The organism is Streptomyces actuosus, from assembly GCF_016921115.1.
Classification (GTDB): domain Bacteria; phylum Actinomycetota; class Actinomycetes; order Streptomycetales; family Streptomycetaceae; genus Streptomyces; species Streptomyces actuosus_A.
On the sequence record NZ_JAFFZS010000025.1, the window covers coordinates 1 to 57,671 of the forward strand.

Annotated in this window: 49 protein-coding genes and 2 pseudogenes (1 of these 51 running past the window's edge); 22 read left to right on the plus strand and 29 right to left on the minus strand. The window is 72.7% G+C overall.

From position 1 onward, the window contains the following. The first annotated feature begins 227 nt into the window (after positions 1–227). On the plus strand, positions 228–578 hold the full coding sequence (locus JS756_RS25355; RefSeq protein WP_240204346.1) for a hypothetical protein: 351 nt from the start codon (positions 228–230) through the stop codon (positions 576–578). Between the two features lie 33 nt (positions 579–611). On the opposite strand, the gene JS756_RS25360 is transcribed toward JS756_RS25355, so the two are convergent. Continuing rightward, the gene (locus tag JS756_RS25360) at positions 612–2,318 is read right to left on the minus strand and encodes an IS1182 family transposase (protein ID WP_240204347.1); all 1,707 of its coding nucleotides are present in this window, start codon (positions 2,316–2,318) and stop codon (positions 612–614) included. A 43-nt stretch (positions 2,319–2,361) separates the two neighbouring features. Between JS756_RS25360 and JS756_RS25365 the strand changes: the two genes are divergently transcribed. Then, positions 2,362–3,261, plus strand: a complete 900-nt coding sequence (locus JS756_RS25365) for a tyrosine-type recombinase/integrase (protein WP_240204348.1) — start codon at positions 2,362–2,364, stop codon at positions 3,259–3,261. Positions 3,262–3,268: 7 nt separating this feature from the next. On the opposite strand, the gene sodN is transcribed toward JS756_RS25365, so the two are convergent. Then, positions 3,269–3,664, minus strand: coding sequence for a superoxide dismutase, Ni (sodN, locus tag JS756_RS25370; RefSeq protein WP_189942806.1), 396 nt, complete (start codon positions 3,662–3,664; stop codon positions 3,269–3,271). 145 nt (positions 3,665–3,809) lie between these two features. Between sodN and sodX the strand changes: the two genes are divergently transcribed. Continuing rightward, positions 3,810–4,244, plus strand: a complete 435-nt coding sequence (gene sodX / locus JS756_RS25375) for a nickel-type superoxide dismutase maturation protease (protein ID WP_205385586.1) — start codon at positions 3,810–3,812, stop codon at positions 4,242–4,244. On the opposite strand, the gene JS756_RS25380 is transcribed toward sodX, so the two are convergent. Then, positions 4,127–4,777 (minus strand): CGNR zinc finger domain-containing protein, encoded by a 651-nt coding sequence (locus tag JS756_RS25380; protein ID WP_205385515.1) that lies wholly within the window; start codon positions 4,775–4,777, stop codon positions 4,127–4,129. The two genes, sodX and JS756_RS25380, sit on opposite strands and share 118 nt — an antisense overlap. Positions 4,778–4,876: 99 nt before the next feature. On the opposite strand from JS756_RS25380, the gene JS756_RS25385 reads away from it, so the two are divergent. Next, positions 4,877–5,662: a class I SAM-dependent methyltransferase gene (locus JS756_RS25385; protein ID WP_205385516.1), complete on the plus strand. Its 786-nt coding sequence runs from the start codon at positions 4,877–4,879 to the stop codon at positions 5,660–5,662. 167 nt (positions 5,663–5,829) lie between these two features. Here JS756_RS25385 and JS756_RS25390 read toward each other — a convergent pair whose 3' ends face one another. From JS756_RS25390 to JS756_RS25400, 3 genes are read right to left on the minus strand one after another with little or no spacing between them, the layout of a single operon-like run. Further along, on the minus strand, positions 5,830–6,630 hold the full coding sequence (locus JS756_RS25390; protein ID WP_275892730.1) for an amino acid ABC transporter ATP-binding protein: 801 nt from the start codon (positions 6,628–6,630) through the stop codon (positions 5,830–5,832). Further along, positions 6,627–7,556 (minus strand): amino acid ABC transporter permease, encoded by a 930-nt coding sequence (locus JS756_RS25395; protein ID WP_205385517.1) that lies wholly within the window; start codon positions 7,554–7,556, stop codon positions 6,627–6,629. Before JS756_RS25395 ends, JS756_RS25390 begins: the two co-directional genes overlap by 4 nt. Before the next feature lie 33 nt (positions 7,557–7,589). After that, complete coding sequence (locus JS756_RS25400) at positions 7,590–8,555, minus strand: ABC transporter substrate-binding protein (protein WP_205385518.1); 966 nt, start codon at positions 8,553–8,555, stop codon at positions 7,590–7,592. 580 nt (positions 8,556–9,135) lie between these two features. On the opposite strand from JS756_RS25400, the gene JS756_RS25405 reads away from it, so the two are divergent. The 4 genes from JS756_RS25405 (at position 9,136) to JS756_RS25420 (ending at position 12,627) form a co-directional block, all read left to right on the plus strand. Beyond that, a complete protein-coding gene (locus JS756_RS25405; RefSeq protein ID WP_205385519.1) occupies positions 9,136–10,359 on the plus strand; it encodes an NAD(P)-dependent malic enzyme in 1,224 nt (407 codons plus the stop codon). 411 nt (positions 10,360–10,770) lie between these two features. Next, positions 10,771–11,736 carry a zinc-binding dehydrogenase gene (locus tag JS756_RS25410; protein WP_205385520.1) on the plus strand — a complete coding sequence of 322 codons (966 nt, stop codon included), beginning with the start codon at positions 10,771–10,773 and terminating at the stop codon, positions 11,734–11,736. A gap of 115 nt (positions 11,737–11,851) precedes the next feature. Beyond that, a complete protein-coding gene (locus JS756_RS25415; RefSeq protein ID WP_129802197.1) occupies positions 11,852–12,061 on the plus strand; it encodes a helix-turn-helix domain-containing protein in 210 nt (69 codons plus the stop codon). Beyond that, complete coding sequence (locus tag JS756_RS25420) at positions 12,061–12,627, plus strand: Clp protease N-terminal domain-containing protein (protein WP_205385521.1); 567 nt, start codon at positions 12,061–12,063, stop codon at positions 12,625–12,627. Before JS756_RS25415 ends, JS756_RS25420 begins: the two co-directional genes overlap by 1 nt. Positions 12,628–12,670: 43 nt before the next feature. Here JS756_RS25420 and JS756_RS25425 read toward each other — a convergent pair whose 3' ends face one another. Beyond that, entirely contained in the window at positions 12,671–13,711 is a 1,041-nt protein-coding gene (locus JS756_RS25425) for a PadR family transcriptional regulator (protein WP_205385522.1), read from the minus strand. A gap of 1 nt (position 13,712) precedes the next feature. Beyond that, positions 13,713–14,669: a DUF4097 family beta strand repeat-containing protein gene (locus JS756_RS25430; RefSeq protein ID WP_205385523.1), complete on the minus strand. Its 957-nt coding sequence runs from the start codon at positions 14,667–14,669 to the stop codon at positions 13,713–13,715. Positions 14,670–14,850: 181 nt separating this feature from the next. Between JS756_RS25430 and JS756_RS25435 the strand changes: the two genes are divergently transcribed. Continuing rightward, positions 14,851–15,738 carry a hypothetical protein gene (locus JS756_RS25435; RefSeq protein ID WP_205385524.1) on the plus strand — a complete coding sequence of 296 codons (888 nt, stop codon included), beginning with the start codon at positions 14,851–14,853 and terminating at the stop codon, positions 15,736–15,738. Between the two features lie 424 nt (positions 15,739–16,162). On the opposite strand, the gene JS756_RS25440 is transcribed toward JS756_RS25435, so the two are convergent. The 6 genes from JS756_RS25440 to JS756_RS25465 form a co-directional block, all read right to left on the minus strand. Beyond that, on the minus strand, positions 16,163–16,342 hold the full coding sequence (locus tag JS756_RS25440) for a DUF6104 family protein (RefSeq protein ID WP_028420339.1): 180 nt from the start codon (positions 16,340–16,342) through the stop codon (positions 16,163–16,165). Positions 16,343–16,381: 39 nt separating this feature from the next. Beyond that, complete coding sequence (locus tag JS756_RS25445; protein ID WP_205385525.1) at positions 16,382–19,975, minus strand: NACHT domain-containing protein; 3,594 nt, start codon at positions 19,973–19,975, stop codon at positions 16,382–16,384. A gap of 539 nt (positions 19,976–20,514) precedes the next feature. Beyond that, complete coding sequence (locus JS756_RS25450; protein WP_205385526.1) at positions 20,515–24,297, minus strand: multifunctional oxoglutarate decarboxylase/oxoglutarate dehydrogenase thiamine pyrophosphate-binding subunit/dihydrolipoyllysine-residue succinyltransferase subunit; 3,783 nt, start codon at positions 24,295–24,297, stop codon at positions 20,515–20,517. Between the two features lie 291 nt (positions 24,298–24,588). Then, the gene (locus JS756_RS25455; protein WP_205385527.1) at positions 24,589–25,698 is read right to left on the minus strand and encodes a sensor histidine kinase; all 1,110 of its coding nucleotides are present in this window, start codon (positions 25,696–25,698) and stop codon (positions 24,589–24,591) included. Beyond that, complete coding sequence (locus JS756_RS25460; protein WP_205385528.1) at positions 25,695–26,435, minus strand: response regulator transcription factor; 741 nt, start codon at positions 26,433–26,435, stop codon at positions 25,695–25,697. The genes JS756_RS25455 and JS756_RS25460 overlap by 4 nt, the downstream gene beginning before the upstream one ends. Positions 26,436–26,548: 113 nt before the next feature. Next, positions 26,549–27,226 carry a spermine/spermidine synthase domain-containing protein gene (locus JS756_RS25465; protein ID WP_205385529.1) on the minus strand — a complete coding sequence of 226 codons (678 nt, stop codon included), beginning with the start codon at positions 27,224–27,226 and terminating at the stop codon, positions 26,549–26,551. Between the two features lie 232 nt (positions 27,227–27,458). Here JS756_RS25465 and JS756_RS25470 point away from each other — a divergent pair, with 232 nt between their 5' ends. From JS756_RS25470 to JS756_RS25480, 3 genes and pseudogenes are all read left to right on the plus strand, one after another. Further along, on the plus strand, positions 27,459–28,451 hold the full coding sequence (locus JS756_RS25470; RefSeq protein ID WP_307791050.1) for a rhomboid-like protein: 993 nt from the start codon (positions 27,459–27,461) through the stop codon (positions 28,449–28,451). A gap of 192 nt (positions 28,452–28,643) precedes the next feature. Continuing rightward, complete coding sequence (lon, locus tag JS756_RS25475) at positions 28,644–31,058, plus strand: endopeptidase La (protein WP_205385530.1); 2,415 nt, start codon at positions 28,644–28,646, stop codon at positions 31,056–31,058. A gap of 58 nt (positions 31,059–31,116) precedes the next feature. Beyond that, positions 31,117–31,431: pseudogene (locus JS756_RS25480) on the plus strand (protein kinase domain-containing protein); the annotation flags it as partial. Positions 31,432–31,681: 250 nt separating this feature from the next. Here the strand turns inward: JS756_RS25480 and JS756_RS25485 are convergent. Then, a complete protein-coding gene (locus JS756_RS25485) occupies positions 31,682–34,066 on the minus strand; it encodes a SpoIIE family protein phosphatase (RefSeq protein WP_307791052.1) in 2,385 nt (794 codons plus the stop codon). A 102-nt stretch (positions 34,067–34,168) separates the two neighbouring features. Here JS756_RS25485 and JS756_RS25490 point away from each other — a divergent pair, with 102 nt between their 5' ends. Then, positions 34,169–34,462, plus strand: a complete 294-nt coding sequence (locus tag JS756_RS25490) for a response regulator transcription factor (protein ID WP_205385532.1) — start codon at positions 34,169–34,171, stop codon at positions 34,460–34,462. A gap of 29 nt (positions 34,463–34,491) precedes the next feature. On the opposite strand, the pseudogene JS756_RS25495 reads toward JS756_RS25490, so the two are convergent. Next, positions 34,492–35,082 (minus strand): annotated as a pseudogene (locus tag JS756_RS25495) (GH25 family lysozyme); the annotation flags it as partial. A gap of 189 nt (positions 35,083–35,271) precedes the next feature. Here JS756_RS25495 and JS756_RS25500 point away from each other — a divergent pair. Next, a complete protein-coding gene (locus JS756_RS25500; protein WP_205385534.1) occupies positions 35,272–35,766 on the plus strand; it encodes a MarR family winged helix-turn-helix transcriptional regulator in 495 nt (164 codons plus the stop codon). Between the two features lie 284 nt (positions 35,767–36,050). On the opposite strand, the gene JS756_RS25505 is transcribed toward JS756_RS25500, so the two are convergent. Next, positions 36,051–36,842, minus strand: coding sequence for a protein phosphatase 2C domain-containing protein (locus JS756_RS25505; protein WP_205385535.1), 792 nt, complete (start codon positions 36,840–36,842; stop codon positions 36,051–36,053). Positions 36,843–37,210: 368 nt separating this feature from the next. Here JS756_RS25505 and JS756_RS25510 point away from each other — a divergent pair, with 368 nt between their 5' ends. The 5 genes from JS756_RS25510 to JS756_RS25530 are packed head-to-tail and all read left to right on the plus strand — an operon-like array spanning position 37,211 to position 43,115. Beyond that, the gene (locus JS756_RS25510; protein WP_205385536.1) at positions 37,211–40,264 is read left to right on the plus strand and encodes a sensor histidine kinase; all 3,054 of its coding nucleotides are present in this window, start codon (positions 37,211–37,213) and stop codon (positions 40,262–40,264) included. After that, the gene (locus JS756_RS25515; RefSeq protein WP_205385537.1) at positions 40,261–40,773 is read left to right on the plus strand and encodes a roadblock/LC7 domain-containing protein; all 513 of its coding nucleotides are present in this window, start codon (positions 40,261–40,263) and stop codon (positions 40,771–40,773) included. The genes JS756_RS25510 and JS756_RS25515 overlap by 4 nt, the downstream gene beginning before the upstream one ends. After that, entirely contained in the window at positions 40,770–41,219 is a 450-nt protein-coding gene (locus JS756_RS25520) for a DUF742 domain-containing protein (RefSeq protein WP_205385538.1), read from the plus strand. The genes JS756_RS25515 and JS756_RS25520 overlap by 4 nt, the downstream gene beginning before the upstream one ends. Beyond that, complete coding sequence (locus JS756_RS25525; RefSeq protein ID WP_205385539.1) at positions 41,200–41,835, plus strand: GTP-binding protein; 636 nt, start codon at positions 41,200–41,202, stop codon at positions 41,833–41,835. Before JS756_RS25520 ends, JS756_RS25525 begins: the two co-directional genes overlap by 20 nt. A gap of 23 nt (positions 41,836–41,858) precedes the next feature. After that, a complete protein-coding gene (locus JS756_RS25530) occupies positions 41,859–43,115 on the plus strand; it encodes a styrene monooxygenase/indole monooxygenase family protein (RefSeq protein ID WP_205385540.1) in 1,257 nt (418 codons plus the stop codon). A 123-nt stretch (positions 43,116–43,238) separates the two neighbouring features. Here the strand turns inward: JS756_RS25530 and JS756_RS25535 are convergent, their stop codons facing one another. From JS756_RS25535 to JS756_RS25550, 4 genes are all read right to left on the minus strand, one after another. Further along, a complete protein-coding gene (locus tag JS756_RS25535; protein WP_307791054.1) occupies positions 43,239–44,393 on the minus strand; it encodes a C40 family peptidase in 1,155 nt (384 codons plus the stop codon). A 102-nt stretch (positions 44,394–44,495) separates the two neighbouring features. Beyond that, a complete protein-coding gene (locus JS756_RS25540; protein WP_307791057.1) occupies positions 44,496–44,810 on the minus strand; it encodes a DUF8847 domain-containing protein in 315 nt (104 codons plus the stop codon). Positions 44,811–45,161: 351 nt separating this feature from the next. Next, complete coding sequence (locus tag JS756_RS25545) at positions 45,162–45,818, minus strand: TetR/AcrR family transcriptional regulator (protein ID WP_205385543.1); 657 nt, start codon at positions 45,816–45,818, stop codon at positions 45,162–45,164. Positions 45,819–46,288: 470 nt separating this feature from the next. Beyond that, the gene (locus tag JS756_RS25550; protein WP_205385544.1) at positions 46,289–47,227 is read right to left on the minus strand and encodes an AurF N-oxygenase family protein; all 939 of its coding nucleotides are present in this window, start codon (positions 47,225–47,227) and stop codon (positions 46,289–46,291) included. Between the two features lie 164 nt (positions 47,228–47,391). Between JS756_RS25550 and JS756_RS25555 the strand changes: the two genes are divergently transcribed. Continuing rightward, positions 47,392–48,501 carry a ferritin-like domain-containing protein gene (locus tag JS756_RS25555; protein ID WP_205385545.1) on the plus strand — a complete coding sequence of 370 codons (1,110 nt, stop codon included), beginning with the start codon at positions 47,392–47,394 and terminating at the stop codon, positions 48,499–48,501. A gap of 36 nt (positions 48,502–48,537) precedes the next feature. Beyond that, positions 48,538–49,401 carry a hypothetical protein gene (locus JS756_RS25560; protein ID WP_240204359.1) on the plus strand — a complete coding sequence of 288 codons (864 nt, stop codon included), beginning with the start codon at positions 48,538–48,540 and terminating at the stop codon, positions 49,399–49,401. 99 nt (positions 49,402–49,500) lie between these two features. On the opposite strand, the gene JS756_RS25565 is transcribed toward JS756_RS25560, so the two are convergent. The 7 genes from JS756_RS25565 to JS756_RS25595 form a co-directional block, all read right to left on the minus strand. Next, positions 49,501–50,109 carry a DUF3291 domain-containing protein gene (locus tag JS756_RS25565; protein ID WP_205385547.1) on the minus strand — a complete coding sequence of 203 codons (609 nt, stop codon included), beginning with the start codon at positions 50,107–50,109 and terminating at the stop codon, positions 49,501–49,503. A 45-nt stretch (positions 50,110–50,154) separates the two neighbouring features. Continuing rightward, on the minus strand, positions 50,155–51,612 hold the full coding sequence (locus JS756_RS25570) for a penicillin-binding transpeptidase domain-containing protein (RefSeq protein WP_205385548.1): 1,458 nt from the start codon (positions 51,610–51,612) through the stop codon (positions 50,155–50,157). Then, positions 51,609–52,976: an FtsW/RodA/SpoVE family cell cycle protein gene (locus JS756_RS25575; protein WP_205385549.1), complete on the minus strand. Its 1,368-nt coding sequence runs from the start codon at positions 52,974–52,976 to the stop codon at positions 51,609–51,611. Before JS756_RS25575 ends, JS756_RS25570 begins: the two co-directional genes overlap by 4 nt. 88 nt (positions 52,977–53,064) lie before the next feature. Beyond that, positions 53,065–53,616 carry an SH3 domain-containing protein gene (locus JS756_RS25580; RefSeq protein ID WP_205385550.1) on the minus strand — a complete coding sequence of 184 codons (552 nt, stop codon included), beginning with the start codon at positions 53,614–53,616 and terminating at the stop codon, positions 53,065–53,067. 316 nt (positions 53,617–53,932) lie between these two features. After that, positions 53,933–55,222, minus strand: a complete 1,290-nt coding sequence (locus JS756_RS25585; RefSeq protein ID WP_205385551.1) for an ATP-binding protein — start codon at positions 55,220–55,222, stop codon at positions 53,933–53,935. Further along, positions 55,219–55,953, minus strand: coding sequence for a hypothetical protein (locus tag JS756_RS25590; protein WP_205385552.1), 735 nt, complete (start codon positions 55,951–55,953; stop codon positions 55,219–55,221). Before JS756_RS25590 ends, JS756_RS25585 begins: the two co-directional genes overlap by 4 nt. Positions 55,954–56,032: 79 nt before the next feature. Next, complete coding sequence (locus tag JS756_RS25595; protein ID WP_205385553.1) at positions 56,033–56,539, minus strand: protein-tyrosine phosphatase family protein; 507 nt, start codon at positions 56,537–56,539, stop codon at positions 56,033–56,035. Positions 56,540–56,718: 179 nt separating this feature from the next. On the opposite strand from JS756_RS25595, the gene JS756_RS25600 reads away from it, so the two are divergent. Beyond that, the gene (locus tag JS756_RS25600; protein WP_205385554.1) at positions 56,719–57,522 is read left to right on the plus strand and encodes a nuclease-related domain-containing protein; all 804 of its coding nucleotides are present in this window, start codon (positions 56,719–56,721) and stop codon (positions 57,520–57,522) included. A 42-nt stretch (positions 57,523–57,564) separates the two neighbouring features. Here JS756_RS25600 and ligD read toward each other — a convergent pair whose 3' ends face one another. Further along, a protein-coding gene (gene ligD / locus JS756_RS25605; RefSeq protein ID WP_205385555.1) for a non-homologous end-joining DNA ligase crosses the window boundary here: on the minus strand, positions 57,565–57,671 show its end. It continues 775 nt past the right edge of the window; 107 of the gene's 882 nt are visible here — the last part of the coding sequence; the start codon falls outside the window, past its right edge; its stop codon occupies positions 57,565–57,567.

Genomic DNA, 57,671 nt, shown 5'->3' on the forward strand with positions numbered 1-57,671 from the left:
TTTCGGCCGGGGCGCCGGGTCGGATCCGGCGGGAGTGGTGCTGGTCATGAGGGGGTGGTTCTCCTGTCGTGCCCTCTCAGGCTAACCCGACGAAGCGGGACGTCTCACCCAAGGCTGACAGAGAGGGCGGAGGCCCCAAGTACCTCGATCCGGACTCGCCCGAAGCAGACTCCGCGGGGTGGTGGTTCGAAGCTGGAATGCAGCGGACCGCAGTCCCCTACTCATTCATGATCAGTCCGTCTGGTGAGTTCGGTATCCAGGGAGATGAATGGGCACCCCTCCACGCGACCATCGAGGGCTGGGTGGAGTCGCTCGCTTTGGCTCACCACGCATCCATGTGGGCAAGGCAGGTCACCAAGCTCGTTGGTGATGACGTCGATGGCATCGACCTGAACGGCTATGCGCCGGTGCGCGAGGTGATGGGCCTGGCGGACACCTGGTGGAGAGGGCCCGATTCGCTGGTGGCTCTCTATAGCGGGGAGGCCACGTCGTTCGACTTTCCCAGGGGGCGCATCGCAGTGGTCTACTCAGGCCTCGATGAGTGGGGGCTGCGAGGAGGCGTGGACGACGATGGCTGACCTTGACTCTGTCGGGGATCTTGGAGATGCCGGTCAGGTTCCCAGGGTTCGCCAGGACTTCAGCCGGGGTATCTCGCGCTGGTCGAGGTAGTGCTGGAAGGCAGTCGGTCGGCGGGACGTGGGTGCTTCTTCGGCCGGTGGCAGTCCGCTGAGGCGCTCGATGTTGACGGCAATGGCCGTCAGAACGTGCTGGATGTGGGCCTTTCCTTGTCCTCGGTAGCGGCAGCGCCGCATGCCGTGTCCGTGGGCGAACTCGTTGACCGTGCCCTCCACTCCCGAGCGGACCGCATAGCGGGTCTTCCACTCGGGCGTCTGTTGCTCCGCGCGGACGCGAAGTTGCAGGTCACGGAGTTCTCGCGGGGGAAAGCCCACGGTTCGGGCGCTGTCGGCGGTGGAGGTGCACTGGGTGCGGGCCGGGCAGGGACGGCACTGACTCTTGGTGAACCTGGCCACGATCAGCGGGGCCGCGGTGGGTGACGAGGTTGGGTAAGGGCCGTGCCAGCCCGCACTGACCTGCCCCTGGGGGCACGTGACCTGCTGACGGTCGTAGTCGATGTGGAAGTCGTCCCGGGCGAAGCCCTCGTTCTGCCGGTGTTGGCGGGTGGGGTTGCTCCGCAGCGGCCCGGAGACGGTGACCTGGTGTTCACGGGTGGCTTGTTCGAGGTGGGGCAGGGACGTGTAGCCGGCGTCGACCAGATGCTCGGCGGGCAGCAGCCCGCGCCGCGCCAGACGGGTGTGGATGCCGGGCAGGACCTGACTGTCGTGGGTGGTGGCCGCGGTGGTGGCCACGTCCGTGATCACGTTGGGGCCGTCGGGAGCACAGGTCTCCGTCAGATGAGCGGCGAACCCCTTCCAGCTGATGATGTGCCCGTGCCTCGCATAGCGGGCCGAGGTGTCGTAGGGCGAGACGACTGCCCGGGACGAGGGCGGCAGCCCGGGTCCGCCTTCCTTCTCGGCGGTGCGCCAGCGCAGCCGGCCTGCCTGGTCACGGTGGTAGTTCTGCACCATGATCTGGCGCAGGGCCTGGACGCGAGGGCCGGACGTGCGGCCTGCTCCGTGCTGGTAGAGGTGTTCCAGGAGCCGGACGGCATCGTTCCCGGCGGCCAGGATCCTGGTCGTGGGCTTGGTGTGGTTCTCGCCCAGGCGGACCGGCCGACCGTAGCGGCGGCCCCACTCCTCATCGACCAGCTCGTCCAACAGGTGAGGGGACATACCGGCGACTTCTTCGAGTGCGGCGCGGACGGCCTCTGTGACCAGCTCCAGGCGGGTCAGGTCGCGCGCCGCGGCCAGGACGTGGGTGGAGTCGGTGCGCTGCGTGGTGCGCTCGCGCACCAGTCCGGCCTCCGTGAGGCGGGCCAGCGCGAGGTCGAGGAGGCGGTCAGCGCGGTCGCCTTCGGCGAGACGGTCGCGGAAGTCGGCCAGCACGCTGTGGTGGAACCCGGGATCGTCCAGTTCCATCGCCATGGCGTACTTGAAGTCGATGCGACAACGGACCGCCTCGGCGGCCTGCCGGTCCGACAGGCCGAGCAGGAACTGCAGCACACAGACGATGGCCAGTTGAGCAGGCGAGAGCCCCGGGCGCCCATCCCGCGGGTACCAGTCGGCGAAGTCCTCGTCGCACCACAGCCCATCGAGGCGATCGCGTACCCATATCGCCGTCGTACCGCCCGGATTGCTCGCCCGCGCGATCTGCGCGGTCAGAGAGGGGACTTGCTCACCGGAACGGGGGCGAAGGGGCAACGGGCACCTCGACAACTGCATCGGTCGACGGAACCACCCGAGCATGCCCGTTGATCATGCTGCCGCACCGAGGAACTCCAAGATCCCCGACAGAGTCAACGACATCCAGGTGCTCTTCAAGCACCTGTCCGACCAGCTCGGCCCCGGCAGCGTCCGGAACGTCTACGACGTCCTCGTACGCGTCATGACGGCGGCCGTGGACGACAAGGTCATCGCCTCCAGCCCGTGCCGCCGGATCACCCTCCCGGCCATGCCGGACGAGGAGGTCACCCCGCCCACGGTCGAGCAGGTCGAGGCGATGGCGCGGGTGATGCCGCCGTACATCCGAGCGGCGATCGTCACCCTCGCCGGATCAGGGCTGCGCATCGGCGAACTACTCGGTCTGAAGGTGTCGGACGTCGACTTCAAGGCCGGTGCCATCCGCGTCGAGCGGCAGCGGCTCCAGTCGGGGAAGGTCGGCCCGCCGAAGACGGCCAAGTCCCGGCGTACAGTCCCGGTCGGCGAGGTCGTCACCGACGCGCTCCTCGCGCATCTCGCCGCACGTCCGTCCAGGGAGTGGCTGTTCACGATGGAGGAGGGCGAGCCGCTCAACTACCGGCGGTGGAAGACCGAGTGGAACGGGGCTCGCAAGGTGCTCCAGGCGGCCGAGAACGGGGCCGCCGAGCGGGAAGGCCGTAAGGCCGTCGAGCTGCCGCACATGGTCACCCACGATCTGCGGCACTTCTACGCCTCCGCGCTCATCGCCGGCGGCGCGAGCGTCAAGCAGGTGCAGCTGGTCCTCGGCCACGCGTCCGCCGTCATCACGCTGCGGATCTACGCGCACCTGTGGCCGGGCGAAGAAGACCGCACCCGGGCCGTCATGGACGCCGTGCTCGGCGGCCTGCGGACCGGGTGCGGACAGGTAGACGGCATGACCCGCGAAACCGCAGGTCAGAACGCCTGACCAGAGATCAGGCCTTCTTGGTCTCCCAGAAGATCTTGTCGATCTCGGCGATCAGCTCCAGCGCCTTCTCACCCGTCTTCGGGTCCGTGGAGCCCTTGGCGGCCGACAGAGCCTTCAGGGTGTCGTTGACCAACTGGTGCAGCTGCGGGTACTTCTCGAAGTGCGGGGCCTTGAAGTAGTCGCTCCAGAGCACGGAGACGTGGTGCTTGGCCAGCTCGGCGCGCTGCTCCTTGATGACCGTCGCACGAGCCTGGAAGTGCGGGTCGTCGTTGGCGGCCATCTTCTCCTGGACGGCCTTCACCGACTCCGCCTCGATGCGGGCCTGGGCCGGGTCGTACACACCGCAGGGCAGGTCGCAGTGCGCGCTGACCTTGACCTTGGGGGCAAACAGGCGGGAAAGCATGGAGCATTCCTTCCTCGTGATCGTCTTCTCAGGTGGGACATTACTCCCTGGGGGACGGGTTTTCGCGAGTGCCCCCTTGGGCTTAGGACAAAAGTCCAGGGTCAGACTGAGACTGGTGGAGGAACGGACCGGGGAGGTGCCGGGGATGCCGGAGCTGTCGCAGGAGATCGACCGGGGCAGGGCCGTACTGCCCTTCGGGCTGGCCGAGGTGACCGGCCCGTCGATGGTGCCCACACTGCATCACGGGGACCGGCTGGTCGTGCAGTACGGGGCCCGGACCAGGCCCGGCGACGTGATCGTCCTGCGGCACCCCTTCCAGCAGGACCTGCTGGTCGTCAAGCGGGCCGTCGAGCTGCGCGAGAGCGGCTGGTGGGTGCTCGGGGACAACGGCTACGCCGGGGGCGACAGCACCGACTACGGCGCCGTGCCCGAGGAACTGGTGCTCGGCCGGGTGCGCTTCCGCTACCGGCCGCTCGGGCCCGACCGACGCTCCCCGCTGGCGGTGCTGCGCTGGGCGCTGTCGGCGGCCAGGCTCGTCTTCCCCGACCGGTCGGCCTCCAGGCGCTTGCGGGCGCGGTAGGCCGCCACGTTGGCGCGCGTGGCGCACCGGTCGGAGCAGTAGCGGCGGGAGCGGTTGGTGGAGGTGTCCAGGTAGGCGTTGCGGCACGGGGCGGCCTCGCACAGCCCGAGGCGGTCCACGCCGTACTCGGTGAGGTGGAAGGCCAGGCCCATCGCGGCAATGGCCGCGTAGCCGGCTGTCGCGTTGGACGGGTGGTCGGCCAGGTGCATGTGCCACAGGGGCCGGCCGTCGTCGTCCCGGTGGTCGTGCCCGGAGATCTGCGGGCTCACCGGGAACTCCAGCAGCAGGGCGTTGAGCAGGTCCACGGCACGGGTCTCGTCGCCCTCGTCGGCCGACTGGAACACCGCGCGCAGCCGGGCCCGCACCGAGCGGAACCGGGTGACGTCGGCGTCGGTGGCGCGCCGGGCCGCCGACTGGTTGACGCCGAACAGGTCGCGAACGGCCTCGACGGAGGTCAGGGAGTCCTTGCCGCGGACCGGTTCCTCGCTGTTCACGAGCCGGACGGCATAGTCCGAGTAATAGGCCAGTTCCACTTGTAGTCCTTACGGGCGCGTTCTATCGTCGTGCAGGCGGTCGGGTAATAGCCGGTCGTGCTTACAGGGTATTACGTGTCACCGTGACGGAGGACATCGATGACGGACACCGACACCACCCCCGGACCCCGCACCGCCGCAGCCGCCGACTGGCCCGGCTGGCAGCGCAGCTGGGACCGCCAGCAGGAGTGGTACATGCCCGACCGCGAGGACCGCTTCCGCATCATGCTCGACATGGTGGAGGCCTTCGTCGGTTCCGCACCGCGCGTCCTCGACCTCGCCTGCGGCACCGGCAGCATCACCGCCCGGCTGCTCGACCGCTTCCCGGACGCCGTCAGCACCGGCGTCGACCTCGACCCGGCGCTGCTCGCCATCGCCCGCGGCACCTTCGCCGGCGATGACCGCGTCACCCTCGTCGAGGCCGACCTGACGGCCCCGGACTGGCCGGCCCGGCTGCCGTACGACACGTACGACGCCGTCCTCACCGCCACGGCACTCCACTGGCTGCGCAAGGGTCCGCTGGAGACCCTGTACGGGCGGATCGCGCAGCTGGTCCGCCACGGCGGCGTCTTCCTCGACGCCGACCACATGATCGACGACACCACCCCGCGGATCAACGCGACCGAGGAGAGGCACCGCCGCACCCGAATGGACCGGGCGATGAGGGACGGTGCCCTGGACTGGGCCGCGTGGTGGGCGCTGGCCGCCTCCGACCCGGCCCTCGCCGAGCCCACCGCCCGTCGCTTCGCGATCTACGGCGCGCACGCCGACGGCGAGATGCCGTCCGCGGCCTGGCACGCGCGCGTCCTGCGCGAGCGGGGTTTCGCCGAGGTCAGGCCCGTGTGGGCCTCACCGTCGGACACGCTGCTGCTCGCCCTGAGGTAGCGGCCGGAGCCGGGCCGGCCCCTCCCGGCCCGGGCCGGCCCGGGCCTGGGGCAGAACGCGGACGGCGGATCCGCCCCACCGGGGGAGGTGGGGCGGATCCGCCGTGGCAGACCGTTCGGAATCGGAGGACCTTCGACAGGAGCGTCAGCGGACCCTCGACAGGAGCGTCAGAGGACCTTCGACAGGAACGACTGGGTCCGCTGGTGCTGCGGGTTGGTCAGGACGTCGCGCGGGTTCCCCGCCTCGACCACCACGCCGTCGTCCATGAAGACCAGGCTGTCGCCGACCTCGCGGGCGAAGCCCATCTCGTGGGTGACGACGATCATCGTCATGCCGGACTCGGCGAGATCGCGCATGACGTCGAGGACCTCGCCGACCAGCTCCGGGTCGAGAGCCGAGGTCGGCTCGTCGAAGAGCATCAGCTTCGGCTCCATCGCCAGTGCCCGGGCGATGGCGACGCGCTGCTGCTGGCCGCCGGAGAGCTGTGCCGGGTAGTGGCCCTTGCGGTCCCCGAGCCCCACCCGGTCCAGCAACTGCTCGGCGCGCTCGCGGGCGACCGCCTTCGACTCGTGCTTGACCTGGACCGGCGCCTCCATGACGTTCTCCAGAGCCGTCATGTGAGGGAAGAGGTTGAAGCGCTGGAACACCATGCCGATGTCCCGTCGCTGCGCCGCCACCTCCTTCTCCTTCAGCTCGTAGAGCTTGTCGCCCTTCTGCCGGTAGCCGACCAGGTCGCCGTCGACGTACAGCCGGCCGGCGCTGATCTTCTCCAGGTGGTTGATGCAGCGCAGGAAGGTGGACTTGCCCGAGCCCGACGGGCCGATCAGGCAGAACACCTCGCGCGGGTTCACCTCGAGGTCGATGCCCTTGAGGATGTGCGCCAGACCGAAGGACTTGTGCACGCCCTCGGCCTTGACCATGGGGTGACCGGCGGCCGATTTGGCCATGTCCTTGACGAGGTCGGTCATCGGGTCGCCTCCGGACGTCGGAACGAAACGAAGAGGGCCAGATGCTTCCTCAGTCGCTGCAGGGGCGTCGGGGGCAGACTGCGCGTCGAACCGCGGGCGTAACGGCGTTCCAGGTAGTACTGGCCGACACTGAAGACGCTGGTGAGCATCAGGTACCAGATCGACGCCACGAAGTACATCTCGACGACGGCGAGCGACGTACTGGAGATGTCCTGGGCCCGCTTGATGATCTCGTTGAACTGCACCGCGTAGGCGAGCGACGAGGTCTTGAGCATGTTGATGAACTCGTTGCCCGTCGGCGGCACGATCACACGCATCGCCTGCGGAAGGATCACCCGGCGCAGCGTCTGGCCCTGCGTCATCCCCAGCGCGTGCGACGCCTCGGTCTGCCCGAGGTCCACCGACTGGATGCCGGCCCGCACGATCTCGGCCATGTACGCCGCCTCGTTCAGGCCGAGGCCGAGCAGCGCCGCCAGGAACGGCGTCATCACCTGGTTCATCTCGTCCTTGTAGAACCCCAGGTTGAGGACGGGGAACACGAGCGAGATGTTGTACCAGAGCAGGAGCTGGACCAGGACCGGAGTGCCGCGGAAGAACCAGATGTACAGCCAGGACACCGTGCTGGTGACCGGGTTGGACGACATCCGCATGACCGCCAGGATCACGCCCAGGGCCAGACCGAGCACCATGGCCAGCACGGAGATGTACAGCGTGTGCCAGGCACCGGACACGATCGTGCCGTCGGTGATGTAGTCCGGGATGATGCTGTAGTTGATATTCGCGTTGGCGAAGGCGATACCGATCAGCACCAGGATCGCCACGACCGCCGCGCCGGCCACCCAGCGGCCGTAGTGGCGAACGGGGATCGCCTTGATCTGCTCCGGCGGCACCGCCGGCGCCGGAGCCTTGTCGACAGTGTCAGTCACAGTGACTGCCCTTCAGTGTTGCGTCAGGCAGGGTCAGGAACCGCCGTTGATCTTGGCCTCGGTGACGGCACCGTCGGTGACGTTCCACTTCTCCAGGATCTTCTGGTACTCGCCGTTCTTGATGATGGCGTTCACGGCTGCCTGGAGCGCGTCACGGAGCTGGGTGTTCTCCTTGCTGACGCCGATGCCGTAGGGGCCCGCCTCGATCTGGTCGCCGACGACCTCGAAGTCGTTGCCGCCGCCCGAGGTCTTCGCGTTGTACGCGGCCACCGGGAAGTCGTTGAGGTCGGCGACGGACGCGCCCTGCTTGAGGCGGAGCAGCGCCTCGGGGTCGGTGTCGAAGGTCTGCAGCTTGATGGCCGCCTTGCCGTCCTTCGTGCACTTCTTGCTCTGCTCCTGGGCGATGCCCTCGGAGGTGGTGCCCTTCTGCAGGGCCACGACCTGGCCGCACAGGTCGTCGAGCGACTTGATGCCCTTCGGGTTGCCCTTCTGGACGAGGATCGAGGTACCGGCGGTGAAGTAGTCGACGAAGTCGAGGCCGTCGCCGACCTTCTTGCCGGTGTCGGAGTCGACGCCGTTCTCACGGTCCTTCGTGTCGCTCATCGCGGACATGATGACGTTGAACCGCTTGGACTGCAGACCGACGATGAGCTGGTCGAACTTGCCGTTCTGGAAGTCGAACTTCACACCCAGCTGCTTGCCGAGGGCCTCGGCGATGTCGGGGTCGATGCCGACGGCCTTGCCGTTGTCCATGTACTCGACCGGCGGGTACGCGATGTCGGAGCCCACCTTGATGACGCCGGCGGAGCGGATGTCGGCAGGGAGCTTGTCGGCCAGCGGCGCGGACGAAGAGGCGGTGTCGGAGCTGCCGCTGTCACTGCCCTTGTCGGTCTGGTCACCGCAACCGGTGAGAATCAGTGCGCCTGCGACCGCGATCGAGCCGACCGCTGCCAGCCGGGAGCGGGTGGCGGTCGTACGACGGGTGGTGCTTGCGGTCATGGTGAGTTCCTCCGGCGGATGGGTGGAGTGCCGATGCTGTCGGCAGTGCCGATGGGTCGACGAGATCACACACCTTCGGGTGTCGCGACCTCATGTGATGACGAATATTGCCATTCAGACTCCGACATTCAGGTGACCCGCTATGTCAAAATCGGATAACGGGAGACCCCCGAACCGCATCACTCCAGGACAACCCGGCCGCATCTTCTGCGGCGAGTGGCCGATCTGGCCGAAAGATCTTCGGTCCATCTCGGTATCTGGGCGCTTCGACTGCGGAGCGTGTGTCCGCTTGACGGCGTGTCGCGGCTTTGCCCAGACCTTGTCAGGATATTCAGCCATGAGTGATGTCACGTCATGGCACTGACGTGTGACCTTCACGTTATGGACTCGTCGACGGCCCCTTCCGTCGGGTAAGAAGGTTCTTTACACCCCTCATCCGGGGCTCAGGGCGCGTGTGCGGCGCGCCCGTCGTGTACGTGCCCGTACTCATCACGAAATCGGGGCGTATGCGGTGCCCGCCCGCCTCTCACCAGGGGCGGTCCAACCCTCAAACCGTGAATACTTAAGGGGTAAAAACAAAGTGGCAGCGGAGATCGTCAATCCTCGCAGCGGCAGCAGTACGGAGCACGAGGGCGGTGCGGAGCCCCTCGACTCCTTCGATCCTGCGTTCGCGCTGCATCGCGGCGGCAAGATGGCCGTGCAGGCCACCGTGCCGGTCCGTGACAAGGACGACCTGTCCCTCGCGTACACCCCCGGCGTCGCGCGCGTGTGCACCGCGATCGCGGAGCAGCCGGAGCTGGTGCACGACTACACCTGGAAGTCCTCGGTCGTCGCCGTCGTGACGGACGGAACGGCCGTGCTCGGGCTCGGCGACATCGGGCCCGAGGCCTCCCTTCCCGTGATGGAGGGGAAGGCCATCCTGTTCAAGCAGTTCGGCGGCGTCGACGCCGTGCCGATCGCCCTCGACTGCACCGACGTGGACGACATCGTCGAGACCGTCGTGCGGATGGCGCCCTCCTTCGGCGGCGTGAACCTGGAGGACATCTCGGCGCCGCGGTGCTTCGAGATCGAGCGGCGGCTCCAGGAGCGGCTCGACATCCCGATCTTCCACGACGACCAGCACGGCACGGCCGTCGTGACGCTGGCGGCACTGCGGAACGCCGCCCGGCTGAGCGGGCGCGAGATCGGGCAGCTGCGGGCGGTCATCTCAGGGGCGGGCGCCGCCGGTGTGGCCATCGCGAAGATGCTGGTCGAGGCCGGCATCGGAGATGTGGCCGTCGCCGACCGCAAGGGCGTCGTCTCGGCCGACCGGGAGGACCTGACGACGGTCAAGCGGGAACTCGCCGGGTTCACCAACAAGGCCGGGCTGAGCGGTTCCCTGGAGGACGCGCTGGCCGGCGCCGACGTCTTCATCGGCGTCTCCGGCGGTACGGTCGCGGAGGAGGCGGTGGCCTCCATGGCCGAGGGCGCGTTCGTCTTCGCCATGGCCAACCCGAACCCCGAGGTGCACCCCGACGTCGCGCACAAGTACGCGTCGGTCGTGGCCACGGGCCGGTCGGACTTCCCGAACCAGATCAACAACGTGCTGGCCTTCCCCGGCATCTTCGCGGGCGCGCTGCAGGTCCGCGCCTCCCGCATCACCGAGGGCATGAAGATCGCGGCGGCGGAGGCGCTGGCGTCGGTGGTCGGTGACGACCTCGCCGCCGACTACGTCATCCCCTCGCCGTTCGACGAGCGCGTTGCCCCCGCCGTCACGGCGGCGGTGGCGGCTGCGGCCCGGGCGGAGGGTGTCGCCCGGCGCTGACGCGTCACCCCGGAACGGACGAACGGCCTCGCCCGGAACGGACGAACGGCCTCGCCCGGACGGGCGAGGCCGTTTTTCTGACCGCCCGCTCAGCCGTTCGGGTGGCGGTCGCCGAGTCGTCGTGGGGGCTCGCCGGGCTGCTGCACCGACCCTCCGCCCCCCGGTCACCACATGCTCCGGCTCCGGCTGAGAGGCCGCCGCCCAGGTGTGCGGCCGGGCCGCGCCCGGGCCGTCGCGGTCGTGGGGCGCCCTGTCTCCGGGCGCCCCGGTCGTGTGCGATCGCCGGGCCGTCGGGGGCGGTCGTGCCCACCGCCCCGGCCCGCGAGGCCGCCGGGTGCCGGTGCGCAAGAGGGCATGTGTCACAACAGCCCCCGGTTCCTTCCCCGGCGGCGCCACCCTATGGTCGGCTGTATGTTCGCCGTCTACGCCGCCCGAATCGACCGTGACCAGCCGCTGAACGGCCTGGAGTTGGGGGACCGCCCGGCTCCCGTGGCCCGGCCCGGTTGGAGCACCGTCGACGTCAGGGCCGCTTCGCTCAATCACCACGACCTCTGGTCCCTGCGGGGCGTGGGTCTCCCGGAGGACCGCCTGCCGATGATCCTCGGTTGCGACGCCGCCGGCGTCGACGAGGACGGCAACGAGGTCGTCCTGCACTCCGTGATCGGGCAGAGCGGTCATGGTGTCGGCCCGAGGGAGCCGCGGTCCATTCTCACCGAGCGCTACCAGGGGACCTTCGCCGAGCAGGTCGCCGTGCCGACCTGGAACATTTTGCCCAAGCCGAAGGAGTTGTCCTTCGCCGAGGCCGCCTGCCTGCCGACGGCCTGGCTGACGGCGTATCGGATGCTGTTCACCAACGCCGGGGTGCGGCCCGGCGACTCCGTTCTCGTCCAGGGCGCGGGCGGCGGTGTCGCCACCGCCGCGATCGTGCTCGGCAAGGCGGCCGGACTGCGGGTGTTCGCCACGAGCCGGGACGAGGCCAAGCGCAAGCGGGCGCTGGAGCTGGGTGCTCTGGAGGCCGTGGAGCCGGGTGCGCGGCTGCCGCAGCGTGTCGACGCCGTGATCGAGACCGTGGGTGCGGCCACCTGGTCGCACTCGGTGAAGTCGCTGCGGCCCGGCGGAACGCTCGTCATCTCCGGCGCCACCAGCGGTGATCGGCCCTCGCACGCGGAGCTGACCCGGATCTTCTTCCTGGAGCTGAAGGTCGTCGGCTCGACCATGGGGACCAAGGACGAACTGGAGGACCTCCTCTCGTTCTGCGCCGCCACCGGTGTGCGTCCCGTCATCGACGAGCTGCTGCCGATGGACCGGGCCCGCGAGGGCTTCGAGCGGATGGCGTCGGGGGAATTGTTCGGGAAGATCGTGCTCACCCGGGACTGAGCACAGCGCGCAGGGGCGCGCCCACCAGGCGGGTCCGGCATCCGGGCCCGCCTTTCGCGCACCGCATGTGTCAACTCAGGTTGACGCGGGCGGCATGTCAACCTACATTGACGTCATGACCGAGGCAACGGAACTCGCCGAGCGCGCAGGCGACCGCGATCCGCGGGTCGGACTGCGTGCCGTGGCCGCCCTGCGCAGGCTGCTGGAGCAGCTGGAGGCGGTACAGGTGCGCAGTGCGCGCAATCAGGGTTGGTCGTGGCAGGAGATCGCCGCCGAGCTCGGGGTGAGCAGGCAGGCCGTGCACAAGAAGTACGGGAGGCGCTGATGTTCGAACGGTTCACGAAGGATGCCCGCGCTGTGGTCGGCGGGGCCGTGGAGTACGCGGAAGGAAGTGGTGAGCGGTCCCTGGGCGCCGAGTGCCTGCTCCTCGCCCTGCTGGACCGCGAGGGGAGCCGCGCCTCCTTCGCGCTGGCCGCGCTCGGGGTCCCACCGCGCCGGGACTCGGTGCGGCGGGCGCTGGAGGAGGCTCGGCGGCGGGCCGGGCTGTCCCGGGCGGAGAGCGAGGCGCTCGCCGGGCTGGGGATCGACGTGTCGGAGATCGTGGCGCGGGTGGAGCGGGAGCACGGGGCCGGTGCGCTGTCCGGTACCCCGGCGCGGCCCGGGCGGCGGAACGGGCGCCGGCCCGCCTTCCGCCCCGAGGCCAAGGCGGTCCTGGAGCGGTCCCTGCGGATCGCCCTCACCCGGCGCGACCGGCACATCGGCGACGAGCACCTGCTGCTGGCCCTCACCGTCGTGCCCGGTGTCGCCGCCGAGGTCCTCGCGGATCACGGCGTCACCTGGGACTCGGTGAACCGGGTGCTGTACGGCGGGGGCGAGGCGAAGGCCGGCTGAGCCCGTAGGGCGCAGCCGGCCTTCGCCTCCGCCGGGCGTGCGGTCAGCGCTGCGGGGCGCGCAGTATCGCGCCGATGTGCGCCGCGGCCGTCGACAGGTGGCCGCGGGCGTCACGGAGCTGGTCCCCGGTGACGCCGTGGTCCCGGGCCGCGTCGCGAATGTCGTCGCGGAAGCGGTCGAGGAGCCGGTCGAGGTCGCGGGCCGGATCGCCGCTCGGGGCCTCGTGGGCCCAGGACGGCACGTACTCGGCCGGGAAGTCCTCCGGGGTCTGCGAGTACTCCGGCGTCGCGGGGTGCGACCGCTCCGGGGCGGGCCGCTGGGTGCCGGGCCGACCGAAGCCGAAGTCCTTGCCGAACTCGCCGAATTCCTTGGCCAGTTCGGCCAGCCCCTCTGTCACGCCCGTCGGCCAGTCGCCGCGCGCGAAGTGGTCCTGGACCTGGGCCTGGACGAGTCGTGCCATCCGCTGCAGTTCCTCCTGCGCCTGGGCCCTGGCGCGTTCCTGTGCCTCCTTGGCCTGGCGGCGGGCCTGCTGGGCCTCCTCGCGGGCGCGGCGGCTCTCGTCCTTCGCCCGCCGGGCCTGCTCCTTCCACTCCTGCTTGACGCGCCGCATCTCCTCCTTGGCGGCGCGCCACGCCTCCCCGTCGCCGTACTCCGCGGAATCGCCGTGTGCGCCGGGAGCGGCGCCGGAGCCGCGGCGGCGGGCCTCGCCGGCCGCCGCCCGCATCTCCCGCCGCAGGTCGCCGGCCGCACCGCGCACATCCGCCCGGATCTCGGCGGCCAGTTCGGCGACCGACTCCCGGATCTCCAGCTCCAGGTCGGCCAGTTCACCACTGCGGTCGGCCAGCTCGGCGCGTCCCGCGTCCGTGATCGAGTACACCTTCCGGCCGCCCTCGCTGGTGTGCGTGACCAGGCCCTCGGCTTCCAGCTTGGCCAGGCGGGGGTAGACCGTGCCCGCCGAGGGCGCGTACAGGCCCTGGAAGCGCTCCTCCAGGAGGCGGATCACCTCGTAGCCGTGACGGGGCGCCTCGTCCAGCAGCTTCAGCAGGTACAGGCGCAGGCGGCCGTGGGCGAAGACGGGGGGCATGTCAGAGCACCTTCTTGTCGGTCGTGCCGTCGGCCGGGGCGTCGGAGGCCGGCGCGGGTCGGCCCTCGCCGGAGGAGGCGTCCCCCGGCGAGGCGGTGGAGCCCGCCGCGGGGACTTCCTCCCGCGGCTCCGGCTCCCAGGGCTCGTCCTCCGTCGGCGGCCGGCGCAGCAGGGCAATGGATCCCGAGACGGTGGTCGCCTTCAGTCGGCCGCTTCCGGCGCCGAGCCGCCCGGTGATCCGCTTGGCGCCCCACTGGCCGCCCACTCGGAGATCCTCGAAGGCGTTCGACACCGAACCGCTGGCGGTGTTCGCCTCCACCCGGGTGTCCGCCGGGTGGGGCAGCCGGATCGCGATCTCGCCGGAGACGCTGGTCAGGGCGACGTCGGTGGGGCGCCCCGCCGGGTTCAGGTCGACGATCATCGCGCCGCTCACCGAGTCCGCCTTCACCGAGGATCCGGCGCCGTCCACCACGGTCAGGTCGCCGGAGACCGAGTTGAAGCGCAGGTCACCGTTGAGGGCCTGGGCCTCCACACTGCCCGAGACGGTGTCGGTGCGGACCGGGCCGCCCAGATCGACCAGGGTCGTGTCTCCGGAGACGCCCTTGACCTCCGTGCGCCCGTCGATGCCGGAGACCACCGCGGTGGCGGTCACCACGCCGACCTCGACGCGCGTGCTCGCGGGGACGGTCAGGGACACGACCGCGAGGCGGTGCCGGTTTCTGCGGTCGAGCCATTTCAGGAAGCCCTTCCAGGGCAGATCCTCGTAGGTCACGGTCAGGGTGCCGTCCCGTTGGGTCACCAGCAGGGGGTGGCCCTCTATCTCGGAGATCTCCAGGCGGGCGGAACCCTCGTCCGTGCCCACGACGTTCACCTGTCCTCCGACGATGCGCACGTGCAGTTCGCGGACGGGCTCGTCGAAGGTGAGCTTCTTCGGCTCCGCGACAGACCATTCGGACATGGTGCAGACCTCCTCGACCGGCCGGCCGTCCTCCACGGGACCGACGGCGACCACGCGACACGCCATATCGTGTCTTCGTCATTCACGATATATCGCGGCCCGGGGAAGTCAAGGCTGTTCCCGTCACTCGATGTGGCGATCACCGGCGGTCCGTGACGGCGGGTCGGTCTAGCGTGTGACCATGCCGACGGACAAGTTCCCGGCGGATCCCTCGCACGCGTCCGCCGCAGCGGGCGCCCTGCTGATCTGCCGCGCGCGGCCCGACTCCGTCGCCCCCGTCGCCCGGCTCCTGCGCGAGCCCCTGGTGCTCGCCCCCGCGGGTGACGACTGGACGGTCCTCGTTCCCGAGGGCCGTCCCTGGCGCCATGGCGGGGAGCCGGTCGACCGCGTCGTCACCGGCTGGGCCGCCGCGCTCGCCGTCGGCGCGCCCTGGCCCGCCCTCGCCCTGTGGTGGGACGCCGACCGGGCGGGCTTCGCCCTCGCCTCGGGCTTCCGCCGCCCCGTCGGCTACATCTGGCTGGCCGACGGCACGCCGGCCGGCGAGGACGAGGCGCTGCGCACGTTCGCCGCGCGTCTCGGCCTCGACCCCGTCCTGGACGTGCAGAGTCTGGAAGGACTGGCCGTGCCCGCCCCCGGGACCGATGCCCGCGCCCGGCTGCGGGGTCTGCTCGCACTTCTCAGCCGGGCCGGGGTGGGGCTGCCGCCCGGCCTCGATCCCGGCGAGTCCGCGGACCGCCTGCGCGAGGCCGCCGGCGCCCGGCCCGAGGCCCGCCGCGTCGAGCCCCGGGGACTGCGCGAGACGGTGCGTGCGGTACCGGACACCGTCCACGACGGCCGGCTCGGCTCGAGGGCCCGCTGGCCCCTCCCGCCCTGGACGGGTGGCGTCCGCGCGGCGGCCTTCGCCCAGGTCGCGGCAGGCCTGCCACTGATCTTGTGGGGTCTGCGGCGCCGCGACGGCGGCTGGGCCGCAGCAGGGGCGCTCCTGCTGGGGCACGGGGCGTCGAGCCTGGCGAAGGACGCGGACCGTGTCGCGAACCGGCGGGTTCCGGCGTCCCGGGGCGGGACCTGACGGCAGGGCAGGGGCCCCGCCCGGCCGAGGACCGGCCGTGCGGCGCGGTCCGCCCGGGCTGCGACCTCCGTCCCCACGGGAACACCCGGCCGTGGGCCGGACGCGTGAGCCGGACGCGTGAGGCGGGACGGGAGCCGGGTACGGCCGTCGTGCGCGGACCGCCGGAGCCGCGCGCCCACCTGTGACACGCCGCGCGTGGAAGTCGCAGGCGGAAGCGGGATACGCGTGAGCCGTGAGCCGTGAGCCGTGAGCCGTGAGCCGTGAGCCGTGAGCCGTGAGCCGTGAGCCGTGAGCCGTCGCACGGAGGCCGTCGGGTGCGGGCCCGGCCGGGATCCGGACGGTGGGGAGACGGGGGCGGGGAGCCGGAGGCCGGGTCGAGCAGGTCGCGGGCGGACCCGCCCCGGATGGTCCGGCTCCGCGGTGCCTACTCGTCGTCCTCGTCGTCCAGGCGCGCCAGCCAGGTCGCCAGCCGCTCCACCGGCACCTCGAAGTCCGGGTTCAGGTCGACGAACGTCCGCAGCTGCTCGGCGAGCCACTCGAAGGTGATCTCTTCCTCGCCGCGCCGCTTCTCCAGTTCTTCGATGCCTCGGTCGGTGAAGTACACGGGTGTTCTCCTGCGCTCGTACGGGGTGCTGGGAACAGCCTACGGAGTGGCCGCGCCCGCCGGGTTCCCGCCGGCGGAGGCCTCGTCGAGGCAGGCCAGGAGCTGGCGGAAGCACAGGCGGCGGGGCGGATGGAGCGTGTCGTCGGCGAGGAGCTCGCGGAGCAGGGCGGCCACCGCCGGGCCCGCGTCCGCCGACTGGACGTCCGTCAGCGTGTCCCACTGCGGGCCGTAGGGGGTGTGGGAGTGCGTCAGGATGAAGCGCCACACGGTCAGCGCGGCGTCCGTGCGCCCGAACGCCGCGCACTCGGCGGCGATCTCCCGGATGTGCCACCAGGACAGCCACGACCGCCGGGTGGCCGTCCGCACCGCGAACGGCACGGCCTCGGTGCCCTCGGCGGCGAAGAGCAGTCTGAGCCCCGACAGGACGGCCCCGCCGTCCGCCGCGGGCAGCGCGACGAGCTCCCGGGCCAGTTCCGAGACGACCGGCAGCAGCCGGTCCCACTGCTCCTTGCAGTCCGGCAGCGCCTTGGACACGCCCAGCAGCCAGTTGCTGTTCTGGTCCAGGCCGGGTACCGACTTCCAGATCTGCGGGAGCAGCTCGACGCCCGTGATCCCCCGGTTCTTGATCAGGAGGCGGGCGGCCGTCTCGTATCCCTCCTGGTAGCCGAAGGGGGTACGCAGGGACAGCTCGGCGATCTCGTCGGCCTCGTCGCGTGCCCCGGCGTCGGACAGCAGCTGGGCGACGTCGGGGCGGTCGTCCGCGAGGATCAGCCGGCCACGGTCGGTGTGCCGCATCACGTCCTCGACGGCCGGCGGGCCTGCGGCCGTCAGCCATGTCCCGACGGCCCGGTCCGCGAAGCCGATGGACCAGTGGGAACGGGCCAGCATCTCCCGGGCCCATGCCCCGGCCTCCTCCCGGGCGCCGAGCCGTGCCTGGGCCGAATGGAGCCGCGCCGGCACCCACGGATAGTGGCCCGCGTCCGGGCCGCTGCGCCCCAGGGCCTCTGCCAGCTCCTGCCCGGCGTTCTCGCCCTCGGCCTTGACCAAGGTGTCGGCGGCCCACTCCGCCACGGCGTCCGTCCACGTCGCGTCCGCGGCGAGAAGTCCGCGGGCGATGCCGGCGGCGGCCTGGACCTCGCCGTACTTCTCCAGCACCCGGCCGGCCGCCACATGGCAGGAGGCGTCGCCGACGGGGCGCTGCCGGATCGCCGCGACGATCGCGTCGGCCACGTCGTGCGTCGTGCCCGGGACCGCGGCCGTGAGCCAGGAGTCGGTGATCTGGCGTACCGACCCGGACCGGAAGGAGGGATCGACCAGCGCGGCGCCCGCCAGCGACGTCACCTCCTCGAACATGTCGAGCCGGACCAGGGCCTTCAGCGCGGCGTCGCAGACCGACGGATCGACACCCGGTGCGTCCATCAGCTCCCGGGCGCGCCGCCGTACCGCCTCCTTGGCGCCCGGCCCGAGGGCCGCGGCGATCCGGGCCGCCCGGTCGAGCCAGCGGTACAAGCCGCCCAGCAGGGCGGTCAGTACCTCCTCGGCCACGGCGTCCCGGCCGAGCAGGCTGAAGGCCTGGAGCGCGAGCAGCCGCAGTTCGATCGGCAGATGGACCGTCCGGGCGATCCGCTCCAGTCGGCCGGCCACGACGGGCAGGTGTGCCAGGCTGCCCAGTACGCTGAACGCCTCCTCCTGCACGTCGGACTGCCAGGTGCAGCAGCCGATGCGCAGCAGGCTCTCGATCAGCTCTCGGGTGTGCGCCTCGCCGAACCGGACGCCCTCGGCGAGCAGGACGCCGCCCAGCAGCGGGCGCTCGTAGCCGCCCGCCGAGCCCGACCGCAGGCGTTCGGCGATCAAGTCGGGGTCGTTGCCGGGCTGCTTCGCCCACAGGCACAGCACGAACACGGACAGGGTCTGGTCGTCGTCCTGGAAGGCCCGCCAGAACCACGACTCCGCGTCGGGGAAGTCGGACGGGCTCTGCTCCGCGTACGCCTCGGCGGCGAAGTACTCGGCGAAGGAGTGGTGCAGGAACCGGAAGCCGTCCTGCTCACTGACGAGCAGACCGGTGCTGCGCAGGAAGTCGGGGAGGTCGTCCTCCCAGCCGGCCAGGTGCTCCACGACTGCCGGCGCGTTCTCCCGGACCCAGCGCACCGCCCCGTCGAGCAGCGGTCCGGCGTCGTCCAGGCGGTGGCGCCCCAGCATGCGGAGCAGGGCGGGCTTGCGGCGGTCGAGCCAGAGGTGCAGTTCCAAGCGGTCCGGGTCGTCCCGCAGCCGGCGGCGCAGGGCGACCCGCCCGGTCCGGTCGCCCGCGGTTCCCGGTGTCAGCAGGCGGGCGAAGAAGCTCCGGTAGAGACTGACGCGGTTGGTGGGCAGCCGGCGGTCGGGGCTGACGGTCGCGTTCACCGCGGCGATGGTGGCCAGCAGCGGATTCTGCACCAGCTCCCGCAGGCGGCTGTCCTCGGTCTCCTGGAGGAACCGGTCCGTGGCGGCCCGGGCGCGCCGCTCGTCGCCGAACTGGGTGGCGAACCACTTCGCGGCGAACTCGCGCAGTTCCTCGGGGCCGAAGGGCTCCAGCGCGTACTCGCCGAGCGCCGCCGACCGCAGGGGCGACAACTCGGCGTCGGGCAGCGGCCGACTGGTGATCACGAAGCGGTAGACGCTCTCGGCCCGGGCGTGCTGCGCGATGGCCTTGATCACGGTCTTGCGCGACTCGTGGTCGGTGATCTCGTCCAGCCCGTCCAGGAGGACCAGCCAGCGCGCTCCGCTCACCCGGCCCTGGAACAGCCACGGCGCGGGGTCGGCGATCAGGCTCGGGCCCAGGCTGCGGCGTACGGCGCGGTCCAGCGTCGCGCTCCAGGTGTCCGCGTCGCCGGTGAGCGTGTGCGCGGCGATGCGGACCGGCAGGACGGGCTCGGCGAGCGGCGCCGAGAGACTGCTGCTCTCGTCGCGGAGCCAGATGCGGGCCAGGGTGCGGGCCAGATGGCTGGTCAGCGTCGACTTGCCGGCCCCGGGCTCGCCGGTGATCAGCAGATGTTCGTGTCGGGCGAGAGCCTCCGGGACCGGCAGGCGGGTCTCGGCCCGCCCGGGCTCGGCGGACTTCGTCTCCGGCCGGTTGCCGGGCTCGCCGCCCCGGCGTTCGGTCGTCGCCGGCACGGCGTCGCGCGGGGTGCGGACCTGCTGACGGACGTACACCGCGGACAGCGGAGGCTCCTCCACACCGAGCAGGTCGTACGGCAGCCGCTCCATCGCCCGCGTCTGCGCCTCCAGCAGGGTGCGCAACGCCAGGGTGGGCCGGGGCAGTTCCGTCCACGACGTCAACCGCGGTGCCCGCTCCTGCCGGCCCGCTTCCGCGGCCCGGTCCATGGCGGCCTTGGCCCGGAACCAGAGCGGAGCGACCTCCGCCGCGTCCCGGCCGAGCGCGACGGCGTACGACTTGACCTGGGGGAGGCTGAACAGCTTGGTGGCGTCGGCGATACCGAGCACCACGTTCTCGTGGGCGAGTTCGGCCCGCACGACCGCGCCGGGGCTGCGGTATCCCGCGTTCTCGACGGCCTGCGCGAACCAGTCGGCCAGTTCGTCCAGCTCCGGATGGCGTTCCCGGTCGCCGTCCTGCGGATGCTCCCCGACCCCGACCATGGCGCCCCCTCACGATGCCCAGTCCCGCGGTTTCCCCAGCGTAGGGGGAAACCTCCCGGGGCTCCCAGGGTTGGCTCCGATACATCAACACCGTTTTGGGGCAGGGGAGTTGCCGCCGGACGCAAGGGCGCAAGGGCGCAAGGGCGCAAGGGCGCAAGGACGCAAGGACGCAAGGACGCAAGGACGCAAGGACGCAAGGACGCAAGGACGCAAGGACGCAAGGACGCAAGGACGCAAGGACGGTCGGCGTGACGGGTCGAGCGACCCGCGGCGCCCGCGACCTCCGCACCGCGGTGCCCGGCTGTGGCCACCGGCCCGGGGGTGCACCGCCCGGGGATGCACCGGCCCGGGGTGCGCACCGGCCGGGCGGGCGCACCGGCCCACGGTCGTCCGGGACCGGTGCCGGTGCCGGGTCCGCACGGCGGAAGGGCCCGGACGGCCGAAAGGCCCGGCCCCATCGGGGACCGGACCCTTCCGCACGGCCCGCAGGTGCCCGACCGGGCGCCTGCGTCAGTGCCTGTTCGACATCGTCCGGAGGCCTACGCCTCGAACACCTCCCGCACCAGCTGCTCCTGCTCGGCCTGGTGCCGCTTCGCCGAGCCCACGGCCGGGGACGAGCCGTGCGGGCGCGAGATGCGGCGCAGACGCTCGCCGGCCGGGATGTCCGCGCCGACCGCCAGGTCCAGGTGGTCGATCAGGTTCAGGGCGATGAACGGCCAGGCGCCCTGGTTGGCCGGCTCCTCCTGGACCCACAGGTACTTCTCGGCGTTCGGGTACTTGCTGATCTCCGCCTGGAGCTCGGCACCCGGCAGCGGGTACAGGCGCTCGATGCGGATGATCGCGGTGTCCGTCGCGCCGCGCTTGTCGCGCTCGGCGGCCAGGTCGTAGTAGACCTTGCCCGCGCAGAAGACGACCTTGCGGACGGCGGCCGGGTCGACCGAGGCGTCGCCGATGACCGGGCGGAACTCGCCCGTCGTGAACTCCTCCGCCTTCGAGGCCGCGGCCTTCAGGCGCAGCATCGACTTCGGCGTGAAGACGACCAGCGGCTTGTGGTGCGGGTTGTGCACCTGCCACCGCAGGAGGTGGAAGTAGTTCGACGGCAGCGTCGGCATGGCGACCGTCATGTTGTTCTGCGCGCACAGCTGCAGGAAGCGCTCCGGGCGGGCCGAGGAGTGGTCCGGGCCCTGGCCCTCGTAGCCGTGCGGCAGCAGCAGGGTGACGCCGGAGGTCTGGCCCCACTTCTGCTCCGCCGAGGAGATGAACTCGTCGACGACCGTCTGGGCGCCGTTGACGAAGTCGCCGAACTGAGCCTCCCACATCACGAGCGCGTCGGGCCGGGCCAGCGAGTAGCCGTACTCGAAGCCCATCGCCGCGTACTCGGAGAGCAGGGAGTTGTAGACGTTGAGCCGCGCCTGGTCCTCGGAGAGGTACTGCAGCGGCGTGTACTCCTCGCCGGTGCTGCGGTCGATGATGACCGCGTGGCGCTGGCCGAAGGTGCCGCGCTGGGAGTCCTGGCCGGCCAGGCGGACCGGGACGCCCTCCAGCAGCAGCGAGCCGACGGCGAGGGTCTCGCCCATGCCCCAGTCGATCGTGCCGTCCTCGACCATCGACGCCCGGCGCTGGAGCTGCGGCAGCAGGCGCGGGTGGACGGTGATGCTGTCGGGGACGGTGACCTGCGACTCGGCGATGCGCTTGACGACCTCCGTGGAGATCGCGGTCGGCACCGCGACGGGGAAGCCGTCCTGCGGCGCGTGGTCGCCGCCGGGGGCCGGCTGCGAGGTGGCCTCGCGGACCTCCGTGAAGACCTTCTCCAGCTGCCCCTGGTAGTCCTGGAGCGCCTGCTCGGCCTCTTCCAGGGTGATGTCGCCGCGACCGATCAGGGACTCGGTGTACAGCTTGCGCACCGAGCGCTTCTTGTCGATCAGGTCGTACATCAGCGGCTGGGTGAAGGCCGGGTTGTCCGACTCGTTGTGACCGCGGCGGCGGTAGCAGATGAGGTCGATCACCACGTCCTTGTTGAAGGCCTGGCGGAACTCGAAGGCCAGACGCGCGACGCGGACCACGGCCTCCGGGTCGTCGCCGTTCACGTGGAAGATCGGCGCCTCGATCATGCGCGCCACGTCCGTCGCGTACATGGACGAACGCGAGGACTCCGGGGCGGCGGTGAAGCCGACCTGGTTGTTGATGACGATGTGGACCGTGCCGCCGGTGCGGTAGCCCCGCAGCTGCGACATGTTCAGGGTCTCGGCCACCACGCCCTGGCCCGCGAAGGCCGCGTCGCCGTGGATCGCCATCGGCAGGACCGTGAAGTCCGTGCCGCCCTTGTTGATGATGTCCTGCTTGGCCCTCGCCACGCCCTCCAGGACGGGGTCGACCGCCTCCAGGTGCGAGGGGTTGGCCACCAGCGAGACCTTGATCTGCTCGCCGTCCAGGCCGGTGAAGGTGCCCTCGGCGCCCAGGTGGTACTTCACGTCGCCGGAGCCGTGCATCGACTTCGGGTCGAGGTTGCCCTCGAACTCGCGGAAGATCTGCGCGTACGACTTGCCGACGATGTTCGCCAGGACGTTCAGGCGGCCCCGGTGGGCCATGCCGATGACGACCTCGTCCAGGCGGGACTCGGCGGCGGAGTCGATGACCGCGTCGAGCAGCGGGATGACGGACTCGCCGCCCTCCAGCGAGAAGCGCTTCTGGCCGACGTACTTCGTCTGCAGGAAGGTCTCGAAGGCCTCCGCGGCGTTCAGGCGGCGCAGGATCCGCAGCTGCTCCTCGCGCTCCATCTTGGAGTGCTGGCGCTCCACGCGGTCCTGGATCCACTTGCGCTGCTTGGGGTCCTGGATGTGCATGAACTCGATGCCGGTGGTGCGGCAGTACGAGTCGCGCAGCACGCCGAGGATGTCGCGCAGCTTCATCATCGACTTGCCGGCGAAGCCGCCGACGGCGAACTCGCGCTCCAGGTCCCACAGGGTGAGGCCGTGCTCGACGATGTCCAGGTCGGGGTGCTTGCGCTGCTTGTACTCCAGCGGGTCGGTGTCGGCCATGACGTGGCCGCGGACCCGGTAGGAGTGGATCAGCTCGAAGACGCGGGCGGCCTTGGTGACGTCGTCGTCGTGCGAGGCGTCGATGTCCCTCAGCCAGCGGACCGGCTCGTAGGGGATGCGCAGCGCCTCGAAGACGTCGTCGTAGAAGCCGTTCTGGCCGAGCAGCAGGTTGGCGACCTGGCGCAGGAACTCGCCGGACGCGGCGCCCTGGATGACCCGGTGGTCGTAGGTCGACGTGAGCGTCATGACCTTGGAGACGCCGAGCTGGTTCAGGGTGTCCTGGGACGTGCCCTGGAACTCCGCGGGGTAGTCCATGGAGCCGACGCCCAGGATCACGGACTGGCCGGGCATCAGACGCGGGACCGAGTGCACGGTGCCGAGACCGCCGGGGTTGGTCAGGGAGACCGTCACGCCGGTGAAGTCGTTCATCGTCAGCTTGTTGTCGCGGGCGCGACGGACGATGTCCTCGTAGGCCTGCCAGAACTCGAAGAAGCTCAGCGTCTCGGCCTTCTTGATGGCGGCCACGACGAGCTGCCGGTCGCCGTTGGGCTTCACCAGGTCGATGGCGAGGCCCAGGTTGACGTGCTCCGGCTTGACCAGGGTCGGCTTGCCGTCCTTGAGCTGGTACGACCAGTTCATCGACGGCATCGCCTTGATGGCCTGCACCATCGCGTACCCGATGATGTGCGTGAAGGAGATCTTCCCGCCGCGGGCGCGCTTGAGGTGGTTGTTGATGACGATGCGGTTGTCGAACAGCAGCTTCACCGGGACGGCGCGGACCGAGGTGGCGGTCGGCATCTCCAGCGAGGCGTCCATGTTCTTCGCGACCGCGGCGGACGGGCCGCGCAAGGTCACCAGCTCCGGGCCCGCGGGGGCCTCGGCGGCGGGCTGCGGCGCCGGCTTCGGCGCGGGCGCCTGAGCGGGCTGCGCAGGCCGGGCCGGGGCGGCCTGCGCCGCGGGAGCCGGCGCCGCCGCGGCCGGCCGCGGCGCCGGGGCCGCGGGGGCGGCCGGAGCGGCGGGCTGCGGGGCCTGCGGCGCCGTGGTGGTCCCTGCGGCCCCCGCGGCCGCAGTACCCGTTGCAGCCGGGGTGGCAGCCGCCCCCGGCTTGTAATCGGCGAAGAAGTCCCACCAGGCACGGTCTACCGAGTTCGGGTCCTGGAGGTACTGCTGATAGATCTCGTCGACGAGCCACTCGTTCGCACCGAACGCGGCAGCGGGGTTCTTGCCCGCGCGGTCGGCGTCGGTCGTAGGGGCGCTCGAGTTACTGGGGGACTGTGGCGACACGGCGGCAACCGCCCTCTTCCGCTTCACAAGGTGATGGACAGCGGGAATAAAGGCTACGCCTACGGGAGGGGGAAGGTCAGGTCGGGCCGGTTGATCGTCGCGTAAGTCACATCGGAGGGCGTGTTTCGGGGCTGGAAATGGCGGGAAACAAGCGTGGTTCCGCTCTCGCAGGGAGGAGTCGGGATACGGCGATGCGGACCCTGCGGGCAGCGCCCGCGGGCCTGTGCCTGATCACACGTGCCGACCGGCCCGGACGGCAATGGATCTTGGGGCTCCGCTTCGGACTTTACGTCAACGTGACGCGGATGTCTCTCCCGGAAGTGTGACAAGTATCCGGCAACCCCGATCCGATTCGGCCACACGGATCCGGCCGCCGTGCAGGTCGACCGCCCAGCGGGCGATCGCCAGACCCAGTCCCGTGCCGCCGTCGCTGCCCGGACCGTGCGGGCGGGCGACGTCACCGCGGTTGAAGCGCTCGAACACCCGGTGCCACTGCGACCTCGGGATGCCGGGCCCCTCGTCCAGGACCTCCAGCTCCAGCGAGTCGGGGCAGGGCCCGGACCTCGCCCGGACCGTGACCCGGCCGTGCGGCGGGCTGTGCTTGACGGCGTTGTCGACGAGATTCGCCACGACCTGGTGGATCCGCTCGGGGTCCGCGTACGCGGACAGCTCCGGAGGAGTGACGTCCAGGTGCAGATGGACGTCGGTGCGGGTGTGGCGGCCGGACCCCGACGCCATCCCCACGCGGGCCGAGGCGACCATCTGGGTCTCCTTGAGCACGCCCGACAGATACGGCCACACCTCGAAGCGCCGCTTCTTGAGCGGCACGACGCCGCTGTCGAGCCGCGACAGGTCCAGCAGGGTCTCCACCAGCCGGCCGAGCCGCTCCGTCTGCTTCAGCGCGGTGAGCATGGTCTCCGGGTCGGCCTCGGCGATTCCGTCGACGACGTTCTCCAGCACCGCGCGCAGCCCCGCGATGGGCGTGCGCAGCTCGTGCGAGACGTTGGCCACCAGCTCCTTGCGCTGACGGTCCTGCGCCTCCAGCTCGTCGGCCATGGCGTTGATCGTCTGTGCGAGGTCGCCCAGCTCGTCCCGGCGGTTCTCCCGCACCCGGCGCGTGTGGTCGCCGTGCGCGATCGACCGGGCCACGGCGTTCATCTCGTCCAGCGGGGAGGTGAGCGAGTGCGCCACGAACTGTGTGATCAGCAGCGTCGCGATCATGGAGAAGACCATGATGAACCGCAGCTCGGTCTTGGTGTGCACGGCGATCATCGACAGTCCGGTGGTGATCAGCACCGAGACGACGACCAGGACGGCCAGCTTGGTCTTGATCGAGAACGGACGCACGCCGCCCCAGGGGTCCCCGGGGCTCCTCCGCCCGGCCGGCCGCCCGACGCTCATGGTGCCGGGGTCTCCAGGGCGTAGCCGACGCCGTGCACGGTGCGGATCCGCTCGGCGCCGATCTTCCGCCGCAGCGCCTTGATGTGGCTGTCGACCGTGCGGGTGCCGGAGGCGTCCGCCCAGTCCCACACCTCCGCGAGCAGCTGCTCGCGGGAGAGCACCGCGCGGGGGGTGTTCGCCAGGCACACCAGCAGGTCGAACTCGGTCGGGGTGAGGTGGACGTCCTCGGCCCGCACGCGCACCCGGCGCTGCGCGTGGTCGATCTCCAGCTCGCCCAGGCGCAGGATGCCCGAGCGCGGGGTGCTCGCGGCCAGCGTCGCCCGCTCCACGCGGCGCAGCAGGACGTGCACCCGCGCGGCCAGTTCCCGCATGGAGAACGGCTTGGTCATGTAGTCGTCCGCGCCGACCCCGAGTCCGACGAGCATGTCGGTCTCGTCGTCGCGCGCCGTGAGCATCAGCACCGGCACGGGCCGCTGGGCCTGGACCCGACGGCAGACCTCCAGGCCGTCGAAGCCCGGCAGCATGACGTCCAGGATCAGCAGATCCGGCTGCCAGGCCTCGGCGGTGTCGACGGCGGCCGGGCCGTCGCCCGCGGTCTGCACGACGAATCCCTCGGCGCGCAGGCGGGCCGCGATGGCGTCGACGATCGTCTGGTCGTCCTCGACGACGAGAACCCGGCGCTGTGCGCCCGGGGTCGCCGCCGCCGTGCCGTTGTGGGAGGTGTGTGTCTGCTCCATCGCCCGCCCCTGAAGTGTGCTTTCCGGAACCCGTGGGGTGATCCCTTGACTGCGATTGACGCTTGAATGATCGGCGTCAGGGAAGCAGCGTACGGGGAGTCACCGGGGCTTTGCTATCCAGGTCGGATGCCGAGGTGCACGACGTCCGGAACGCCTCGGGCAACGGGGATCTCTTCCGTACGCACCTGTTGGAACCCGACATTCCCCAAGGTTCCCTCGAATTCCGGGGACGGTTTCGCCGACCACACCGCGAGCACCCCGCCCGGTCTCAACACCCTTGCACAGCTTGCCAGTCCGGCCGGCGAGTACAGTCCCCCGTTGCTCTCGGTCACCGTCCAGTCGGGGCCGTTGTCGATGTCCAGGCACAGGGCGTCGTACGTGTCCGAGGTCTCATGCACATAGGTCACGAGGTCGGCTTCGACGATCTCGGTGCGCGGGTCGGCGAGGGCGGTTCGGGTCGACTCCGACAGGGGGCCGGTGCGGTGCCAGTCGATGACCGCCGGCTCCCGTTCGACGACCGTGATGCGGCCCCAGCGGGAATTCGCGGCTGCATGCGCGAGTGAGAATCCGACCCCCAGCCCGCCGATCAGGACCCGCGGATCCGGGCGTCCGCCGAGGGCGGCCAGGGCCGCGTCGACGAGCCGCCGCTCCGAGCGGCCGTCCGAGGTGTCCATCAGGAAGCAGCCGTTGGCGATGATCTGGAGGAGTCCGCCGTGGCGGCGCAGCACCACCTCGCCGTAGGGACCCTCGCGGCGGTCCAGGACTTCGGGGGTGCCGTACGTGATGGACATGTCGCCATCCTGGCATCCGGCTGACGGTTCGTTGACGGAATTACCCCGGGGGAGTGGCCGGACGGTACCTCCGGGGAGTGGCCGGACGGGAGCGGAGTTGCCGCCGGGTGAACGCGAGCCTGCCGCAGACGCCTTGGGCGAGTGCCGGGAATCCGCGCGCACGTGGCGGCGGTCACAGACAACGGGCCGGGTGGGGCCGAAGGGTGGGGACGAACGGAAGGAGCGCCTCACCGTGGAACGCACCGCGCCGGCCGACGTGCCCGCTCCCGGCAGGGATCCGGCTCCCGTCCCGGCCACGGACCCCGAGGCCCGCCCGCGCCCGGCCTCCGCCGCCGCCCCGGAACCGGGTGCGTCCGGCAGCACGCCCCTTCCCGGCCCCACCGGGCTGCTCGACGCGCTCCCCGCCCAGCGCAGACCTGTGCCGGCCCCCTCCGCTGCGCCCCTCGCCCCGGGCCCCTCCGCCGCCCCGGCGGCCGTCCCGGACCCCGGTCCGGACCACCGCCGGGCCGGCCCGGGGAGGGCGCCGGACCGGGTGCTGCCGGCGGTGCGGCGTCCGCGCCCGCGGCGCCTGCTTCCGGGTCCCGCGGCGGTCCCGTTCACCCTCGGCTACGCCGCCGTCCTGGCCGTGACCTCGCTCGTCGCCCGGTACGGCGACCCCGCGCTGATGCACGCCCTGCACCAGGCCTCCAGCACCGACGTGGCCCACCTGCTGCACGCGCCGGTGACGGTGCTGGCGGCCAGTGCGCTGTGGGTGGCCGACGGGATCCTGTCGCCGTACGCCGTGTTCTTCCTGCTCGTGCTCGCCACCCTGGAGCGCAGGATCGGCGGTCCGCGTACGGCCGGCGTCTTCCTGGCCGGTCACGTGCTGGCCACGCTCGCGACCGAGATCCCGGTCGGCCTCGCGGTGCTGGCGGGCCGGCTGCCGGCGGGTTCCTTGCACCGCCTGGACTACGGCGTCAGCTTCGGCGTCGCGGCGGCCGTCGGCGCCCTGAGCGGCCTGCTGGGGCCCTGGCTGCGCCGCTCGCTGCTCGCCCTGTTCGGCGGAGTGGCCGCGGTGGGTGTGTGGACCCTCGCCGATCCCGTGACCGACTGGGGGCACCTGATCTCCCTGGTGATCGGCATCGGCTGCCGGCCGCTCGTGCGGCGCTGGTCGAGCGCCCCGCTCACCACCGCGGCACCCGCCGGCGCGCCCGCACCGGCCGGTGACCGGAGGGAGCGCCGGTAGCGCGCCGAGGGCGCCGCGTCACTCACTTGCCGCGGTTGCCGTGGTTGTCGCGGAACGCGAACCGGCGCCCGCAACTGCGCCGCGATCCCCCGGGCGCCCTTGATCGCTCAGGGCGAACGCGGCCGGGGGAACAATCAAGGTCCGCCGTGCATTGAGTCGGCATAGCTCAACTTGAATGCCGAAGGGGAGATCATGGCTTCGACGTCCGCATCGCTCATCCTGCCTGTGCTGCCGCTCGACGACGAGGTCGTGCTGCCCGGCATGGTCGTGCCGCTGGACCTGAACGACTCCGAGGTGCGCGCTGCGGTGGAGGCCGCCCAGGCCGCCGCCGCGTCACAGCCCGGCAAGCCCAGGGTCCTGCTGGTGACACGCATCGACGGGACGTACGCGGGCACCGGTGTGCTCGGCACCGTCGAGCAGGTCGGCCGGCTGGCCGACGGCGACCCGGGCGCCCTGATCCGCGGTCGCGGCCGGGTGCGGATCGGCGCCGGGACCACGGGCCCGGGCGCGGCGCTGTGGGTCGAGGGCACCCGCATCGACGAGACCGTGCCCGAGCCGCTGCCGGGGCACGTCACCGAACTCGTCACGGAGTACAAGGCGCTCGCCACCAGCTGGCTGCGCAAGCGCGGTGCCTGGCAGGTCGTCGACCGCGTCCAGGCCATCGACGACGTCTCCGCGCTCGCCGACAACTCCGGCTACTCCCCCTTCCTGACCACCGAGCAGAAGGTGGCGCTCCTGGAGACGGCCGACCCCGTCGCCCGCCTGAAGCTCGCCACCCAGCAACTGCGCGACCACCTCGCCGAGCAGGACGTCGCCGAGACCATCGCCAAGGACGTCCAGGAGGGCGTCGACAAGCAGCAGCGCGAGTTCCTGCTGCGCCGCCAGCTGGAGGCCGTCCGCAAGGAACTGCGTGAGCTCGACGGCGAGCAGGACGGCGCGGAGTCCGACGACTACCGTGCCCGTGTGGAGGCCGCGGACCTGCCCGAGAAGGTCCGCGAGGCCGCGCTCAAGGAGGTCGACAAGCTGGAGCGCTCCTCCGACCAGTCGCCGGAGGGCTCCTGGATCCGCACCTGGCTCGACACCGTCCTCGACATGCCGTGGAACGAGCGCACCGAGGACGCCTACGACATCCAGGGCGCGAAGGCCGTCCTCGACGCCGAGCACGCGGGCCTGGACGACGTCAAGGAGCGCATCACCGAGTACCTGGCCGTCCGCAAGCGGCGCGGCGACCGCGGTCTCGGCGTCGTCGGCGGCCGTCGCGGAGGTGCCGTACTCGCCCTGGTCGGACCGCCCGGTGTCGGAAAGACCAGCCTGGGAGAGAGCGTCGCCCACGCCATGGGACGCAAGTTCGTCCGCGTCGCCCTCGGCGGAGTCCGGGACGAGGCCGAGATCCGCGGCCACCGCCGTACGTACGTCGGCGCGCTGCCCGGCCGGATCGTCCGCGCCGTCAAGGAAGCCGGGTCGATGAACCCGGTCGTGCTCCTCGACGAGATCGACAAGGTGGGCTCGGACTTCCGGGGCGACCCGGCCGCGGCTCTCCTCGAAGTGCTGGACCCGGCGCAGAACCACACCTTCCGCGACCACTACCTGGAGGTCGAACTCGACCTCAGCGACGTCGTCTTCCTCGCCACCGCCAACGTCCTGGAGGCCGTTCCGGAGGCGCTCGCGGACCGCATGGACATCGTCCGCCTGGACGGCTACACCGAGGACGAGAAGGTCGTCATCGCCCGCGACCACCTGCTGCCGCGCCAGCTGGAGCGGGCCGGGCTGAGCGAGGACGAGGTGGCGATCGACGAGGGCGCGCTGCGCAGGCTGGCCGGCGAGTACACGCGTGAGGCGGGCGTGCGCACCCTGGAGCGCTCGATCGCGCGGCTGCTGCGCAAGGTCGCAGCCCAGCACGAACTCGGCGAACGGGAACTGCCGTTCACCGTCACCGAAGCCGATCTGCGCCGATTGATCGGCCGGCCGCACCACGTGCCCGAGGCCGCGCAGGACCCCGCCGAGCGTCGCACCTCGGTGCCGGGCGTGGCTACGGGCCTCGCCGTCACCGGCGCCGGCGGCGACGTGCTGTACGTCGAGGCGTCCCTCGCCGACCCGGAGACGGGCGCGGCCGGCCTGACCCTGACCGGACAACTCGGCGACGTGATGAAGGAGTCGGCGCAGATCGCGCTGAGCTTCCTGCGCAGTCACGGGGCGGAGCTCGAACTGCCGGTGGCCGACCTGAAGGACCGGGGCGTGCACATCCACTTCCCGGCGGGCGCGGTCCCCAAGGACGGACCGAGCGCGGGCGTCACCATGACGACGGCCCTGGCCTCGCTGCTGTCGGGCCGCCTGGTCCGCACGGACGTGGCGATGACCGGCGAGGTCTCGCTGACCGGTCGCGTGCTGCCCATCGGCGGTGTGAAGCAGAAGCTGCTCGCCGCGCACCGCGCCGGGGTCACCACGGTGATCATCCCCAAGCGCAACGAGCCCGACCTGGACGACGTCCCGGCCGAGGTGCTGGACAAGCTGGACGTCCACGCCGTCACCGACGTCCGCCAGGTCCTCGAACTGGCCCTCGCGCCCGCGGCGAGCGACGCACGGCCGGAGGTTCCCGCGGCGGCGTGACGGACGCCGTGGGGTGAGCGAGGGCCCGGGTTCTGTGAGCCCGGCCCCCGCCATGCCGTTGGAGAGGGAGGGCCCGCTGCCCGTGGCGACCGCCGTGCGCATCGGAGCGCAGCCGGCCTCCGCGCTCGACGCGGCCCATGCGCACGACCTGGTGCACCGGGACGTCAAGCCCGGCAACGTCCTGGTCGCCAAGGGCATCGACACTGACCACCCCGAGCACGTCTACCTCACGGACTTCGGGCTGGCGAAGAAGTCCCTTGCACTGACCGGGTTCACCACCGCGGGCGAGTTCGTCGGCACCCTGGACTACGTGGCCCCGGAGCGGGTCACAGGCCGGCCGGTCGACGCGCGAGCCGACCTCTACAGCCTCGCCTCTGGCGGCGTTCGCTCGCCCTGGCCGCGGTGGGCGTGGCCTACGCCGCGGGTGACGCCCGCGTCCGCATCGACCGGCGGCCGAGCCGTCGTCGGCGTCCGCACACCGGCAGCGCCGGTGGTGGCGCCGGTGGAACGGCACCCGCTTGCCCCGGCCGCCCCGGCACTCGCCGGGCGGGACGACGTCCGCGGCGCTGTGCCGCTATGAACCCGCTGCCCCGCCGTCCTCCCCCGGCGGGGCAGCGCCAAGGTCAGGGCCCGGTGAGCGACTGCTCCGCCCACACCGTCTTGCCGACCCGGTCGTGCCGGGTGCCCCAGCGTTCCGCGAGCTGGGCGACGAGCAGCAGGCCCCGGCCGCCCTCGTCGAAGACGCGGGCGCGCCGCATGTGCGGGGTGGTGCCGCTGGCGTCGTGGACCTCGCTGACCAGGGTGCTGTCCTGGTGGATCAGCCGGAGCCGGACGGGCGGGCGGCCGTAGCGGATGGCGTTGGTGACCAGCTCGCTCACCAGCAGCTCTGTGACGAAGGCGGCGTCGTCCAGGCCCCACGCGGCCAACTGGTCGGAGACGTCACGGCGGGCGCGGGCGACGACCGCCGGGTCGCTGTCGAGGTCCCAGGAGGCGACGCGGTCCTCGTGCAGGGCGCGGGTGCGGGCGATGAGCAGGGCGATGTCGTCGTCGGGCCGGTGACTGAGCAGGTCGGCCAGCACCCGGTCGCAGACCGAGTCCAGTGTGGTCGCGGGGCGGGCCAGCGCGGCGAACATCTTGTCCAGTGCCTCGTCGATGTCGTGGTCGCGGGCCTCCAGCAGCCCGTCGGTGTAGAGGGCGAGCAGGCTGCCCTCCGGCAGCTCGGCCTCGACGGCCTCGAAGGGCAGCCCGCCGAGTCCCAGTGGGGGACCGGCGGGCACGTCGAGGAAGCGGACGGCACCGTCCGGGGTGACCACCGCGGGAGGCGGGTGGCCGGCCCGGGCCAGGGTGCACCGGCGGACGACGGGGTCGTACACGGCATACAGGCAGGTGGTGCCGATGCCGCCCGCGGTCTCTGAGTCCGGGCCCGCGCTGCCCTCGTCGGCGGCCAGCCGCAGCACGAGGTCGTCGAGGTGGGTGAGGAGTTCGTCGGCGGGCAGGTCCACGTCGGCGAGGGTCCGTACGGCGGTGCGCAGCCGGCCCATGGTGGCGGAGGCGCGGATGCCGTGGCCGACGACGTCGCCCACGACGAGGGCGACCCGGGCGGCGGACAGCGGGATCACGTCGAACCAGTCGCCGCCCACCCCGGCCCGGGTGGCGGCGGGCAGATAGCGGGTGGCGACCTCCAGCGCCGCCTGCTCGGGCAGCGTGTGCGGCAGCAGGCTGCGCTGGAGGGCCATGGTGGTGGTGCGCGCCCAGGAAGTGCGGCGCGCCTTGTGCAGGGCGGCGGCCGTCCGCGCGGTGAGTTCCTCGGCGAGACGCAGATCCTCAGGGCCGAACGGCTCGGGGCGCGCGTGCCGGCCGAAGAGGGCCACTCCCAGCCTGCTGTCCCCGGCCACCAGCGGGACCACCATCAGCGAGCGCGTCCCGTACGCGCGCAGCCACGCGGCACCCGGATCCGTCTCCGTCCAGGCCGCGACCGCGGGGTCGGTGATGTCGTAGAGGACGGAGCTGCCCGTGGCGAGGCACTCGACGGGCGGCGATCCGGCCTGGTAGGCGGTGGTCGTACCGTCTCCCGCACCGGGCGTGGGTACGGGACCGCCGTCCGGGACGGCCCGGACGGCGGCGCGGTGCAGGACGACCGCGCTTCCCGGCGCCGGGCCGCCGGTGCCGTCGGGGTCCATGGGGGAGTCGAGCAGGTCCACGGCGACGAAGTCGGCGAGCCGGGGGACGGCGACGTCGGCGAGTTCCTGCGCGGTGCGGGTGAAGTCGGCACCCGCACCGTCCTGGGCGACGGGCTCCGCGGACGGGGCCGCGATCCGCGAGGCGGGGTCCTGGGGCCGTGGCCGGGCGGCGGAGTCCTGGGTTCGCCGGGGCGCCGTGAGGCAGACGGCCCGCACGCGGCCCGCAGCGTCCTTCAGGGGCGTCAGGACGGTCGGCCGGCCCAGCTCGGGGCCGAGGCGGACCGCCGCCTCGCGGGGCTCGCCGGTCTGCACCGCGAGCTGCATCTGCCTGCCGATCTCGTCGCTCGCGGCACCGGGTGCGATGTGCGGCAGCGACAGTCCCCGCATCGTCGTCTCGGGCAGGGTGACCGCGCGTTCCATCCGCTGGTTGGCGCGCACCAGACGCAGGTCGCTGTCGAACACCGCCAGGGGGAGCGGGGACTGCGCGAACGCCCACTCGACCAGGGGGACGTCCCCGGTCTGCCGCGGATCGGGGGGCGCGGCGCACACCACGAGCCAGTCGGCGGGTCCGTCCGCCGGTGTGCGGCGGTGCGCGAGCAGGGGCAGCTCCACGCTTCGGCCGTCCCGGTGCCGCAGTGCCACGGTGCCGTGCCAGCGCTGCCGCTCGGCCGGGGCCCTTCCCGGAGACCGCGGGGCGTCGGCGAGCAACTCCGCGGCCGGCCGTCCGACGACCGAGGAGGCCTCGTGGCCGAGCAACCGCCGGGCGCCGTCGCTCCAGCCCGTGAGCACTCCCCCCTGGTCGATGGTGGCCGTGGCCGTGTACGTCACCTCACCAGCATCGGCCCGGGGGGCACGGAGCACCAGCCCAGAGCGGCCCCCGCAGGCGGCGGCCCGCGGCAGGAACTCCGGCCGGGCCGCAACCGGAAAGCCTTGTTCAGGCGTGGAACAGAACATACTTCTTTATCCAGGCATTACGGGAGTCTCAGGTGGGTCACCGTCCCCCATCGTGGCGCCGAGGCCGTACCCGCGGCGCACCACCGGCTGTCCCCGCGCGAGCTGGAGACCCTGCGGCACGTCGCGGCCGGACACACCTACCTGCAGACGGCGCGGGCCATGGGCGTCTCCCCGCACACCGTCGACACCTATCTGCGGCGCATCCGCGCCAAGCTCGACCTCGGCAGCACGGCCGAGCTGACCCGGGTGGCGATCTCCCTGGGCCTGTGAGGCGCCCGGCGAACGGCCTCCCTCGGCTTCCACCAGTCGGTCGCGGTGTAGATCACGGCGTCGCGGCCGGTGCGTGCCTTGCCCTGGTTCAGGACGTCCCGGATCCAGCCGGCCATGCCGCTCTGCGACGTGCCGTAGCAGGCGGCGCCGTACGGGTTCCACTCGATGTCGAGCGTGCCCGGCAGGGTCCTGCCGTCCCGGGGCCAGTCGCCGCCGTGGTCCAGGAAGCAGTCGGCCTGGGTGGCGCCGCCGGTGGTGTCCGGGGTGGCGAAATGGTACGAGCCGCGGATCATGCCGATGCCGTAGGAGCCGTTGTGCTGCTGGGCGACATAGGGGTTCGTGGAGTACGTCCCTTCGGTGGCCTTCACGTAGGCCCACTTCACGCCGCTGGTCCACCGTGCGGACCAGGCGACGCTGCCCTGATGGCCGGAGGCGTCGACACCCTCCGTCTGGGCGACGTAGCCGTAGGCCGGGGTGCCGTCCCGGCCGTCGGGGTCCGGGACGCCCCCGCCCATGGAGGCGGCGCCGCGACCGGGAGGGGCCGGGGCGCCGGCCCGGTCGAGCGGGACGGGGGACGCCCGGGCGTCGGTGGGGAGCGCGCGGGGCGGCGTGCTGCACAGGTGGCCTCGGGGGCTGTCGTAAGCATGTCACCACTTTCCCCTTCAAGAAGCTACGCACGTAGACCCGCCGGGGGAAGGGGGCCTCGGAGCCGCCGTTGGTCCAGCCCTGCGAAATACTGGCGGAGCTGCGGCGACGACGGGGGTCGAAGGAAAACCTTCAGGATCGGGAAACCGGATCAGGGGACTGACGTGCACGAGGAGCAGAGCGGCGACGGACACCGGGGCACCGACCCGGTACCGCCGAGTGGTGTGGACCAGGAATTCCTGGCACTGGAACGCGAGTTGACCGTGTTCCTGCGGCGGGCCCGGGCCAGTCAGGGCGAGATGGCCCGCGAGGTCCATCCCGACCTGGAGTCGGCCGCCTACGGCCTGCTCGTACGGCTCGACGAGTGCGGCCGTCAGCGGGCCACCGAGCTCGCCGCCTACATCGGCGTCGGCAAGGCCACCATGTCGCGCCAGCTGCGTGCCCTGGAGGAACTCGGCCTGGTGGCCCGCGAACCCGACCCGGCGGACGGCCGCGCCTGGCTGGTCCACCTCACGGACGAGGGCCGCAGCCGGGTCGGCCGGGTGCGTGACGCCCGCCGCGCGCGGTACGTCAGCCAGCTGGACCACTGGGACCGGCGGGAGGTGGCCGAACTGGCCCGGCTGCTCGACCAGTTGAACAAGGGCATGGAGCAGCGCTGACCCGGGCGTCCGTCGAGTCGGACGGTTCCGCCCCGGAACCGGGGACGGACCGCGTCGTCCGCCGTACGGTCCCCGCGCCGCCCGCGCCGGACCGCCTCCCCGTCACACGGGGCCGGCGTCGCCCGCGCCGGGCCCCGGTCCCGCCGCGCGGGTGACGGGCACCGTCCGGGCGGTGACAGCCCTTGCCGTACGGTGCCGGCGCGGACTCCGCGGCCGTCCGCCCCCGGTCCTGGGGCTCCGGTGTGTCCGCGGGGGCCGGAGCCGTGGAGCGCCGGACCGGGACCTCACAACTCCGCGTACACGACCGTCGCGTCGTCGTGCGTCTTGCCGCGCCCCGGCGGGGGCCGCTTCCCGGCGCCGCCGGCGCGTTCCAGCGCGCGAACCCTGTCGACCAGGGCCCGGGCCCCTTCCTTGCGGAGCAGCGCGAAGCAGTCCGCCCAGCCGCCCTCGGAGAACGTCTCCACCCACCGGCCCGCCCCGTCGGTCAGCGCGGCCAGGGCGCGGACCCCCGCGCGCGGCACCGAGCCGGCCACCGCCCGCGCGGCCACGGCCGGATCGGCCGCGGCGGTGAAGAACCCGCCCTCCTTGTTGCGCAGGTGCGCGTCGATCGACTCGTCCGTCGCCAGGGCCGAACGCGGCAGGCGGGAGAGCCGGTCGTCCAGCACCGGGGTCACCGCGCCGTCGGGCGACTCCAGCAGGAGGACCGAGTCGGACAGGACCAGGTACTCCACGGCCTGCGGGGACCAGCGGGCGAGAACCACCGTGGCCTGCGGCGTACGCGGGTGAGAAAGGTCACAGGTTTGCGCGTGCGCGGCAGAGGTACGAGCGATGGCCTGCGCAAGGACCTGAGGGAGGGGAACGTCCGGGAGTGAAACGGTCAGTTCGGTCAGAGCCCCACCCAGGTGCGCGGTGTACCAGGGGACCGGATGCAGACACCCCGTGCCACCCCGGGGCGGCGTCACGCCGTCCAGGACCACGAGTGATCCGCCCTGCCCCGAAGCGGGAACCCCGACACCGGCGAAGTCCTCGTTGGGGCGTGTGTCGTCGCCGGGTTCCGAGACGAGTTCGGTGCGCATCCGGCCAGTCTGCACGAGGCCTTCACATGCTTCGCGAACGGTCGGCAAACATCGCGGGTTCACCGTACCGGCGCCGGCCGGACGCCTGGTTTGCGGCGGAATGATGCGTTCCCCGAACGCGTGGCGGCGAATCCTGCCAAAGCAGATCGCCCACGTCCAACCGGCCCGCCGGGCACGGGTGCTGCGCACAACAGGGGAACTTGCCCGCCAACTCCCGTCCGGGGTTCACTCCTTCGGGTGGCGGGTCAGGTGATGCGCGACCGCCGCCCACCGGCACTGGGAGGGTCGGGAGCTGTACCGGGTGCGCACAAGGGCTGACAGTGCGTCATCTGGATCCATGGGTACACGAGTCAGGAATGCGAGCACCGGTGCAGAAGACGCGGCCTCGGCGCACAGGCAAGCAGTCGGCCTCCGAGGGGAGCACGGAGCGCACACCCGTCGGCCGGGGACGCCCGACCCATGTACGCAACCGGCTGATCGTCGCCGTCGCGGTGGTGGCCGCCGCCGTCGCGGGAGCCGGCGCCCCCTCCGTCCTCGCCGCCTCGGGGCAGGTGAAGGACTCACAGGACCTGGTGACGCTGGCCGAGCGGACCCAGGGCGCCCTGGTCCTGGCCGACGCCCTCGCCGACGAGCGCGACGACGTCACGTCGTACATCGCCGCCGGACGGCCCAAGTCCAAGGCCCCCGACGAGCAGCGCAGCGCCCGCGTCGACCGCCAGGTCCGCGAACTGCGCGCCGACGACGACCTCCCGGCCGCCCTGCGCAAGGACCTCGACGGCATCGCGACCGTCCGGCGCGCGGCACTCACCGGCAGGAGCGGACCGCTGGAGGCGCACCGGTCCTACTCCGCCACCATCACCGAACTCCACCGCCTCGCCCAGAGCCTGGCCGAGCGGATGCCCTCCCGGGCCGGCTCCGGTGCCCACGCGCTCGCCGAGCTGGACTCCGCCGTGCAGCAGGCCGCCGCCGCGCGCGGCCTGCTGGTCGCCGCGCTCAACGTGCCGACGACCACGCGGACCGTCGTCGACCCGATCACCGGCCTGCCGGAGACCGTCGTAGCCTCCTCGGACGACGACACCAAGCGGCGCGGCGCGCTCACCGCCGCCGCCCAGCAGGCCCGGCTCCGCTCCGACGCCGACCTCGCCGGCTTCCGCGAGACCGCGCCCGACTCCGCCGTCGCCTCCTACGACGCCACCGTCACCGGCCCCGAGAACGACACCGCCGAGAAGTACCTGGACGACCTCACCGACCAGCCCACGCTGGACGAGCACGAGCTGGACACCAGCGCCAAGAAGACCGACGCCGCGCTCTCCGCCCGCGTCGACCTGATGCGCGGCGCCGAGGCCGCCCTCTACGACCGCCGCACCAAGGAACTGGAGCGGCTGCGCGACGAGGACGTCACCGCGCTGGAGATCCGCATCGCCGTCCTCGGAGCCCTGATGCTGCTCGCCGTCGGTGTCGCCACCGGCATGGCCCGCAGTCTCACCCGCCCGCTCGCCGTGCTCCGCCGCGGCTCGGCCCGCCTCGCGCAGGCCGACGACCCGGTGGCCGAGGAGCCCGTCGGGTTCACCGGCCGCAACGACGAGTTCGCCCAGGTCGTCCGTTCCGTCAACGCCCTGCACGCGCATGCCGCGGCCCTCGCCGAGCGCGTCGGCACCCTGGAGGCCGACCGCAAGCACCTCGTCGGCGAGCGTCAGAAGATGGCCGACGCCCGCGAGGAACTGCGCGCCGAACTCGGCGAGGCGGCCGAGCAGTTGCAGCGGCTGCGCGGCAGCATCGGCTCCACCTTCGTCAACCTCGCGCTGCGTACCCTCGGCCTGGTGGAGCGGCAGCTCGCCGTGATCGAGGGAATGGAGGAACGCGAGCAGGACCCCGAGCGCCTCGCGACACTCTTCAAGCTCGACCACTTCGCCACGGTCATGCGCCGGCACAGTGAGAACCTCCTGGTGCTGGCCGGCACCGAGCACGTCCAGCAGCACGTCGGACCGGTGCCCCTGGTCGACGTGGTCCGGGCGGCGGTCAGCGAGATCGAGCGCTACGAGCGGGTCCGCATCGCGGCGCTGCCCCCGCACGCGCACCTGGCGGGCTTCGCCGCCGACGACCTCTCCCACCTGCTCGCCGAACTCATGGAGAACGCCACCTCGTTCTCCCCGCCCGACGTGCCCGTCGAGGTCTCCGGCTGGCTGCTGGAGAGCGGCGAGGTCATGCTCTCCGTCCAGGACGAGGGCATCGGCGCGGCCGACGACCGCCTGGCCCGCCTGAACGCCCGCCTCGCCGACTTCGACCCGAGCACGCCGTACGACCAGGAGGGCGAGGACGGTCTCGGGCTCGGCCTGTACGTCGTGGCCCGCCTCGCCCACCGGCTCGGTGTCCGCGTCCAGTTGCGCGAGCAGAAGCAGGGCGGGGTCGCCGCGGTCGTCGTCCTGCCGGGCACCCTGCTCGCCGAGGCCTCGCCCGCCGCGGTTCCGCCGGCCGTCCGCACCTCGGACGGCACGCAGGCCTTCCGGCTGCCCGGAGCCGACGCCGAGGCCAACTCCAACGCCCTGCACGGCCGCGCCACCGACACCGACCCGGTCGTGGCACTGGCCGAGCGGGCGGTGCGCGAGCGGGGCCACGGCGACATCGGCGAGGTGTCCGGGGCCGTCCCGGACCAGGGGCCACGGACGGAGGCGGCGCCGGAGCCCGCCGCCTCGCCGGAGCCCGGCGGGCCGCTGTCCGAGTCACCCGCCGAGACCACGCTGGCACTGCTGATCCCGGCGCAGCAGTCCGGCCCGGCCGCAACCGGGGCCGCTCCCGGGACCGACGCGGACCCTGCCTCGTGGGCCCGGCCCGGTACCGGGGCCGGCGACCCGGCCGACCCCGCCGCCCCGGCCGCGGGCCCCTCCACGACCGAGGCTCCGGCGCCGGAGCCGGGATCAGGGACCCACGACCGCCCCGGGTCCGTCGAGCGCCCCGGCACCCACCTCCGACCGGAGGCCCACGGGCGACCGGGGACCCCTGACCGTCCCCGGTCCGCGACCGGGTCCGGGAGCGACCACGGAACCGATGCCGGCCCAGCCGGCGACCACGGAAACGACGCCCCGGCCGGGACCGGACCCGGCCAGGGGACCCGGACCGCTGCGGAGCACCAGCGCATCCCGGACGAGGAGGAGCAGCTCACCGCGAAGGGTCTCCCCAAGCGCACACCCAGGATCACCGAATCAGCCAGGGCCCCGCGCCAGCGCGCCGGGTCCGTCGACGCCGAGGCGCTGCGCCGCAGGCTCGGAGGTTTCCGTCGGGGGGCGGAGGCGGGCTACCGCGACGCGGAGGCCGAGACCACCGAGCAGACGGCCCAGGACCGGGCACCCCACGCACCAACCGCACCAGGAACCACACAAGCAGAAGAAGACACGGGGGGCACAGTCGAGGAGGCAAGCAGTTGACCGCGCCCAGTACCTTCGGACTGAGCACTGAAGCCCGCAATCTGCACTGGCTGCTGACCAATCTCGTCGAGGAGGTGCCCGGCATCCTGTCGGTCGCGGTGGTCTCCTCCGACGGCCTGCTCCTGCTCTCCTCCGACCCCGGCAGGAACCAGGAGGCCCGGCAGGCCCCGGGCGCCCGCCCGGCGGGTCCGCGCGGCTCCGCCGCCGACCTCGCCACCGTCGTGTCCGGCATCGGCAGCCTCACCGTCGGCGCCGCGCGGCTCATGGAGTTCGGCGGGGTCCGGCACACCATGGTCGCCATGGACGAAGGCAGCCTGTTCGTCATGTCGATCAGCGACGGCTCGCTGCTGGGCGTGCACGGCTCCGCAGAGTGCGACATGACTGTCGTGGCGTACCACATGGCCCTGTTCGTCGGCCGGGCCGGTCACGTCCTGACCCCCGAACTCCGCAACGAACTCAGGCAGTCCCTGGAAGCCGAGCCGGCGGCGGCGCCGGGGAGCGGCCGATGAGCGGCAGCAACGGTTCGTCGAACAGACTCCCGGTCCGCGGTGCCGACCGCAGGCCGGCCCGTGTCCGGCCCTACTCGCTCACCGGCGGGCGGACCCGCTTCGGCCACGTGCTCCTCGTCGAGACCTTCGTGGCCGCACTGGAACCCGCCGAGGAGCGCCCGGAACTGACGGGGGGCGGGGTGCTCGCGGCGGTCGGCCCGCAGGGTACGCTCGCCCCCCGCGTGATGCCGGAGATGGGGGCCATCGTCGAACTGTGCCGCCGGATGCGCACGGTGGCCGAGATCGCCGCGTTGCTGAGAATGCCGCTCGGCGTGGTCCGCGTGCTGCTGAGCGACCTCGCGGACCAGGGAAAGATCCGTGTGTACGGCACCGGAACCGGTCACGGTACGGGCCGGCCGGACCGCGCGCTGCTGGAAAGGGTGCTGAGTGGACTCCGCCGTCTCTGACGCCGTGGGCGTCTCCCCACTCGTCGAGCCCGACGACGACCTGAAAGCCTGGCAGACGGACCGCACCCGGGCGCCCGTCGCCACGAAGATAGTCGTGGCCGGCGGCTTCGGCGTCGGCAAGACGACGCTGGTCACCTCCGTCTCGGAGATCACGCCCCTGCAGACCGAGGCACTGATGACCGAGGCGAGCGAGGAGACCGACGACCTCACCGCCGTACCGGGCAAGCTCACCACCACCGTGGCCATGGACTTCGGCCGCATCACGCTCGACGACGACCTGGTGCTCTACCTGTTCGGCACGCCGGGTCAGCAGCGGTTCTGGTTCATGTGGGACGACCTGGCGCGCGGCGCGATCGGCGCCGTCGTCCTGGCCGACACCCGCCGCCTGAAGGACTGCTTCCCGGCGCTGGACTACTTCGAGAGCTGCGGGATGCCGTACGTCGTCGCGGTCAACCACTTCGACGAGAGCGAGGTGTTCGAGCCGGAGGACGTGCGCGAGGCCCTCACGATCCCGCCGCACATACCTGTCATGATCATGGACGCGCGGCGCCGGATCTCGGCCATCGAGACGCTCCTCGCCCTCGTGGCCCACGCGCTCGAGGAAACCCCCGAGTAGTCCATCTAGGAGAGACGTTCCGCATGCGGAAGATACTCGTCGTAGGGGCCGGTCAGTCCGGTCTCCAGCTCGCCCTCGGCCTCCAGTCGCACGGCTACGAGGTCACCCTGATGTCGAACCGGACCGCGGACGAGATCCGCTCCGGCCGGGTCATGTCCACGCAGTGCATGTTCGACACGGCGCTGCGGCACGAGCGCGATCTCCAGCTGAACTTCTGGGAGTCCCAGGCTCCGAAGATCGAGGGGCTCGGCGTCTCGGTGGCCGCCCCCGGCTCCTGGGCCGAAGGCCCCTCGGCCCGCGCGATCGACTGGGTGGGCAGGCTCGACGGGTACGCGCAGTCGGTCGACCAGCGCGTGAAGATGGCCGGGTGGCTGGAGACCTTCGCGCAGCGCGGGGGGCAGCTGGTCATCCACGGCGCGGCCGTCTCCGACCTCGACTACTTCTCCCGTACCTACGACCTGGTGCTCGTCTCGGCCGGCAAGGGCGAGCTGGTCTCCATGTTCGAGCGGGACGCGGACCGGTCCCCCTACAGCGAGCCGCAGCGCGCGCTGGCCGTCGCCTACGTGCACGGCCTGGGCCCGCGCCCCGAGCACCCCGACTTCGACGCGGTCCGCTGCAACCTCGTCCCCGGCGTCGGCGAGCTGTTCGTCATGCCGACGCTGACCACCTCCGGCCGCGCCGACATCCTCTTCTGGGAGGGCGTACCTGGCGGCCCCCTCGACGTCTTCCAGGGTGTCAAGGACCCCGCGCGGCACCTCTCCCTGACCCTGGAACTCATGGAGCGGTACACCCCCTGGGAGTACGCACGGGCCACCGAGGTCGAACTGACCGACGCCGGCGGCGTGCTGAGCGGCCGGTACGCCCCCACCGTCCGCAAGCCCATCGGCCGGCTGCCCTCCGGCGGCCTCGTCCTCGGCGTCGCCGACGTGGTCGTCGCCAACGACCCGATCACCGGCCAGGGCGCCAACTCCGCCGCCAAGTGCGCCGCGTCCTACCTGGCGTCGATCCTGGAGCACGGGGAGAAGCCGTTCGACGAGGCGTGGATGCGGGGGACCTTCGAGCGGTACTGGGCAACGGCCCAGCACGTCACGAAGTGGACCAACGCCATGCTGGCGCCGCCGCCCGAGCACGTGCTGAACCTGATCGGGGCGGCCGGCCAGGTCCAGCCGGTGGCGGATCGGTTCGCCAACGGCTTCGACAACCCGGCCGACTTCGAGGAGTACTTCTACGACCCCGAGAAGGCCGGGGCCTATCTCGCCTCGGTGGCCCCCCAGGGCTGAGCGCTCCGTCTGTCGTGCCGCGGCCCGACATCCGTCGACCGCGGCGTCGTCGTGGCCGGTCGCGCCGTTCCCCGCGCCTTCTCGGGGGCGCTGCCGGACCGCGGTGGACGTCGCCCGACCTGCTCAGGACCCCACGCCCCGCGACCGCAGGTCCCGCGCCCGGGGCTCCTCGGTGCCGGGGTCCGGGAGCCTCGCCGGCTGCGGGTCCGGCGCGGCCGTCCGGCCGGCGTCCCGGGCCGCCGCGGGGTCCGCGTCCGGTCGCACGGCTCCCAGGATCGGGTGCGACGCGATCGGGGAACGCCTGATCGTCTCCCCGGTGCGCGGTGCCTGGATCACCATGCCCTTCCCCGCGTAGATCGCCACGTGCGTGGCGTCCGCGAAGTACAGGACGAGGTCGCCCGGCCGCAGGTCGCTCAGCGGGACACGGGGCAGCTCGGCCCACTGCTCCTGGCTGGTGCGGGGGATGGGGGTGCCCGCGGTGGCCCAGGCCTCGGCGGTCAGGCCCGAGCAGTCGTAGGAATCCGGGCCCTGTGCGCCCCACGCGTAGGGCTTGCCGAGCTGCCGCTCCGCGAAGCGCAGGGCGCGGTCGCCTGCCGCGGACGGCTTGCCGTCGTCGGCGAGGGCGCCGGAGGCGGTCAGCTCCTCCTGGGCGTGGTCGACGCCGGCCCGTTCCAGCTCGGCCAGCTCGGCGAGCCGGTCCGCGGGGAGGGAGGCGAGCAGTTTCTCGACGGCGGCCAGCCGTTCGCGGACGTCGTCGCGTGCCTTCTTCCGCCGTTCGGCGAGGGTGAGCCGGCCGTCCAGGGCCTTGCGGGCCGCCCGGGCCAGATCGCGGCTCCGGCGCTCGGTGCCCTCCAGCCGTGCCACCGTCTGCGCCCGCTCCCGGGCCAGCCGGCCGATCACATGCCCCTGGTCCAGGGCGTGCTGGGGGTCGCGGGCGAGTAGCAGCCGCACGTACGGGGAGAACGCGGTGCTGTTCTGGTACTGCTGCCGCGCCAGCCGGCCCGCGGCGCCCAGACTGTCGTGCAGGGTGAGCCGCGCGCGGGCGAGCGCGCTGTCGAGCCGTTCGGTCTCCGTGCGGCTCTTCTTCAGCTCCTCCTCGGCGGCGTTGTAGGCCTCGGTGGCCTGCTCCGCCTCCCGGTACAGCCGCTGAAGGTCCGTCAGCAGCTCGGCGGCGGACCGCTCGCCGGGATCCGGCGCGGCGACCGCGGGCACGGGCGCGAGGACTGCCTGGGCCGCCAGCGCCGCCGTACAGGCCAGACGCACGAACCTTCCTGACACGACATCACCTCCGGTGCGGGCAAGGAGTGCGCTCCGCACCGTGAGCATGCGACGGGCCGCGCGGGTCCGCGCGCGGAGCGTGCGCGGTTCGGCGCAACGGCGTCACCCGTCGGCGGCATCCGGCGTGCCGCCCGGCGTGTTCCCCGGCCTGCCGCCCGGTTTCGACCAGGGCCACTTCAGGCCGCTCCCGGTGTCGCCCTCCGGGGCGTAGGCGTACTTCCAGCCGCGCGGCAGGTTCAGCCGCTTGCTGTACCCGCGCGGCACGCGCCGGTAGACGAGGACGGTCGGGGGGCCGCCTGCGGCGTCCGGGACCGGGATGCGGTAGATCTTCGGCGGATGCCCGGTCGGCCCCAGCAGCACCGGCAGGACCCGGCCGTCCATGGGCCCGCCCTCGAAGGGGGTGTCTTCGCTCTTCACGCCACCAGTGTCGGGCATCCGTCCCCGGCGGCGGCGCCGCAGGTCCCGGCACCGGGCACCCGCATGTCTCCCGGCGCCTGCCCGCGTGGTGCCGTCCCCGGCGGACCGATCGGCGTGCCGTGCCGTGGGCGCACGCGGCTCCACCGCCCGGCGCCCGCCACGTGCCGGTCCGGCCGACCCCGGTGCCGAGACTCCGCCTTCGCCGGCTGGCCCCCTGCCCCGGCTCCGGCCCCGGCTCCCGCGCCGCGGCCAGGCGTGACGAGGCGCTCGGCCTCCCCCCGCCTCCGCGCCCGCCGCCCGCGGCGGGTGGGCTTTGCCCGTCCTGAGCCCTTCGGCGCCGGTCCGGCCGCGTCAGGACTCGTCGGCCGACAGCGCGGAGACCAGCGAGGCCGTCTGCTCATCCCGTGCGGCGGTCACGCCGAGCACCGCGACGAACTGCTCCACGAGCCAGTCGCGCAGCTCGTCGGCCGGCGGTTGCTTCTCCTCGTCGAGCCAGATGAGCGAGGCCGCCTCCACAGCCGTGATCCACATCCGGACGGTCATCCGCAGCCGGGGGCCCGGCTCCGTGACCCCCAGGTGGCGCAGGATGTGCTCCGCGGCGGCCCGGCGCACCCCGTCGACGATCGCGCCGGTCCGGGAGGTCTCCACCACGCTGCCGCCCTGGAGCAGGGCGCTGAACCCGGCGTCGTGCTGGTCCACGAAGGCCAGGTAGCGGTCGAGGGCACGGGCCAGGCGGGGCAGCAGCGGACCGGTGCGCGGCTCGTCGAAGCACAGCTCCAGCTCCGCGGCGGCCGACCTGAGCGCCGCCTCGTACAACTGCTGCTTGCCTCCGGGGAAGTACCGGTACACCAGGGGGCGCGACACTCCCGCCGCCTCCGCCACGTCGTCCAGCGACACCTCCTCCGGGGCCCGGTGCGCGAACAGCGACAGAGCGGCGTCGAGCAGCTGGCTGCGCCGCTCCTCGACGCTGAGGCGGCGGTAGGCGGGGGTGGGGGCGGAGGGGGTCATGACCGGCAGCGTAACCGGTGCCTCTCGCCGGTTTCCCGGTGCCACGTCAGGCGGTGTCCGCCCCGCCGTGGCGGTCGGCACACCCCGGCGCGGTACGCGCGCAGAGCCCGGGTGAGCCCGGTACGGGGACGCCCGGTACGAGGGCGCCCGGCCGAAGCGCCGGGCGGACGCACCGGACCCGCCGCGTGCCGCTCCGGACAGCCCGGACCCCGCCGCAGGGCCGCGCCGCCCGCACGGCCGCCCCGCCCCGCCCCGCACGGTCGGGCGGATCCCGCCTCACGGTCGGGCGGCCCCCCGCCGCGCCGACCCCGCCCCGCGCCGGACGGACGGCCCCGACGCGGCTCCGGGCGGGTCGGGCCGAGTCCACTGCAGGACGGTGGTGCACCGAAGGGGCGCGGGTGCCTGCGCGACCGGCCACGACGGCGCCGCGGCCGACGGGACGGCACACCGCGGCACGTGCAGCGGAGCGCTCAGGCCAGCAGCCCCGACGCCCGCCACAGACGGCGCCCCACCCCCCGCAGCACCCCGATGTCGTCCAGGAAGTCCGTCAGTCGCTTCGCGCCGCTCTGCATGACCTCGCGCCGGTGCCCGCTGGCCTTCACCTGCGCCATCGCCTCCCGCTGGTCCAGACCCACGTTCGGGTAGACCTCGGGGTTGACGAAGGCGACCGAGAAGACGCGGGCGAACTCGCCGGACGTGACCCGGGTGAACTCCTGCGACCACTTCGGTGCGGTCACCATCTGGCGGCGCAGCTCCTCGCGGGCGTAGCGCACGTGCCGGGCCTCCTCCACGACGTGGATCCGTGTCACGCCGCGGATCAGCGGCTGCACCCGCTCGTCGGGGAACGTCAGGCGCTGCATCCAGTCCAGGACCTCCTCGCCGAGCAGCGTGGCGGTGAAGGAGCCCGGGGTGGTGGAGATGGTCTTGAACAGGCGTCCGAGGTTCCGGTGCGCCCGGCTGACCGGGTACCAGGGCGTGCCGCCCCGGGAGATCACCCGCGCGAACATCTTCGAGTGACGGCACTCGTCCTCGATCTCGGTCAGCGCGTAGCGCACGTGGGCGCTCGTGGCCGCCTTGTCGTAGATGTGCCGGACGAGCAGCTGCATGAGGATGAGCTCGAACCAGATGCCGAGGGAGGCGAGGGCCGCGGCCTCGTGCTGGGAGAGCAGGATCCGCTGTTCCTCGCTCATCCGTTTCCACATCGGAGTGTCGTAGAGCGACACCAGCTCCGGGGGCCAGAACCACTTGCCCTCCTCGAAGGGCGCGTCCCAGTCCAGCTCCTCGTCCGGGTCGAAGGAGTGCTTGGCGGAAGAGGCGAGCAGCCGCTCGGCCACCTGCTCCCGGTCCTTGAGCAGGCCGAGAGCGTCGCGCAGCCCGTCCAGCGCGTCGGCTTCCGTCAGGGTCGTCATGGCTGATCCACCTCGTCGTACGGGGGCGTGGCGGGACTCGGCCCGCGGGGCATGGTGGTGTCACCCACCGGTCACGCTCTTATGAGACTGCCTGTCAGCAAGGCCGTCAATCCCTTGCGCGAGACTTGTTGACCCGATGTCTACCTCGTGTGAACCTGCGACACATGCCGACCTACGACCTGTACGCCAACGATCCCGGTGATCCCCACTGGCAGGTACCCGCCTCCGGTGCCGCCCGCTTCGGCTGGGAGTACGACGACGGCCGAGAGCGCCTCCTCGCCCTGTACCAGAAGGGCAAGGACAAGCAGTGGGACGGTGCCCGCCGCATCGACTGGGACCTGGAGGTCGACCCGTACGACCCGCTCGGCACCCCCGACGAGGCGATGTCCCTGTACGGGACCAGGTACTGGGCGAAGCTCAGCGACAAGGACCGCGGGAACCTGCGCCGGCACTACGCGTCCTGGCAGTTCAGTCAGTTCCTGCACGGCGAGCAGGGCGCGATGATCTGCGCGGCGAGGATCGTGGAGTCCGTGCCCGACATGGACGCCAAGTTCTACTCGGCCACCCAGACCATGGACGAGGCCCGGCACGCCGAGATCTACGGCCGCTTCCTGCACGAGAAGATCGGCCTGCTCTACCCGATCAACGACAACCTCCAGGCGCTGCTGGGCGACACCCTGCGCGACAGCCGCTGGGACATGCCCTACCTCGGGATGCAGGTGCTGATCGAGGGCCTCGCCCTGGCCGCCTTCGGCATGATCCGCGACACCACGGACAAGCCGCTGCCCCAGCAGATCCTCGCGTACGTCATGCAGGACGAGGCGCGGCACGTGGCCTTCGGCCGGATGGCCCTGCGCGACTACTACAAGCAGCTCACCGACGCCGAACTGCGCGAGCGCGAGGAGTTCGTCATCGAGGGCTGCTACCTCATGCGCGACCGCCTGCGCGGCACGGAGGTGCTGGAGAACTTCGGCGTCCCGAAGGCGGAGGCCGAGGCCTTCAGTGAGCAGTCCGAGTTCCTGGCTCTCTTCCGCAAGCTGCTCTTCTCCCGCATCGTGCCCTGCGTCAAGGACATCGGCCTGTGGGGCAAGCGGCTCCAGCAGGCCTATGTCGACATGGGCGTGTTCGAGATGGGCGACTCCAACCTGGACCTGCTGATGGCCCAGGACGAGGAGATCGCCGAGAAGCTGGACGCCGAGCGCTTCGCGGCGGAGGAGCGGGATCGGGTGGCGGAGGTGCGGGAGGCGATCGAAGCGGGCACAGCGGAGTCCTGACGCCGCACACCCGTGCAGTACCGTTTCGGCGTGTCCATGCCTCCTCCGCCCCAGAGCCCGAACGGCCCCGCGAACCCCTACGGGGCGCCGCCGGGCCCCTACGGCCCCTCGCCCGCGCCGCACCACGGAACGGCCCACCCGCAGCAGCCGTACGGCCCCCAGCCGGTACCGCCACCGGGCCCCTACGGCCCGCAGCCCGCGCCGCATCACGGCGCGCCGTACCCGCAGCCGCCGTACGGCTGGGGCCCGCCGCCGAGGAAGCGGCGGGTCGGGCTGGTCCTGGGGATCGTGGGCGGCGTGGTGGGCGCGGTCGTGGCGGTCGTGGTGGCGCTCGCCATGCTCGGCGCGGCGGCCGAGCGGGGCTTCCCGGAGGCCGAGTACGAACTGTCGGTGCCCGGGACGCTGCTGGACGGCCGCTACGAGCTCGCCGAGGACCTCACCGGCACACAGGGCCAGAAGATCGTGGACGAGGCGGACGGCGCCTGGGACGCCAGGACCGACGGCGCCGCGGTCGGCCGCTACAGCCTGGGCGGGGACGACGCGAAGGGCACCCTGGTGGTGTCGGGCATGTACGGCCGGTTCAAGAACACCGACGCCGCCCGCCGCAACATGATGAAGGGCGCGGCCCGCTCCGAGGGTTCCACGGTGGCCGTGCCGCCCGAGGACTTCCGGCCGGCCGGCGCGGACGGTCTCACCGTGAGCTGCGAGGTCATCACCCAGACGCACGAGGGCACGCGGACGGCCATCCCGGTCTGCGGCTGGGCCGACGACAACACCGGTGCCACCGTCGCCGTGGTGTCCGTGGACACCGTGCACCGGGACCCGGCCGGCATCGACCTGGCGCAGGCCGCGGACGACACCGCGCGGATCCGCGGCGAGATGCGCAGGGCGGTCGGCTGACGCCCGCCACCCCGTCGGCCGATCCGCGCGCCGCCCGCCGCAGCCTCGACGGCCTCGCGCCCGCCGGGCGGGCGACGGGAGCGGGCGCTGGGGAGAGGCTCAGACCGTGCAGCCCAGGCCCTCCGGAAGGTCGCCGGGGACGGGCTCGGCGCCCTGCGGCGGGAAGGACGTGCGCAGCGTGAACGCGTACGGGGCCGGCCCGTTGGCGCGCAGGTGGAGGACGCGGGACTCGGCCTCCTCGACCGTCGGGCGGTGGCCGGCCGGCACCCACCACAGGGCGGTCATCGCCTCCTCCACCCGCTCGAACCACTCACGGCGGCGGGAGAGCATCTCCCGGTGGCGGCCCTGGTACATGTAGGCCGTCAGGGAACCGGGGTCCCGCCACACCGACATGTTGACGATCAGCCAGGCGTCGCCGAACACCGGGACGTCGGTCGCGTCGCCGCCGTCCGACTCGAGTCGCCAGACGAACCCTTCGGACGCCTCGGCGTCGGCGTTCACCGGGTCGAGGTTGTCCACGAAGTCCTTCAGCTCCGGGGAGTCCAGCGGGAACCGGAGGCGGGCGATGTTGACCTGGGCGAGTTCGAAGTCTGCGGCGGGCCCCGGGGACCCGGTGGTCCCGGGGGAGGCGGAAGCGGCGGATCCGGCACCGGTTTCGGCGGGAGCTGAGGTCCCGTGCGGGTCGGAGGACGTGGCGGCTTCGGTCATGGCCGAACGGTAGGTCGGCCGCCCGTGCCGACGGCACCCCCCGTCTCAGGATCCGAGCACCGCCCGCATCACCGCCCGCGCGATCGGCGCCGCGTCCCCGCCGCCGCTGATCTCCCCGCGGTCGGCCGCGGCGTCCTCCACCACCACCGCCACGGCGACCGACGGCTGGGCCTGCCGCGGTCCCTGCGCCCAGGAGATGAACCAGGCGTACGGCGTACCGGAGTTGCCGAGTCCGTGCTGGGCGGTGCCGGTCTTGCCGCCCACGATCGCGCCGGGAATCGCAGCGTTGGTGCCGGTGCCCTCGCGCACCACGTCGCTCATCAGCTCCCGCAGCCGCAGCGCCGTCCCGGGGCGCATCGCCTGCCGGACCGGGCGCAGGCCCGCCGCGGACACCGTGGTGCCGCCCGCCCGCACGGTCCGTTCCACCAGGTACGGCGCACGCACCTGCCCGCCGTCGGCCACCGCCGCCGCGACCATCGCCATCTGCAGCGGCGTGGCCCGGGTGTTGTACTGGCCGATCGAGGACAGCGCGAGCTGCGCCTTGTCCAGGGTGGTGTCGAAGGTGCTGCGGGTGACCGCGAACGGGACCCGCAGCCCGGGGTCGTTGAAGCCGAAGTTCCGCGCCGCGGCCACCATCGCCTCGGCGCCCACCCGGACGCCCAGCCGCGCGAACACGGTGTTGCACGACCACTCGAAGGCATCGCGCAGCGGCGCGTCCTCGCAGCCGTCGCCCTCGTTGGTCAGACGTGTCCGCGTACCCGGCAGCGTGTACGGGTCGGGGGAGTCGGTCGGCGCGTCGACGTCCGTGACCACGCCGGCGTCCAGTGCGGCCGCCGCGGTCACCACCTTGAACGTGGAGCCCGGAGGATAGGTCTGCCGGACGGCCCGGTTGAGCATCGGCTTGTCGGGGTCGGCGTTGAGGCGGGCCCAGGCGCGTTCCACGTCCGCCCCGTTGCCGGAGAGCAGCGAGGGGTCGTACGACGGGGCCGACACCAGCGCCAGGATCCGCCCGGTCGCCGGCTCGATCGCCGCCACCGCGCCCTTGCGCCCGGCCAGTCCCTCGTACGCCGCCCGCTGCGCGGCCCGGTTCAGTGTGGTGACCACGTCGCCACCGGGCGCGCGCTGCCGGGTCAGGTCCTTCAGCAGGGCGAGCGGCGACAGCAGCGGGTCGGTGCCGGCGAGAACGGCGTCCTCGGTGTGCTCCAGCAGGGTCGTGCCGTACACCTGGGAGGCGAATCCGGTGACGGGGGCGTACAGCGGGCCGTCGGCGTAGGTGCGTTCGTAGCGCAGCTGCTCCCGGGTGTCCTTCGAGCCGGTGACCGGTCGGCCGGCGACCAGGATGTCCCCGCGGGGCTGGCCGTAGCGGGCGATGACGGGGCGGCGGTTGGCCGGGTTGTCGTCGTAGACGCGGGACTGGACGACCTGGACGCGGGCCGCGTTGACGAGCAGGGCCGCGAGCAGCAGGGTGCAGAAGACGGCGGCGTACCGGATGTAGCGCGTCACGGGGCCACCTGCCCGTCGTACTGGCGGCGGGCGCAGTGGCTGACCCGGATCAGCAGGGCGACGATGGCCCAGTTGGTGACCACGGAGGAACCCCCCTGGGCGAGGAACGGCAACGCCATGCCGGTCAGCGGGATCAGGCCCGTCACCCCGCCCGCGATGACGAACACCTGGAGCGCGAGGATCGAGGCGAGCCCGACGGCGAGCAGCCGGCCGAACGGCTCGCGCAGCGACAGCCCGGCCCGGTAGCCGCGCTCCACCAGCAGCGCGTAGAGGAGGAAGAGCGCCGAGAGCCCGGCCAGGCCCAGTTCCTCGCCCGCGGTGGCCAGGATGAAGTCCGACTTGGCGGCGAACCCGATGAGCACGGAGTGCCCGAGGCCGAGTCCGGTGCCCAGCATTCCGCCGGCCGCGAAGGCGAACAGCGACTGGGCCAGCTGGTTGGGCCCCTGCCCCGCCTCGATCGAGGCGAACGGATGCAGCCAGTCCTCCACGCGCGCGTGGACATGCGGCTCCAGCCGGCCCACGGCGACCGCGCCGAGGGCGGCGAGCAGCAGGCCGACCGCGATCCACCCGGTCCGTCCCGTGGCCACGTACAGCAGCACCACGAACAGCCCGAAGAACAGCAGCGAGGTGCCCAGGTCCCGCTCCAGGACCAGCACCCCGACGCTCAGCAGCCACACCGTGAGGATCGGGCCGAGGACGCGGCCGGTGGGCAGTTGCATCCCCCAGACGCGGCGCCCCGCGTACGCCAGCGCGTTGCGGTTGGCGGCCAGGTACGCCGCGAAGAACACCGCCAGCAGCACCTTGGCGAACTCGCCCGGCTGGATGGAGAAACCGGCGATCCTGATCCAGATGCGGGCGCCGTTGACGGCCGGGAACAGGATCGGCAGCGTGAGCAGGGCGAGGGCGGCGGCGACACAGACGTAGCTGTAGCGCTGGAGCACCCTGTGGTCCCGCAGCGCGGCGACGACCACCGTGAACAGGGCCACGCCGAGCGCGGACCACACCAGTTGGGTGGGCGCGGCCCGGTCGTGCGGAGTCTCCAGGTCCAGTCGGTAGATGAGGACCAGCCCCAGACCGTTGAGCAGCACCCCGATCGGCAGCAGCAGCGGATCGGCGTAGGGCGCGCGCAGCCGCACCGCCAGGTGCGCGAGCAGCGCGAGCACGCCGAGCCCGGCGCCGTAGCCGACGGCGCCGGGCGGCAGGGAGCCGGTGCGGGCGAGTCCGACGGCGCAGTATCCGTACACCGACAGCAGGACGGCGAGGACGATGAGGGCGAGTTCGATGCCGCGGCGCCGGGGGCGGCGGACCGCGCGTGCGGGGGCGTCGGCCGCCGCGACGGCGGTACCTGTTCCGACCTTCGTCATGTCCGGAACTTACCCAAATAGGGCGAGTTGCTCGCGGTGGGGGCCGCGCGCGCCGCACCTGCCGGGCCGGTCGATCGCTCCCCTGGCGTCAGCACCAGCGGGGCGCGGGGCCGAGGTTGTCGATGTAGGCGGCAGAACCCCAGGCCCAGGTGCCGTCCGTGAGGAGGTACCACAGGGGGTTGCCGTGGATCTTCTGGCCCGGCGTCTTGCAGAAGATCGAGACGATCTGGCCGCGGTGCGCCGTACGGATCACCTGGCTGCCCCGGTTGGGCGCGCTGCGCAGCAGCAGCGTGTCGGCGGTGACGACGCCCCGGTACAGGCGCTGTTCGTCGTGCCCGCCGTGGTGGTCGCCGCTCCACTCACCGCGCCCGTCCCCGCTGTCCTGCCGGGCGGCTCCGGAGCCGTTGCCTCCGGAGCCGTTGCCCCAGTTGTTGCCGTCCTGTCGGGCGGCTCCGGAGGTGTTGTCTCCGGAGCCGTTGCCCCAGTTGTTGCCGTCCTGTCGGGCGGCTCCGGAGGTGTTGTCTCCGGAGCCGTTGCCCCAGTCGCCGTCGGCGGCGGCGGGGGTGACGGCGGCGACGGTGGCGAGGGTGCCGGCGGCCCCGGCTATGGCGATACGGGTGAGGGCGGAGCGCAGGGACATGGCGCATACCTCCATAAGGGAGCGAGGGAGTCGAATCCTGACTAACCGCCACATTAGGAGCGGCCACCCGCCCGCGCGCGCCACGCTGGTCCATCGGAGCCGCAGCGTCCGCCGGGCGGAACCGGCCGGCCGCTCGCCCGGACGGAGGAGGGTTCCCCGCGGACCGCGTCACCGGGTCGGGGCGCACCGCCGGGCCGCGCGACCGCGCCCCGGCGAGGGGTCGGCGACCGGCTCCCGCGGCGTACGCCGGGGCCTTGCCGGGTCGGGGGCCGAACCCTCGAAGGCCCGGAGTCGTGGCGGGGCGAGGGCGTGCCGGTCAGCCCGCCGTGTCGGGCGGGGGAGCCGTGGGGTCGTCCCCACCCGGCGGCACCGGCGGCAGCGCCACCGTCGCCACGGCACCGCCGTCCTCCGCGTTGGCGAACGCCAGCCGCGCCCCCAGCACCTCGGCCTGGCCCGCGGCGATGGTCAGCCCCAGCCCGTGCCCCTTCGCACCGCCTTCGGTGCGGAACCGCTGCGGGCCGTGCGCCACCAGGTACTCCGGATACCCCTGCCCGTGGTCCCGCACCGTCACCACCGGCCCGTCCACGGTCAGCACCACCGGTCCCCGCCCGTGCCGGTGCGCGTTCGCGACCAGGTTGCCGAGCACCCGCTCCAGGCGCCTCCGGTCGGTCTCCACCCGGGCGTCCCGCTCGATGCGCACCGCGGTCGGTGTCCCCGACGCCCGCACCACCCGCTCGGCCAGCGCCCCCAGTTCCTCGCCGTCCACGTCCAGCCGCTCCCGCCCGGTGTCCAGCCGGGAGATCTCCAGCAGGTCCTCGGTCAGCGTCCGCAGCGCCGCCACCCGGTCGCGCACCAGCTCCGTCGGCCGGCCCGGCGGCAGCAGCTCGGCCGCCGCGTGCAGCCCGGTCAGCGGAGTGCGCAGCTCGTGCGCCACGTCGGCGGTGAACCGCTGCTCGGCCAGCAGCTTGCTCTGCAGCGACGACGCCATGGAGTCCAGGGCGGCGGCGACCGCGGCCACCTCGTCCTGCGGCCGGGTCGGGTCCTTGGTCCGCGGATCGCCCACCCGCGCGTCCAGGTCGCCGCCGCTGATCCGCCGCGCCACCGTGGCGGTGGCGTGCAGCCGCCGCGTCACCCGGGTGACGGCGAACGCGCCGACCAGCAGCGTCGCCCCGATCGCGAGCGCCGACGACCACAGGATCGCCCGGTCCAGTGCTTCGATGGTGCGCGCCTGCTGCGCGTAGTCGACCCGGACCGCCAGCGTCCGCCCGCCGTCCACCGGGCCCGCCGCCCACATCGCGGGCCGCCCCCGTCGGGTGGCCACGACCGTGCCGCGCTCGCCCCCCGCGGCCAGCTCGTGCAGCGGCGCGGGCAGCCCGGCGGGATCGATCCCGGAGCCCGGAACGAGGTGGTCCCCGGCCTCGTACGCCTTCGTCGCGTCCGCCAGCCGCTTCAGCGCCAGTTCACGGGCCTGGCCGACGGTCTGGTCGGTCACCTGCACATGCACCAGGACGCCGAGGAGCGCGGCCAGTGCGCAGCACATCACGGTGATGAACAGGCCCGCCTTCACCGCCAGCGGCCCGGCCCACCGCGGCAGCGGGGGCCTCACTGTGCCTCCGCCGAGGGCGAGGCGGCCGGGCGCCGCGGATGGACCGGGGCGCGGCTGCCGCCGGTGCGGAGCATCTCGTCGTGCGTGAGCAGCATGGTCTTCTGGTCGGGGTCCCACGTCCACTGCAGCCGGTAGTCGTAGCCCGCGACGTCGGACGGCGAGCGGATGATCAGGGACCGACCGGCCAGCTCGACCCCGCTGACCGCGTCCTCCCAGCTCATGACCTGCACCAGCCGGTGCTTCTCGACGGTGTACACGCGTACCGCGGTCAGCGGCCCGGGCAGTTGCCGGAACCCGAGCGTCAGCTCCTCGTGCCCGTCCCCGGTCAGGTCCCGGTAGTAGGGCGTCAGCACGGGGCACCGGGCGCGGTCGCCGCCCGCCCCGCAGTCGTCCATCCGCGCGGCCGTCTCCCGGTACTGCGCCTTCGACCCGGAGTAGTCCTTCGGGTTCGCCCGGATCTCGGCGCGTACCACGGCCACCGGATCGACCTTGCGGATGTCGTCCCCGGGTACCGCGACGCCCTTGACGGCCTCGTGCTTGACCTCGTCGATGTCGAAGGCCGGCGAGGACGCCGGGGTCAGCGACGGCCACAGCCGGACCGGGCTGATGGCGGTCGGCGTGGGGCCGGCGCCGCGCAGGCCGCCGGTGTCGCCGCAGGCCGTGGCGGTCGCCAGCAGGCCGCAGGCGGCCACGGCGGCGAGGGCGGCGCGCGAGCGTCGGCTGCGGGGCACGGGTCTCCTGGGGTCTGGGGGGTGCGAGGGCCCCGTACACCATATTCTCGGGTACGTCCGATTTACCGACCGGACCGTCCTACTCGGCGAGCTCCTCCAGCAGCCGGGCGGTGGACAGCCCGGCCCGCAGGTACTCGGCGAACAGCTCGTTGTGCAGGGCCCACGGCGAGCGACGGGACCGTATCAGCCGGATCGCCTCCTCCGGCGCGTGCCCCCGCCGGACCAGGGCGTGCGCGACGACCAGCCCGGAGCGGTTGTAGCCGTGATAGCAGCGCACCAGCACCCGGCGCCCGGCGTCCAGCGCCTCGCACGCGGCCTCCGCGAGCCGTATCACGCCCGCCAGCTGCGTCCCGTCCAGCGGCCCGTCCGGGATCGCCCACACATGGTGCTCGACCCCCTGGTCCGGGCCGTGGCCGGGCAGCCGCAGCAGCGTCTGCACCAGATCGAACTCGTCGTGCACGACAGCGAACTCCAGCTGCCCCGTCCGCCCCCGGAACTCGTGCCCGCCCATCCACAGGCCCGGCACGATCTCGTTCCACGGGCTCTGCGGAGCCGGCACCTCCGGCTGCCTCCTGCGGGTACGCAACGGCGCCTCCCCAACCGCCCTCCGCCGATCTCTGCGGCGCGTCCGCCCGTGGCCGCGGGCATTCCGCACCCGCCACCCTGGCTGCTCGCCCTTTCGGGATCCCTGGATCCCTCTCAAGGTAACCGCCTTCTTGCCCGTGCAGCACCCCGCCTGTTCCCATGGTCGTGGGGTGATGGTGCATGAGCCGACTGCGCGTCATACCGACCCGGCGACACGGCCGCGACCGGCTGTACGTCTGCCGCACGGACGGCAGGAACATCGCCTGGTACGACCGTGAGGCCGCCCGGGTGAACCTGCTCAGCGAGGACCAGAGAGACGAGGTGATGACGGCGCTCGACCCCTTCATCACGGGCAGGGTCACCGTGGGCCCGCCTCCGCTGCCCGGCCCGGCGGAGCTGGCGCTGCTGTCCCTCCATCCGGACGACGACCTGGCCCCCAACCGCCCCGGAGAGGCCCTCCTGATCGCCCTCGAACGCGACCCCGGCTCGGCCCACCGGCTGCGCCCCGACCCGCGCCGCCGTGCCCTGGAGGCCGAGCAGACCGTCGGGAACGCCCTCGACGCGATGGACATCGCGGGCTGGCGCACCCTGCACTCCGTCCCCCTGCCTGGCGGCGACCGCATCCACCACCTGCTGATCGGGCCCGGCGGCCTGTTCGCCGTCCACACCCGCCACGCCCGCAGGCAGCGGGTCCGCGTCGACGACCCCCTGGTCGCGCTGGGCCGCCGCGACGCCGAGCCACTGCTGCGCCGCGTCCGGGCCGGCGCCGACCGCGCCTGCTACGCCCTGACCGCCGAGGTCCGCCCGGTCCTGGCACTCGTCGGCCCGGCGGACATCGACTTCGCCGCGCCGCCGCGCCAGGTCCGCGTCCTGTCCGACTCGGACCTGGCCGCCCTGGCCCGGCCCGCCGCCGTCCTGAAGCCGGCCGACGTGGAGGCGCTGCACGCGATGGCCCGGGACCGGCACACCTGGTCCCGCGTCTGATCGGCACCACGGCGCGGTCGGGGCCGGGCCCGCCCGGCGGGGTCAGGGCAGCAGGCCGGACCGCTCCGGGTCGAGCAGCGGTGCCAGCAGGTCCCCGTGGTCCCGCAGGCGGGGGGCGAGGTCGGAGGCGGTGAACGCCAGCCGGTCGG

Coding starts and splice junctions, on each gene's coding strand:
- JS756_RS25355 (WP_240204346.1), top strand. CDS start 228: ATGATCAGTCCGTCTGGTGAGTTCGGTATCCAGGGAGATGAATGGGCA.
- JS756_RS25365 (WP_240204348.1), top strand. CDS start 2,362: ATGCCCGTTGATCATGCTGCCGCACCGAGGAACTCCAAGATCCCCGAC.
- sodN (WP_189942806.1), bottom strand. CDS start 3,664: ATGCTTTCCCGCCTGTTTGCCCCCAAGGTCAAGGTCAGCGCGCACTGC.
- sodX (WP_205385586.1), top strand. CDS start 3,810: ATGCCGGAGCTGTCGCAGGAGATCGACCGGGGCAGGGCCGTACTGCCC.
- JS756_RS25385 (WP_205385516.1), top strand. CDS start 4,877: ATGACGGACACCGACACCACCCCCGGACCCCGCACCGCCGCAGCCGCC.
- JS756_RS25390 (WP_275892730.1), bottom strand. CDS start 6,630: ATGACCGACCTCGTCAAGGACATGGCCAAATCGGCCGCCGGTCACCCC.
- JS756_RS25400 (WP_205385518.1), bottom strand. CDS start 8,555: ATGACCGCAAGCACCACCCGTCGTACGACCGCCACCCGCTCCCGGCTG.
- JS756_RS25410 (WP_205385520.1), top strand. CDS start 10,771: ATGTTCGCCGTCTACGCCGCCCGAATCGACCGTGACCAGCCGCTGAAC.
- JS756_RS25415 (WP_129802197.1), top strand. CDS start 11,852: ATGACCGAGGCAACGGAACTCGCCGAGCGCGCAGGCGACCGCGATCCG.
- JS756_RS25420 (WP_205385521.1), top strand. CDS start 12,061: ATGTTCGAACGGTTCACGAAGGATGCCCGCGCTGTGGTCGGCGGGGCC.
- JS756_RS25425 (WP_205385522.1), bottom strand. CDS start 13,711: ATGCCCCCCGTCTTCGCCCACGGCCGCCTGCGCCTGTACCTGCTGAAG.
- JS756_RS25430 (WP_205385523.1), bottom strand. CDS start 14,669: ATGTCCGAATGGTCTGTCGCGGAGCCGAAGAAGCTCACCTTCGACGAG.
- JS756_RS25435 (WP_205385524.1), top strand. CDS start 14,851: ATGCCGACGGACAAGTTCCCGGCGGATCCCTCGCACGCGTCCGCCGCA.
- JS756_RS25445 (WP_205385525.1), bottom strand. CDS start 19,975: ATGGTCGGGGTCGGGGAGCATCCGCAGGACGGCGACCGGGAACGCCAT.
- JS756_RS25455 (WP_205385527.1), bottom strand. CDS start 25,698: ATGAGCGTCGGGCGGCCGGCCGGGCGGAGGAGCCCCGGGGACCCCTGG.
- JS756_RS25460 (WP_205385528.1), bottom strand. CDS start 26,435: ATGGAGCAGACACACACCTCCCACAACGGCACGGCGGCGGCGACCCCG.
- JS756_RS25465 (WP_205385529.1), bottom strand. CDS start 27,226: ATGTCCATCACGTACGGCACCCCCGAAGTCCTGGACCGCCGCGAGGGT.
- lon (WP_205385530.1), top strand. CDS start 28,644: ATGGCTTCGACGTCCGCATCGCTCATCCTGCCTGTGCTGCCGCTCGAC.
- JS756_RS25505 (WP_205385535.1), bottom strand. CDS start 36,842: ATGCGCACCGAACTCGTCTCGGAACCCGGCGACGACACACGCCCCAAC.
- JS756_RS25520 (WP_205385538.1), top strand. CDS start 40,770: ATGAGCGGCAGCAACGGTTCGTCGAACAGACTCCCGGTCCGCGGTGCC.
- JS756_RS25530 (WP_205385540.1), top strand. CDS start 41,859: ATGCGGAAGATACTCGTCGTAGGGGCCGGTCAGTCCGGTCTCCAGCTC.
- JS756_RS25545 (WP_205385543.1), bottom strand. CDS start 45,818: ATGACCCCCTCCGCCCCCACCCCCGCCTACCGCCGCCTCAGCGTCGAG.
- JS756_RS25550 (WP_205385544.1), bottom strand. CDS start 47,227: ATGACGACCCTGACGGAAGCCGACGCGCTGGACGGGCTGCGCGACGCT.
- JS756_RS25555 (WP_205385545.1), top strand. CDS start 47,392: ATGCCGACCTACGACCTGTACGCCAACGATCCCGGTGATCCCCACTGG.
- JS756_RS25560 (WP_240204359.1), top strand. CDS start 48,538: ATGCCTCCTCCGCCCCAGAGCCCGAACGGCCCCGCGAACCCCTACGGG.
- JS756_RS25565 (WP_205385547.1), bottom strand. CDS start 50,109: ATGACCGAAGCCGCCACGTCCTCCGACCCGCACGGGACCTCAGCTCCC.
- JS756_RS25575 (WP_205385549.1), bottom strand. CDS start 52,976: ATGACGAAGGTCGGAACAGGTACCGCCGTCGCGGCGGCCGACGCCCCC.
- JS756_RS25580 (WP_205385550.1), bottom strand. CDS start 53,616: ATGTCCCTGCGCTCCGCCCTCACCCGTATCGCCATAGCCGGGGCCGCC.
- JS756_RS25600 (WP_205385554.1), top strand. CDS start 56,719: ATGAGCCGACTGCGCGTCATACCGACCCGGCGACACGGCCGCGACCGG.